The organism is Pseudonocardia sp. UM4_GMWB1, from assembly GCF_017312155.1.
In the GTDB taxonomy this organism is placed as follows: Bacteria; Actinomycetota; Actinomycetes; order Mycobacteriales; family Pseudonocardiaceae; genus Pseudonocardia; species Pseudonocardia alni.
Genome location: NZ_QJPN01000001.1, coordinates 3006332 through 3064002 on the forward strand (window position 1 = coordinate 3006332; position 57671 = coordinate 3064002).

The 57671-nt window shown below is 74.2% G+C and carries 50 protein-coding genes and 1 pseudogene (1 of these 51 cut by a window edge); 34 read left to right on the plus strand and 17 right to left on the minus strand.

Going from position 1 to position 57671, the window contains the following annotated elements:
* The 3 genes in view from DMP15_RS14400 to DMP15_RS14410 are tightly spaced (at most 53 nt apart) and all read left to right on the plus strand, a layout consistent with a single transcriptional unit that may run on beyond the window.
* Positions 1 to 470, plus strand: the 3' portion of a protein-coding gene (locus DMP15_RS14400) for an AzlC family ABC transporter permease (RefSeq protein WP_073574639.1). It extends 208 nt beyond the left edge of the window; the window shows 470 of its 678 coding nt (coding positions 209–678); the start codon falls outside the window, past its left edge; it ends in the stop codon at positions 468 to 470.
* Positions 467 to 775 (plus strand): AzlD domain-containing protein, encoded by a 309-nt coding sequence (locus DMP15_RS14405; RefSeq protein WP_062395725.1) that lies wholly within the window; start codon positions 467 to 469, stop codon positions 773 to 775. The genes DMP15_RS14400 and DMP15_RS14405 overlap by 4 nt, the downstream gene beginning before the upstream one ends.
* 53 nt (positions 776 to 828) lie before the next feature.
* Complete coding sequence (locus DMP15_RS14410) at positions 829 to 2292, plus strand: DUF2867 domain-containing protein (RefSeq protein WP_337826022.1); 1464 nt, start codon at positions 829 to 831, stop codon at positions 2290 to 2292.
* 80 nt (positions 2293 to 2372) lie between these two features.
* On the opposite strand, the gene DMP15_RS14415 is transcribed toward DMP15_RS14410, so the two are convergent.
* Genes DMP15_RS14415 through DMP15_RS14430 form a run of 4 tightly spaced genes read right to left on the minus strand, consistent with a single transcriptional unit; the run spans position 2373 to position 6729 of the window.
* On the minus strand, positions 2373 to 3611 hold the full coding sequence (locus DMP15_RS14415; protein ID WP_073574641.1) for an ABC transporter ATP-binding protein: 1239 nt from the start codon (positions 3609 to 3611) through the stop codon (positions 2373 to 2375).
* Positions 3612 to 3644: 33 nt separating this feature from the next.
* On the minus strand, positions 3645 to 4478 hold the full coding sequence (locus DMP15_RS14420; protein ID WP_073575270.1) for a carbohydrate ABC transporter permease: 834 nt from the start codon (positions 4476 to 4478) through the stop codon (positions 3645 to 3647).
* Positions 4478 to 5437, minus strand: coding sequence for a carbohydrate ABC transporter permease (locus DMP15_RS14425; RefSeq protein ID WP_073574642.1), 960 nt, complete (start codon positions 5435 to 5437; stop codon positions 4478 to 4480). Before DMP15_RS14425 ends, DMP15_RS14420 begins: the two co-directional genes overlap by 1 nt.
* On the minus strand, positions 5434 to 6729 hold the full coding sequence (locus DMP15_RS14430) for an extracellular solute-binding protein (protein ID WP_073574643.1): 1296 nt from the start codon (positions 6727 to 6729) through the stop codon (positions 5434 to 5436). Before DMP15_RS14430 ends, DMP15_RS14425 begins: the two co-directional genes overlap by 4 nt.
* Positions 6730 to 6956: 227 nt before the next feature.
* On the opposite strand from DMP15_RS14430, the gene DMP15_RS14435 reads away from it, so the two are divergent.
* The 3 genes from DMP15_RS14435 to DMP15_RS14445 all read left to right on the plus strand — a co-directional run bounded on the left by DMP15_RS14435 (position 6957) and on the right by DMP15_RS14445 (position 10725).
* The gene (locus tag DMP15_RS14435; protein ID WP_217266863.1) at positions 6957 to 7982 is read left to right on the plus strand and encodes a LacI family DNA-binding transcriptional regulator; all 1026 of its coding nucleotides are present in this window, start codon (positions 6957 to 6959) and stop codon (positions 7980 to 7982) included.
* Positions 7983 to 9257 (plus strand): DUF4032 domain-containing protein, encoded by a 1275-nt coding sequence (locus DMP15_RS14440; RefSeq protein ID WP_073574644.1) that lies wholly within the window; start codon positions 7983 to 7985, stop codon positions 9255 to 9257.
* A gap of 61 nt (positions 9258 to 9318) precedes the next feature.
* The gene (locus DMP15_RS14445) at positions 9319 to 10725 is read left to right on the plus strand and encodes an NAD-dependent malic enzyme (protein WP_337826023.1); all 1407 of its coding nucleotides are present in this window, start codon (positions 9319 to 9321) and stop codon (positions 10723 to 10725) included.
* Between the two features lie 5 nt (positions 10726 to 10730).
* On the opposite strand, the gene DMP15_RS14450 is transcribed toward DMP15_RS14445, so the two are convergent.
* Complete coding sequence (locus DMP15_RS14450; protein WP_337826024.1) at positions 10731 to 11444, minus strand: hypothetical protein; 714 nt, start codon at positions 11442 to 11444, stop codon at positions 10731 to 10733.
* A 325-nt stretch (positions 11445 to 11769) separates the two neighbouring features.
* On the opposite strand from DMP15_RS14450, the gene pdxT reads away from it, so the two are divergent.
* Both pdxT and DMP15_RS14460 read left to right on the plus strand, forming a co-directional pair.
* On the plus strand, positions 11770 to 12396 hold the full coding sequence (gene pdxT, locus DMP15_RS14455; RefSeq protein WP_073574646.1) for a pyridoxal 5'-phosphate synthase glutaminase subunit PdxT: 627 nt from the start codon (positions 11770 to 11772) through the stop codon (positions 12394 to 12396).
* 86 nt (positions 12397 to 12482) lie between these two features.
* Complete coding sequence (locus DMP15_RS14460) at positions 12483 to 12974, plus strand: hypothetical protein (protein ID WP_073574647.1); 492 nt, start codon at positions 12483 to 12485, stop codon at positions 12972 to 12974.
* Here DMP15_RS14460 and DMP15_RS14465 read toward each other — a convergent pair.
* On the minus strand, positions 12917 to 15112 hold the full coding sequence (locus DMP15_RS14465; protein WP_073574648.1) for a heavy metal translocating P-type ATPase: 2196 nt from the start codon (positions 15110 to 15112) through the stop codon (positions 12917 to 12919). The two genes, DMP15_RS14460 and DMP15_RS14465, sit on opposite strands and share 58 nt — an antisense overlap.
* Before the next feature lie 40 nt (positions 15113 to 15152).
* Positions 15153 to 15431 (minus strand): DUF1490 family protein, encoded by a 279-nt coding sequence (locus tag DMP15_RS14470; RefSeq protein ID WP_224402295.1) that lies wholly within the window; start codon positions 15429 to 15431, stop codon positions 15153 to 15155.
* Between the two features lie 286 nt (positions 15432 to 15717).
* On the opposite strand from DMP15_RS14470, the gene DMP15_RS14475 reads away from it, so the two are divergent.
* Positions 15718 to 16467, plus strand: a complete 750-nt coding sequence (locus DMP15_RS14475) for a YebC/PmpR family DNA-binding transcriptional regulator (RefSeq protein WP_073574650.1) — start codon at positions 15718 to 15720, stop codon at positions 16465 to 16467.
* 89 nt (positions 16468 to 16556) lie between these two features.
* Positions 16557 to 19352, plus strand: a complete 2796-nt coding sequence (gene polA / locus DMP15_RS14480) for a DNA polymerase I (RefSeq protein ID WP_073574651.1) — start codon at positions 16557 to 16559, stop codon at positions 19350 to 19352.
* A gap of 19 nt (positions 19353 to 19371) precedes the next feature.
* On the opposite strand, the gene DMP15_RS14485 is transcribed toward polA, so the two are convergent.
* Genes DMP15_RS14485 through DMP15_RS14495 form a run of 3 tightly spaced genes read right to left on the minus strand, consistent with a single transcriptional unit; the run spans position 19372 to position 21763 of the window.
* Positions 19372 to 19959: a hypothetical protein gene (locus DMP15_RS14485; protein WP_073574652.1), complete on the minus strand. Its 588-nt coding sequence runs from the start codon at positions 19957 to 19959 to the stop codon at positions 19372 to 19374.
* Between the two features lie 56 nt (positions 19960 to 20015).
* Entirely contained in the window at positions 20016 to 20615 is a 600-nt protein-coding gene (locus tag DMP15_RS14490) for an MOSC domain-containing protein (protein ID WP_337826025.1), read from the minus strand.
* Complete coding sequence (locus DMP15_RS14495; RefSeq protein ID WP_073574654.1) at positions 20615 to 21763, minus strand: alpha/beta hydrolase; 1149 nt, start codon at positions 21761 to 21763, stop codon at positions 20615 to 20617. Before DMP15_RS14495 ends, DMP15_RS14490 begins: the two co-directional genes overlap by 1 nt.
* 132 nt (positions 21764 to 21895) lie before the next feature.
* Between DMP15_RS14495 and ruvC the strand changes: the two genes are divergently transcribed.
* The 8 genes from ruvC to DMP15_RS14535 all read left to right on the plus strand — a co-directional run bounded on the left by ruvC (position 21896) and on the right by DMP15_RS14535 (position 31084).
* Positions 21896 to 22546 carry a crossover junction endodeoxyribonuclease RuvC gene (gene ruvC, locus DMP15_RS14500; RefSeq protein ID WP_073575272.1) on the plus strand — a complete coding sequence of 217 codons (651 nt, stop codon included), beginning with the start codon at positions 21896 to 21898 and terminating at the stop codon, positions 22544 to 22546.
* A 102-nt stretch (positions 22547 to 22648) separates the two neighbouring features.
* A complete protein-coding gene (ruvA, locus tag DMP15_RS14505; RefSeq protein ID WP_337826026.1) occupies positions 22649 to 23254 on the plus strand; it encodes a Holliday junction branch migration protein RuvA in 606 nt (201 codons plus the stop codon).
* A complete protein-coding gene (gene ruvB / locus DMP15_RS14510; protein ID WP_073574656.1) occupies positions 23251 to 24330 on the plus strand; it encodes a Holliday junction branch migration DNA helicase RuvB in 1080 nt (359 codons plus the stop codon). Before ruvA ends, ruvB begins: the two co-directional genes overlap by 4 nt.
* Positions 24331 to 24681: 351 nt before the next feature.
* Entirely contained in the window at positions 24682 to 25056 is a 375-nt protein-coding gene (gene yajC, locus DMP15_RS14515) for a preprotein translocase subunit YajC (protein ID WP_073574657.1), read from the plus strand.
* Positions 25057 to 25208: 152 nt separating this feature from the next.
* The gene (secD, locus tag DMP15_RS14520; RefSeq protein ID WP_337826027.1) at positions 25209 to 26954 is read left to right on the plus strand and encodes a protein translocase subunit SecD; all 1746 of its coding nucleotides are present in this window, start codon (positions 25209 to 25211) and stop codon (positions 26952 to 26954) included.
* On the plus strand, positions 26951 to 28105 hold the full coding sequence (gene secF / locus DMP15_RS14525) for a protein translocase subunit SecF (RefSeq protein WP_073574659.1): 1155 nt from the start codon (positions 26951 to 26953) through the stop codon (positions 28103 to 28105). Before secD ends, secF begins: the two co-directional genes overlap by 4 nt.
* The gene (locus tag DMP15_RS14530; protein ID WP_073574660.1) at positions 28102 to 28677 is read left to right on the plus strand and encodes an adenine phosphoribosyltransferase; all 576 of its coding nucleotides are present in this window, start codon (positions 28102 to 28104) and stop codon (positions 28675 to 28677) included. Before secF ends, DMP15_RS14530 begins: the two co-directional genes overlap by 4 nt.
* A gap of 121 nt (positions 28678 to 28798) precedes the next feature.
* Positions 28799 to 31084 (plus strand): RelA/SpoT family protein, encoded by a 2286-nt coding sequence (locus DMP15_RS14535; protein ID WP_073575273.1) that lies wholly within the window; start codon positions 28799 to 28801, stop codon positions 31082 to 31084.
* Between the two features lie 42 nt (positions 31085 to 31126).
* Here DMP15_RS14535 and DMP15_RS14540 read toward each other — a convergent pair whose 3' ends face one another.
* Positions 31127 to 31972 carry a peptidylprolyl isomerase gene (locus DMP15_RS14540; protein ID WP_073574661.1) on the minus strand — a complete coding sequence of 282 codons (846 nt, stop codon included), beginning with the start codon at positions 31970 to 31972 and terminating at the stop codon, positions 31127 to 31129.
* 137 nt (positions 31973 to 32109) lie between these two features.
* Here DMP15_RS14540 and hisS point away from each other — a divergent pair, with 137 nt between their 5' ends.
* Together hisS and DMP15_RS14550 are read left to right on the plus strand one after the other, a co-directional pair.
* Complete coding sequence (gene hisS / locus DMP15_RS14545; RefSeq protein WP_174565858.1) at positions 32110 to 33411, plus strand: histidine--tRNA ligase; 1302 nt, start codon at positions 32110 to 32112, stop codon at positions 33409 to 33411.
* A gap of 7 nt (positions 33412 to 33418) precedes the next feature.
* Entirely contained in the window at positions 33419 to 33958 is a 540-nt protein-coding gene (locus DMP15_RS14550; RefSeq protein WP_073574662.1) for a class I SAM-dependent methyltransferase, read from the plus strand.
* Here the strand turns inward: DMP15_RS14550 and DMP15_RS14555 are convergent, their stop codons facing one another.
* Positions 33959 to 35380, minus strand: coding sequence for an amidohydrolase family protein (locus DMP15_RS14555; protein ID WP_161151822.1), 1422 nt, complete (start codon positions 35378 to 35380; stop codon positions 33959 to 33961).
* A gap of 128 nt (positions 35381 to 35508) precedes the next feature.
* Between DMP15_RS14555 and DMP15_RS14560 the strand changes: the two genes are divergently transcribed.
* The 4 genes from DMP15_RS14560 (at position 35509) to DMP15_RS14575 (ending at position 39204) form a co-directional block, all read left to right on the plus strand.
* Positions 35509 to 36318: an IclR family transcriptional regulator domain-containing protein gene (locus tag DMP15_RS14560; protein WP_073574663.1), complete on the plus strand. Its 810-nt coding sequence runs from the start codon at positions 35509 to 35511 to the stop codon at positions 36316 to 36318.
* 74 nt (positions 36319 to 36392) lie between these two features.
* Entirely contained in the window at positions 36393 to 37544 is a 1152-nt protein-coding gene (locus DMP15_RS14565) for a CaiB/BaiF CoA transferase family protein (RefSeq protein ID WP_073574664.1), read from the plus strand.
* On the plus strand, positions 37541 to 38338 hold the full coding sequence (locus DMP15_RS14570) for a citryl-CoA lyase (protein ID WP_100877597.1): 798 nt from the start codon (positions 37541 to 37543) through the stop codon (positions 38336 to 38338). The genes DMP15_RS14565 and DMP15_RS14570 overlap by 4 nt, the downstream gene beginning before the upstream one ends.
* Positions 38335 to 39204 carry a dioxygenase family protein gene (locus DMP15_RS14575; RefSeq protein WP_073574666.1) on the plus strand — a complete coding sequence of 290 codons (870 nt, stop codon included), beginning with the start codon at positions 38335 to 38337 and terminating at the stop codon, positions 39202 to 39204. Before DMP15_RS14570 ends, DMP15_RS14575 begins: the two co-directional genes overlap by 4 nt.
* A 16-nt stretch (positions 39205 to 39220) precedes the next feature.
* On the opposite strand, the gene DMP15_RS14580 is transcribed toward DMP15_RS14575, so the two are convergent.
* Positions 39221 to 40744 (minus strand): YibE/F family protein, encoded by a 1524-nt coding sequence (locus DMP15_RS14580; RefSeq protein WP_337826028.1) that lies wholly within the window; start codon positions 40742 to 40744, stop codon positions 39221 to 39223.
* Between the two features lie 109 nt (positions 40745 to 40853).
* Between DMP15_RS14580 and DMP15_RS14585 the strand changes: the two genes are divergently transcribed.
* The 5 genes from DMP15_RS14585 to DMP15_RS14605 all read left to right on the plus strand — a co-directional run bounded on the left by DMP15_RS14585 (position 40854) and on the right by DMP15_RS14605 (position 47175).
* A complete protein-coding gene (locus DMP15_RS14585) occupies positions 40854 to 42854 on the plus strand; it encodes an intein-containing Rv2578c family radical SAM protein (RefSeq protein WP_139282728.1) in 2001 nt (666 codons plus the stop codon).
* 58 nt (positions 42855 to 42912) lie between these two features.
* Positions 42913 to 44757 (plus strand): aspartate--tRNA ligase, encoded by a 1845-nt coding sequence (gene aspS, locus DMP15_RS14590; RefSeq protein ID WP_073574668.1) that lies wholly within the window; start codon positions 42913 to 42915, stop codon positions 44755 to 44757.
* Between the two features lie 88 nt (positions 44758 to 44845).
* On the plus strand, positions 44846 to 44995 hold the full coding sequence (locus DMP15_RS14595; RefSeq protein WP_337826029.1) for a hypothetical protein: 150 nt from the start codon (positions 44846 to 44848) through the stop codon (positions 44993 to 44995).
* A gap of 11 nt (positions 44996 to 45006) precedes the next feature.
* Positions 45007 to 46203 (plus strand): hypothetical protein, encoded by a 1197-nt coding sequence (locus DMP15_RS14600; protein ID WP_073574669.1) that lies wholly within the window; start codon positions 45007 to 45009, stop codon positions 46201 to 46203.
* A 96-nt stretch (positions 46204 to 46299) separates the two neighbouring features.
* On the plus strand, positions 46300 to 47175 hold the full coding sequence (locus DMP15_RS14605; RefSeq protein WP_174565865.1) for an SGNH/GDSL hydrolase family protein: 876 nt from the start codon (positions 46300 to 46302) through the stop codon (positions 47173 to 47175).
* 14 nt (positions 47176 to 47189) lie between these two features.
* Here the strand turns inward: DMP15_RS14605 and DMP15_RS14610 are convergent, their stop codons facing one another.
* The 3 genes from DMP15_RS14610 to DMP15_RS14620 all read right to left on the minus strand — a co-directional run bounded on the left by DMP15_RS14610 (position 47190) and on the right by DMP15_RS14620 (position 49152).
* The gene (locus DMP15_RS14610) at positions 47190 to 48344 is read right to left on the minus strand and encodes an aminotransferase class I/II-fold pyridoxal phosphate-dependent enzyme (protein ID WP_073574670.1); all 1155 of its coding nucleotides are present in this window, start codon (positions 48342 to 48344) and stop codon (positions 47190 to 47192) included.
* On the minus strand, positions 48341 to 48856 hold the full coding sequence (locus DMP15_RS14615) for an Lrp/AsnC family transcriptional regulator (protein WP_073574671.1): 516 nt from the start codon (positions 48854 to 48856) through the stop codon (positions 48341 to 48343). The genes DMP15_RS14610 and DMP15_RS14615 overlap by 4 nt, the downstream gene beginning before the upstream one ends.
* A gap of 77 nt (positions 48857 to 48933) precedes the next feature.
* Positions 48934 to 49152 carry a hypothetical protein gene (locus DMP15_RS14620; RefSeq protein WP_139282729.1) on the minus strand — a complete coding sequence of 73 codons (219 nt, stop codon included), beginning with the start codon at positions 49150 to 49152 and terminating at the stop codon, positions 48934 to 48936.
* Between the two features lie 179 nt (positions 49153 to 49331).
* Between DMP15_RS14620 and DMP15_RS14625 the strand changes: the two genes are divergently transcribed.
* Both DMP15_RS14625 and DMP15_RS14630 read left to right on the plus strand, forming a co-directional pair.
* Positions 49332 to 50627, plus strand: coding sequence for a hypothetical protein (locus DMP15_RS14625; RefSeq protein ID WP_161151786.1), 1296 nt, complete (start codon positions 49332 to 49334; stop codon positions 50625 to 50627).
* A 44-nt stretch (positions 50628 to 50671) separates the two neighbouring features.
* A complete protein-coding gene (locus DMP15_RS14630) occupies positions 50672 to 52042 on the plus strand; it encodes a replication-associated recombination protein A (protein ID WP_073574673.1) in 1371 nt (456 codons plus the stop codon).
* A gap of 10 nt (positions 52043 to 52052) precedes the next feature.
* On the opposite strand, the gene DMP15_RS14635 is transcribed toward DMP15_RS14630, so the two are convergent.
* Positions 52053 to 53105, minus strand: coding sequence for a S1 family peptidase (locus DMP15_RS14635; protein WP_073574674.1), 1053 nt, complete (start codon positions 53103 to 53105; stop codon positions 52053 to 52055).
* Between the two features lie 466 nt (positions 53106 to 53571).
* Here DMP15_RS14635 and shbA point away from each other — a divergent pair.
* From shbA to ruvX, 3 genes and pseudogenes are all read left to right on the plus strand, one after another.
* Positions 53572 to 54093 (plus strand): annotated as a pseudogene (gene shbA, locus DMP15_RS14640) (RNA polymerase sigma factor ShbA); the annotation flags it as partial.
* Between the two features lie 394 nt (positions 54094 to 54487).
* Positions 54488 to 57160 carry an alanine--tRNA ligase gene (alaS, locus tag DMP15_RS14645; protein ID WP_337826030.1) on the plus strand — a complete coding sequence of 891 codons (2673 nt, stop codon included), beginning with the start codon at positions 54488 to 54490 and terminating at the stop codon, positions 57158 to 57160.
* Positions 57157 to 57606 (plus strand): Holliday junction resolvase RuvX, encoded by a 450-nt coding sequence (ruvX, locus tag DMP15_RS14650; RefSeq protein WP_073574677.1) that lies wholly within the window; start codon positions 57157 to 57159, stop codon positions 57604 to 57606. The genes alaS and ruvX overlap by 4 nt, the downstream gene beginning before the upstream one ends.
* Positions 57607 to 57671 lie beyond the last annotated feature (65 nt).

Below are 57671 nucleotides of genomic sequence, written 5' to 3' on the forward strand. Positions count from 1 at the left end.
GGGCCGCCGTCGCCGCGGGGCTGGTGCTCAACCTGCGGCACCTGCCGTTCGGCCTGGCCCTGGCCCGTCACCTGGGCGGTGGTTGGGCACGGCTGCCCGCGGCGCACGTCGTCACCGACGAGTCGACGGCGTTCGTCCTGGCCCGTACCGACGTCCCCGGGCGGGGATGGCGCGCGTTCCGCATCCTCGGCGTCGCGAAGTACCTCTGCTGGCAGCTCGGCACCGCGGCCGGTCTGGTGCTCGGGGCGAGCGTCCCGGACCCGGCCGCGTTCGGGCTCGACGCCGCCTTCCCGGCCGCGCTGCTGGCCATGCTCGTCCCGATGCTGCGCCGGGTCGACGCCCGTCGGGTCGGCGCGGCCGCCGCCACCCTGTCGCTGGCCTGCGCGCCGTTCCTGCCCGCGGGCCTGCCCGTGCTGGCCGGCCTGCTCGGCGTCGGGGCGGCCGGCCGGACCAGGGGGGAGCAGCCGTGACCGTCGCCGCGCTGCTCGTCCTCGCCGGCGGGACCTACCTCATGCGGCTGCTGCCGCTGGTCCTGCACGACCGGGTCGCCCTGTCCCCGCGCACCGTGCGCCTGGTCGAGCTGGGCGCGGTCGGGCTGCTCGTCGCGCTCGTCGCGACCGGCACCTGGTTCGAGGGGGCCGGGTTCGCCGGCTGGGCCCGCCCGGCCGGGGTCGCCGTGGCCGCCGGTGCGCTGCTGCTCCGGGTGCCGTTCGTGCTGGTCGTCGTCCTCGCCGCGGCGACGACGGCCGGGCTGCGGCTGGCCGGGATCGCCTGAGCCGGTCGTCACCCCGGCGCGCGCCCCGCGCCGGGGACCGCGAGGATCGACCCATGCACGTGCTCGTCCTCGGCGCCACCGGCTACGTCGGCTCCCGGCTCGTCCCGCGCCTGCTCGACGCCGGCCACGACGTCCGGGTGCTCGCCCGCACCCCGGGCAAGCTGGCCGCGCACCCGTGGGGGGAGGCGGTCGACGCGGTCCGTGGCGACGCCCGGGAACCGGCCGACGTGCGCCGGGCCTGCGAGGGTGTCGACGCCGTCGTCCACCTGGTGCACGCCATGGACGGCCCCGGCTACGCCGACCGCGACCGCACCGCCGCGCACGCGCTGGCCGACGGCGCCGCCGCGGCCGGTGTACGCCGCATCGTCTACCTGGGCGGGCTGCAGCCCGAGGCCGGCACCCGGCGGGTGTCGCAGCACCTGTCCTCGCGCCGCGAGGTCGGGGACATCCTGCTCACCGGGCCCGTCCCGACCGCCGTGCTGCGGGCCGGGATCGTCGTCGGCACCGGCTCGGCCAGCTTCGAGATGATCCGGCACCTCACCGAGACCGCGATGGGCGGTCCGCTGGTCCTGCCGCTGCCCGACCGCGCCTGGAACCGGATCCAGCCGATCGCCGTCGACGACGTGCTGTACGACCTCGTCGGCTGCCTCGACCTGCCCGCCGGGGTGGACCGGGCGTTCGACGTCGGCGGTCCCGACGTGCACACCTACCGGTCCCTGATGAGCGAGTTCGCCGCCGAGGCAGGACTGCTGCGGCCGTTCCCGGTGCCCGTCCCGCTGTCCGCGCCGCGGCTCACCGCCCGCGCCGTCGCCGCGCTCACCCCGGTCGGCCGCGGGCTGGCCGAGCCGCTGGTCGAGTCCATGCGGCACGAGCTGGTGGCCGACCCCGACGACCTCGCGGCCCTCGACGCGCTCATCGGCACCCCGCCCGGCGGCCGGACCCCGTACCGCACGGCGGTCCGCCGCGCTCTCGACGGCGTCGGCGCGGCCGGGCCGGGGCCGTCCGACCCGCCCGGCACCGGTCCGCTGGAGTGGTCGACGACCGACACCCGCGACGTGGCCGCTCCCGCCCGCGCCGTCTGGTCGGTGATCGAGACGCTCGGCGGCCCGCACGGCTGGTACACCGTCCCGGGCGTCGCGACGCTGACCGGCCACCTCGACGTCCTCGCCGGTGGGCCCGGTGTCGTCCCGCGCCGGCACGGCGACGGCCCGGCCCGGCTCCTCCCGGGTGAGCCCCTGGACCGCTGGACCGTCGAGATCGTCGAACCGGGGCGGCGGCTGGTGCTGCGCGCCGCGGACCGGCTCCCCGGCGACGCCCGGCTCGAGCTCACCGTCGCCCCGACCGACCGGCTGACCAGCCGCTACACCCAGACCCTGCGGTTCACCCCACGCGGGATGGCCGGGCGGCTGGGATGGCTGGCGGCCTACCCGTCGCAGCGCTTCGTGTTCGCCGTGATGGCGCGGACCCTCGCCGGGGTCGCCGAGACCCGCTACCGGCGCGACGTCCGCGCCCTCTGACCCCTCCGGGGTGCCCCCAGGGGAACTCTCGTAGCGCTCTAAGCCACGAGAGTTCCCCTGGGGGCGACGGGGGCGGCGCCTCAGCCCCGGCTGCGGGCCTGGGCCACCTGCTCGGCGCGGTCCTCGGCCGCGAGCCGCGTCAGCTCGGCGCCGGCCTCGGGGTCGCGGGTGAGGTTCTCGCCCGACTCCGGGTCGAACACGTGGATCTTCCGCGCGTCCAGCCAGAACTCGGCGTCGCGGCCCTCCCGGATCCGGCTGGTCGAGTCGATCGACACGATCGCCTGCGTACGCAGCTGATCGGCGTCGAGCTCCCGCGACAGCTCCTTGAGCTTGGTCTCCACCTCGGCCGGGGCCTCGTAGGGGATGTAGGCGTACTGCGAGTCGCCCAGCCACTCGGTCACGTCGACCTTCGCGGTGAAGGTCGACCCGACGTGCTTCTTGGCCTCGTCGACCAGTGACGCGTCCTCGAAGTACTCCGGCCGGATGCCGACCAGCACCAGCTCGCGACCGGCGACCTTCTCGGCGCGCGCGGCGTCGAGCTCGATCGGGCCGAACGGCGTCTCCAGCCGGTTCCCGGCCACGGTCGCGGGCAGGAAGTTCATCGGCGGCGACCCGATGAACCCGGCGACGAACAGGTTGACCGGCTGCTCGTAGAGCTCGCGCGGCGAGGCGACCTGCTGGATGACGCCCTTGCGCAGGACACAGACCCGATCGCCGAGGGTCATCGCCTCGGTCTGGTCGTGTGTGACGTAGACGGTGGTGATACCGAGGCGGCGCTGCAGGCGGGCGATCTCGGTGCGCATCTGCCCGCGCAGCTTCGCGTCCAGGTTGGACAGCGGCTCGTCGAACAGGAACGCGTCGGCGTCGCGGACGATGGCACGGCCCATCGCGACCCGCTGGCGCTGACCGCCGGACAGGTTCGCGGGCTTGCGCTGCAGGTGCTCCTGCAGCTCCAGGACCTTCGCCGCGGTGTCGACCTTCTGCGTGATCTCGTCCTCGGGCGCCTTGGCCAGACGCAGCGGGAACGCGATGTTCTCGAAGACCGACAGGTGCGGGTAGAGCGCGTAGTTCTGGAACACCATGGACAGGTTGCGGTCCCGCGGGGCCTTGTCGTTGACGCGGCTGCCGGCGATGACCATGTCGCCGGAGGTGATGTCCTCCAGACCGACGATCATCCGCAGCAGCGTGGACTTCCCGCAGCCGGACGGGCCGACGAGGATCATGAACTCGCCGTCGGCGATGTCCATGCTCACGTCGTTCACGGCCGGGAAGCCGTCCCCGTACTTCTTGACGATGTTCTTCATCTCGATCGACGCCATGGCCGGTCGGTTCCTCTCTCTGTGTACGGGGTGTCAGCCCTTGACGGCGCCGTTGGTCAGACCGGCGACGATGCGCCGCTGGAACAGCAGGACGAGCACGACGACGGGGATGGTCACGATCACCGCGGCGGCGGCGATCGGGCCGTTCGGCGACTCGAACTGCGAGGCCCCGGAGAACAGGCCCAGCGCGGCCGGGACCGGGCGGGACGCGCCGGTCGAGGTCAGCGAGATGCCGTAGGCGAAGTCGTTCCAGGCGATGAAGAACGCCAGGATCGCGGTGGTGAACACCCCGGGCGTCGCCAGCGGGACGATCACCTTGCGGAACGCCTGCCAGGTGGTGGCGCCGTCGACCTGCGCGGCCTGCTCCATCTCCCACGGGATCTCGCGGAAGAACGCCGACATGGTCCAGATCGACAGCGGCAGGGTCAGCGACAGGTAGGGGATGATCAGGCCGGGCCAGGTGTCGTAGAGCCCGATCTGGCGCCACAGGTTGAACAGCGGCGTCACGATCGAGATGACCGGGAAGATCGCCACCGCCAGCGCGGTCGACAGGATCAGCTTCTTGCCCCGGAAGTCGAGCCGGGCGATCGCGTAGGCGGCGAACATCGACAGCACGCACGCCAGGAACGTCGCGATGATGCAGATGCCGAAGGAGTTGCGCAGCGCGGGCAGGAACAGCCCGGCCGCGTCCCCGACGAGGATCTGGGAGTAGTTGTCCCACGACACCGAGGTCGGCAGGAACTGCTTGTTGGCGATGTCGTCGCTCGACTTCAGCGACAGCGACACGATCCAGCCCACCGGGAACAGGGCGTAGACGACGATCGCGATGCCGGCGACGATCCAGAGGACTCTCTCGCGGGTGGACATCACTTCTCCCCTCGGGCCTGGGACAGGTCGACCTTGAACCCCTTGATGAACCCGATGCAGATGATCACGACGGACAGGAACAGCAGCACCGACACCGCGGAGCCGAGCCCGATCTCGACGCGGGCGATGGTCTGGCGGTAGGCCAGGAACGACACCGTCTCGGTGCTGTTCGCCCCGGCCGTCATCACGAACACCGAGTCGAACACGCGGAACGCGTCCAGGGTCCGGAACAGCAGGGCGACCATGATCGCCGCCTTCATGTTCGGGAGGGTGACCTTCCACATCCGCTGCCACCAGGTCGCGCCGTCGACGCGGGCGGCCTCCTGCAGCACGTCGGGCACCTGGGCCAGACCCGCGAGCAGCAGCAGCGAGATGAACGGGGTGGTCTTCCAGATCTCGGCCAGGCAGATCACGAACAGCGACGAGCCGGTCGAGCCGAACCAGTCGGTGTCGGCCGAGATCCCGGGCAGCCAGCCGAACCAGGAGTTCACGAAGCCCGAGTCGAGGGAGAACGCGTACTGCCAGGCGAACGCCGACACGACCGTGATGACCGCGTAGGGGATCAGGATCGCGGCGCGCAGCACCGGCCGGATCGCCCTGAGCGCGTTCATCATGACCAGCGCCAGCAGGAAGCCCAGCACCAGCTCGACCGCGACGGTGACCACGGTGATGAACACCGTGACGCCGAAGGAGGTCCACCAGATCGAGTCGGTGAGGATGACCGCGTAGTTCTTCAGGCCGACGAAGGAGATGTTGTCCGGGTCGGTCAGCCGGTAGTCGAACAGCGAGTAGTAGACGGCCTGGATGATCGGGTAGGCCGTCACCAGCAGCATCACGGCGAACGCCGGGCCCGCGAGGTACCAGCCGAGCTTCTGCTCGGCCCGGCTGCGGTCACTGGCACCGCGCGGGGCCGGGGAGGCCCCGGTCCCGGTCCCGGGCCGCTCGGTCGTCGTGGTCACAGCAGCTCCTCCTTGGCGAGGACCGCCTTGATCAGCGCGGCGGTCGCGGGGCCGACGGTCGGCGGGTCGATGCCCGCGGTCGGGTGGTAGGTGCGCTGGATGGACTCGGAGACCTCGCTGTAGTACGCCGTCTGCGGGCGCGGCTTGGCCTGCTGCAGCGACTGCGCGATGACCGGGGCCATCGGGAACTGCTCCACCACGTCCGGGTCGGTGAACACCGAGATCCGGGCGGCCGGGTTGCCGTTGGTGAGGAAGTACTGCTTCTGGTTCTCGGTCGAGGTGATGCACTCGGTGGCCTGGTAGGCCAGGTCGGTGTGCTTGCTGAACGCGCCGACGCCGAGGTTGATGCCGCCGTAGGGCGGGGCCGAGGGCCTGCCGGCCTCGGTCTGCGGGTAGAGCGCCCAGCCGAAGTCGTCCGGCGTGGACTGCGGGACGGTCCCCTCCTCGACGGCGCTGTTGACCTTGCCCCACACGAACGGCCAGTTCACCTGGAACATCGCGTCACCGGACTGGAAGGCGTTGGAGTTCTCGTCCTCGGAGTTGGTCGAGAAGCCGGGACCGCCGACGGCCGAGACCGCCTTCATGATCTCGGCAGCCTTCGTCGCGGCGGGGGAGTCCAGGCCGAGCTGGACGCCGTCGGGGTCCTGCGGCGAGGCGTTGGTGACGATCTGCCCGCCGCCGCCCTCGACCAGCGCGTTCAGCCAGACGGTCAGCGACTCCGCGCGGATGCCCTGCGCGGCGATGATCGAGTTCTTGGCCTGCGCGGTCGCGACGACCTGGTCCCAGGTGACCGGCTTCGACAGGTCCAGCCCGGTGCCGGCGACCTGCGACTTGCGGTACCAGAGCAGCTGGGTGTTGGCCCAGAACGGCACCGTGACCAGCTCGCCGTTCCAGCTCGCGCCCTCCTTCGCGGAGTTCACGATCCCGGCGGTGGTCCGCTGCGCGACCTCCTCGGGCACCGGGGCCAGGAACTTCGCCTCGGCGAACTCGGGGATGTAGGGCGGGTCGATGGACATGATGTCGATCGAGCTGTCGTTGGCCGCGAGCCGGCGGATCAGCTGCTGACGCTGCTCCGCGGACTGGCGCGGCAGCACCGACACCGCGATCCGGTACTGCCCGTTCGACGCCGCCGAGCAGCGCTGGGCGATCTCCGCCTGCCCTCCGTCGTCGGGGTTGATGTACCAGTTGAGGACCGGCGGGCCCGCGGGTGCGCCTCCGCAGCCCGCCAGCAGGGCGAGGGCGACGGTGGCCGCACCGGCGGCCAGCGTCCTCCTCCACCGTGTGCGACGCATGGTCAACTCCGAACTCCCGTGTCCGATACCGCTGCTGTGTCCTGTCGCTCGCCGGCGACGTTGGAAGCGTTTCCAACCGAGACTGTGGGCCTTTCACCCAGGAGTGTCAAGACTCACATCGGTCAGGCTGGTAGCCGACGATCCTTACTGATCGACAGGCGATGGTCCAGCGCAGTCGGATAACATCCGCTCTTGCAATCGCTTCCAGCTTTGGGCATACATGTGTCGTGCCCGAACCGGTCAACCTGGCCGACGTGGCCCGGCTGGCCAAGGTCTCACCGGCCACCGCGTCACGCGCGCTCAGCGATCACCCCCACGTCGCCGAGGCCACCCGCGCCCGCGTGTGGGAGGCCGCGCGCGCCCTGGAGTACGTCGTCAGCCCGGATGCCTCCGGCCTCGCGCGGGGCACCACGGGGCGGATCGCCGTCGTCGTCCCGCACCTGTCGCGGTGGTGGTTCGGGGCGGCGCTGGAGGGCTTGTCCGACGTGGTGCGCGAGGCCGGGCGCGACGTGCTGCTCTACCACCTGGGCGACGCCGCGGCCCGGCGCGCGTTCTTCGCCGAGCTGCCCGCCCGCCGGCGGGCCGACGCCGTCGTGCTGCTGGGGTTCGGTGTCGACGACGCCGAGCGCGCCCGGCTGGAGAGGATCGGCGTCGGCATCGTGTCGGCGGGGACCCGGATCGGCAACCACCCCTCGGTGTCGATCGACGAGTACGTCGCCGGTCGCCAGGCCGTCGACCACCTGCTCCACCTCGGACACCGGAGGATCGGGATGATCGTCACCACCGACCCGGAGCTCGACCCGGGCCAGCCCGAGGGTCGTGCCGCCGCCTGCCGGACGGCGCTCGCCGACGCCGGCGTGGCACACGACCCCGCCCTGACGGTGAGCGTGCCCTGGAGCCCGGAGGGCGGGGCGCGGGCGATGGGGGAGCTGCTCGGGCTGTCCGACCCGCCGACGGCGGTCTACGCCCACACCGACGAGGTCGCCCTCGGCGCCGTCGGCACGCTGCGCCGGGCCGGGCTCGCGGTGCCCGGCGACGTGTCGGTCATCGGTATCGACGACCACCCGCTGGCCGCGCTGACCGATCTGTCCACCGTGGCCCAGCCGGCGGCCGAGCAGGGTGCCGTCGCGGCCCGGATGGCGCTGGCGACGCTGGCCGGCGAGCCGGTCGAGCCGGTCGCGACCCTGCCGACCCGGCTGGTCATCCGCGGCTCCACCGCCCCACCGGCCCGCGGCGTGCGGGGGGTGTCCTGAATGGACGCTCCGCCGGAGCTGGTGCTGCGGGCCCCCGGCCCCGAGCTGATCGCGCTGCCCTGGAACGAGCCGCTGGAACGGTGGGACGAGATGCGGGTCCCGCTGCGCGACATGGAGGTCGGCCCCAGCCGGCACCTCGTCCGTTTCGTCGAGGCCGACGGTGCACTGTGGGCGCTCAAGGACATGCCGGAGCGGATCGCCCGTCGCGAGTACGACGTGCTGCGGCGCCTCGAGCACCAGTGCCTGCCCGCGGTCCGCCCGGCCGGGCTGGTGAACCAGCCGGCGCACGAGACCGCGATCCTGGTGACCCGCTACCTCGCCGGGTCCTGGCAGTACCGCAGGCTGTTCCTGCGGCTGCCCCCGAACCGGCCGCGGCACCGCGCCCGGCTGTTCGACGCGATGATCTCGCTGCTGGTCGAGCTGCACCGGCACGGCGTGTTCTGGGGGGACTGCTCGCTCAACAACACCCTGTTCACCCGCGACGGGCAGACCCTGCAGGCCTTTCTCGTCGACGCCGAGACCAGCGAAGTGCACCCGGACGGCCTGTCCGACGGTCAGCGCGAGCACGACGTGACGATCCTGGTCGAGAACATCGCCGCCGGGATGATCGACCTCGCGACCTCGCTGGAGCGCCCGCCGGAGATGATCCCGCAGCTCATCGACGAGGCGACCGCCCTGCCCGAGCGCTACCGGGAGCTGTGGGAGGCGCTGCACACCTCGCCGGTCTTCGCCTTCGGCGACCGCTACCGCGTCGAGGGCGCCATCCGCGAGCTCAACGACCTGGGCTTCGCCGTCGACGAGGTGTCCCTGCTCCCGATCGGCGACGGCCGGTCGCGGCTGCACATCGCCGTCGGCGACCGCAACTACCACTCCGAGACGCTGCGCAGGCTGACCGGTGTCGGCGTGGGGGAGGGCCAGGCCCGGATCCTGCTCGGCGACCTCAACGCCCACCGCGACTGGATGCAGCGCCGCACCGGTCAGGAGGTGTCGGAGCGCGCGGCCGCCCGCAGCTGGATCGACCACTGCCTCGAGCCCGGATCGGCCCGCGCGCACGCCGCGCTCGGCGGTGCCGGCGATCCGGTGCAGGCGTACTGCGACCTGCTGGAGGTGCGCTGGCTGTTGTCCGAACGGGCCGGCGCCGACGTCGGCAACGAGACCGCGCTGGCCGCCCTCGGCGGGCACGCCCCGACCGACTCGGCGGCCAAGATGGCCGTCGCCGACGCCCCCACCGGGCCGCTGCCGCGGATCCCCGCGGACGACGCCGACGAGCGGTGACGCGCGTCGTCACATCGTTGACGCCACGGTAACCACACGCCCGGCGGTACTGTTCCGGGCCGTGTCCATTCCCGGTCCCGGTTACGCCATCACCGCACGCGTCGACGCCCCCGCCCACCCCACCTCGGCCGGTGACCTCACCGCCGCCGTCGGCCAGGTCGGTGGCGTCGTCACCGCCTTCGACGTCGTCGAGGCGCGCACCGAGAGTCTCGTCGTCGACATCTCGGTCAACGCCCGCAACACCGAGCACGTCGAGGAGATCAAGACCGCCATCGAGCAGCTCGAGGGCTTCTCGGTCCGCAAGGTCTCGGACCGGACCTTCCTGCTCCACCTCGGCGGCAAGATCGAGGTGCGGTCCAAGGTGAGCCTCCGCACCCGTGACGACCTGTCGCGCGCCTACACCCCGGGCGTCGCGCGGGTGTCGATGGCGATCGCGGAGAACCCGTCCGACGCCCGGCGCCTGACGATCAAGCGCAACACCGTCGCCGTCGTCACCGACGGGTCCGCGGTGCTCGGCCTGGGCAACATCGGCGCCGCCGCGGCGATGCCGGTGATGGAGGGCAAGGCGGCGCTGTTCAAGCAGTTCGCAGGAGTCGACGCCTGGCCGGTCTGCCTCGACACCCAGGACACCGAGGAGATCATCCGCACCGTCCAGCTGATCGCCCCCGGCTACGGCGGCATCAACCTGGAGGACATCGCCGCGCCGCGCTGCTTCGAGATCGAGCGCCGGCTGCGCGAGCTGCTCGACATCCCGGTCTTCCACGACGACCAGCACGGCACCGCCGTCGTCGTCCTCGGCGCCCTGCGCAACGCGCTGCGCGTGGTCGGCAAGAAGTTCTCCGACATCCGCGTCGTCGTCTGCGGCGTCGGCGCGGCCGGGTCGGCGATCATCCGGCTGCTCGGCTCGGAGCAGACCGCCGACGTCGTCGCGGTCGACGTGGACGGCATCGTCCACACCGGACGCGAGGGGATGGACGACAACCTCGTCTCGATCGCCGCGCAGACCAACAAGGACGGCAAGCAGGGCACCCTGGCCGACGCGCTCGTCGGGGCCGACGTCTTCATCGGGGTCAGCGCGCCGAACCTGTTCGGCGCGGACGAGCTGCGGACCATGAACGACGACTCGATCGTGTTCGCACTGGCCAACCCGGACCCCGAGGTCGACCCGACGCTGGCGATGCGCCACGCCGCCGTCGTCGCGACCGGCCGGTCGGACTACCCGAACCAGATCAACAACGTGCTCGCGTTCCCCGGTGTGTTCCGCGGGCTGCTCGACGCCCAGGCGCACGACATCACCGACGAGATGATGCTCGCCGCGGCCGAGGCGATCGCCGACGTCGTCGCCGAGCCGAACCCGTCGTTCATCGTGCCGAGCGTGTTCGACACGAGCGTGGCCCCGGCCGTCGCCGAGGCGCTGCGCGGTGCCGCCGCGAAGCAGGCGAAGCGCGGCGAGGTCGAGGCGGGCTGACCGGCTCACCGGGGGACGACCACCCCGGGCGGCGCGGGCACGGGGACGTGCTCGGCGGGGGAGGCCGCCGCGGCGACGAGCACGGCCAGCACCGCCGTCGTCCCGAGCGCGAACCGGCGGGGTCGCGGCACGCGCACCGGGCGCGCCGGGGCGTCCGGCACGGGCACGGCCGCCACGAACGCGGCCGCGGCGTCGTCGAGGCCCCGGCCCTCGGCGGCGGCGGCACGGACCGCGCCCGCCGTCGCGACCGGGAGCGGCAGCTCGACGGTGGTCGCGACCGGGATCGGCAGCCGGTGCACCCCGATCCGGTAGGTCCGCGCCAGCCCGCTGCGCTCCGGGTCGCCCAGCGCGGGCCCGCAGAACAGCACCAGCGGTGCCCCGGCGCCGGCCCGCCAGCCGTGCTCGCCCTCGACGACGAGACCCCACAGCGCGACGCAGCCCAGCACGGTGCCGGGACCGAACCCGACGCCGCCGACCCGGGCCGGGTCGCGGACCGCGTGCACACCGCAGGTGCAGGCCGGGTCCGGTGCCTCGTGTCCGCGCAGCTCGCAGTGCGCGGCGAGGGCGCCACCGGGCGGCCACTCGGTGGCCACGTGCAGCGGGGAACGCAGCCGCGGCGCGGTGGCCGGGCCCGCGACACGCCAGCACCGCCAGCCGACGACGACGCCCGCGACGTCCGGTGCGGCGCCGTCCGACGGTGTGCTCAGCGCGGGGCACACACCGGTTCACCGGCCCGGTCGGGGACCCGCCGTGGCATGCCGTCCGGGGCCGGCGCGGCCGGTGTCGCCGCCCCATCGGTCGGCGGGTGCGCCGGCGCCCGGTCCGGGTCGCCCGGCGCAGCCAGGGGTTCGGCCCGGAAGACCCGCACCGTCGCTCCGATGTCCATGACGCCCCACCCCCGTGTGCCCGGGCGGGGCCGTGCCCGGCACCGCGCGAAGGCCCAGGATCCGTCCTGCACCCCGGGGCGCGGCACCGCCGTACGGTGCCGCGGCTCACCCCCGGACGGGCGGTTACCGCAGGTCGCACGGGTCTAGGCTGACGTGCATGGCGGTGAGGATCGGTGTGCTGGCCCTGCAGGGCAACGTCCGCGAGCACGTGGCGGCGCTGACCGCGGCGGGCGCCGAGGCCGTGCCGGTCCGCCGTGCGTCCGAGCTGGCCGCGGTGGACGGCATCGTCCTGCCCGGCGGCGAGTCGACGACCATGTCCAAGCTGCTCGACACCTTCGAGCTGCTGGAGCCGCTGCGGGCCCGGCTCCGCGACGGGCTGCCCGCCTACGGATCGTGCGCCGGCATGATCCTGCTGGCCGAGGAGATCCTCGACGGCCGCCCCGACCAGCACCAGCTCGGCGGGCTCGACGTCGTCGTGCGGCGCAACGCCTTCGGCCGCCAGGTCGACTCCTTCGAGACCGATCTGGACTTCACCGGGCTCATCGGTGGTCCGGTGCACGCGGTCTTCATCCGCGCCCCGTGGGTGGAGAAGACCGGCGGCGACGTCGAGGTGCTCGCCTCCGTCCCGGACGTCACGAGCGCCGGTGCCGACGCGGGTGAGGCGGCCGGGCGCGCGGTCGCGATCCGGCAGGGCCCGGTGCTCGCCACGTCGTTCCACCCCGAGCTGACCGGGGACCGGCGGGTGCACGCGCTGTTCGTCGACATGGTGCGCGCCGCAGGCTGACCCCCCACGGGGGTGGGGGATACCCCAGGTCCACCGGGGGGAGCGCCGTGTGGGCCGGCCGGCCCGGCCCGGGGACCCTGGAAAGCATGACCACCACCGTCGTGCCCAGCGGGTCGCGCCCCGTCCTGCCCTCCGCGGTGGACCTCAGCGTCGCGCTGTGGCTCGGCGCCATCCTGGCCGGGCTCGCCGAGTCCCTGGTCCGGCTGGCCGCACCGGTGCCGCCCACGACCGGGGAGCTGGCCGTCCGCGCCGGGATCTACCTGGTCCTGGGCGTGGTCGTGCTGCAGCTGCGCTCCGGGCACGGCGTGTACCGGTGGACCGTCCTCGGCGTGCTCGGTGTACTCGGGACGGCCTCACTGGTCGTCGAACCGGTGCGCGCCCTCACCGACGGGGGCTCGGTCGGGCTGTTCCTGGTGTCCGCGACCGCGCCCGAGCTCGTCGCGGCGGCGCTGCGCGGTCTGCACGTGGCCGAGGTGGTCGGCGCCGTCGTGCTGCTGTTCCACCCCGCCGCGCGGGCCTTCTACCGGACGACCTCACCCTCGACGACGGTCGTCGCCACGCCTGCGGGGATCCGGTAGCGGATCAGCCGGGAGCTGTTCGCGACGACCGCGACGCTGGAGGCGTTGTGCAGGATCGCCGCGACCACCGGTGACATCGCCCCGCCGGCGGAGACCAGCAGCCCGGCCGCGTTCACCGCGATCGACATGCCGTAGTTCTGCCGGATCAGGGTGATCGAGCGCCGCCCAAGGTCACGCAGGTCGAGCAGCGCGTGGAGGTCGTCGGCGGCGAGGGCGACGTCCGCGGTCTCGACCGCCACGTCGGTCCCGGCCACGCCCATCGCGATCCCGATGTCGGCCAACGCCAGCGCGGGGGCGTCGTTCGTGCCGTCGCCGATCATCGCGACGGTGTGGCCCTCGGCCTGCAGCGCCCGGACCACGTCCTGCTTCTGCTCGGGCATGACCTCGGCGCGGTACTCGGTGATGCCGAGCTCCTCGGCGACGGCCTTCGCGGTCTGCGGGTGGTCGCCGGTGAGCATGACGATCCGGGTGACGCCGTCGGCACGCAGCCGTTCCAGCACGTCGCGGGCCTCGGTCCGCACGGTGTCGCGCAGCGAGACCAGGCCGACCAGCGCGCCGTCGACGGCGAGCAGCAGGGGCGTCTCCGAGGCCTTCTGCAGTCGCCGCACCCAGTCCGCAGCCTTGCGCGGGACCGTGACGCCCTGGGCGCGGAGCAGGTCGCGTGAGCCGATGAGCAGTACCCGTCCGTCGGCCTGGACCCGCATGCCCTGGCCGAGCAGGACCTCGCACTCCTCGTGCGGCGGGATCTCGATCCGCCGCTCCTCGGTGGAGCGGATGACCGCCTGTGCCAGCGGGTGCCGGGAGTGGATCTCCGAGGACGCGGCGTAGGCCAGGACCTGCTCGGGCGCCCAGTCGTCGTGGAAGGAGATGACGTTGGTGACGACCGGGCGGCCCTGGGTGAGGGTGCCGGTCTTGTCGAACACCACCGCGTCGACCCGGCCGGCCGCCTCGAGGTGCGCGCCGCCCTTGATGAGGATGCCGCGCCGCGCGCCGTTGCCGATCGCCGCGGAGATCGCCGTCGGGGTGGACAGGCCGACCGCGCACGGGCAGGCGATGAGCAGCATCGTCATCGCGCGCCGCACGTCGCGGGTGACGACCAGGGTCAGCGCCGAGAGCAGGAACGAGGCCGGCACGAACCGGCGGGAGAAGTTCTCGCCGACGGTCTGGATCGGGGCCCGGTCGCCCTGGGCCTGCTCGACCCGGTCGATGATCCGCCCGATCGCGGTGTCCTGCCCGACGGCGGTGGCGCGCACGACGATCCGGCCGCGCAGCAGCACCGACCCGGCGTGCAGGACGGCCCCGGGGGCGACCGAGACGGGCAGCTGCTCGCCGGTGATCGCGGCCTGGTCGACCACGCCCTCCCCGTCGACGACCTCGCCGTCGACCGGGAGCACGATCCGCTCGTGCACCACGACCTCGTCGCCCACCGACAGGTCGGCGATGTCGATCTCGATCTCGGTGCCGCCGGCCAGCCGGGTCCAGGTACGGGTGGTGGCGCCGGTGAGGAGCTCGGAGATCGCGCGCCGGGAGCGGCGCAGCGTCAGGTCCTGCAGGTACTCGCCGATGTTGAGCAGCCACAGCACGGTCAGCGCGACGACGTTCTCGCGCAGCACGAGACTGGCGACGGTCGCCGCGGACACGAGAGCGTCGGTGCCCGCGCCCTTCCCGCCGGCCAGCGAGCGGAGCGCGCCGCGCAGGAACGGGTAGCCGGTGAAGATCGTGACGCCGGTGGCGACGGTGCGGCTGGCCGGCCCGAGCAGCGGCGGGCGGCGCAGCGCGTAGCGGCGGAAGCCGAGTGCGGCGAGCGCGACCCCGCCGACGACCAGCCGGGCCAGTTCCCCGTTGTGCTGGTCGGCCGAGCGAGGGGTGCGGGCCGCGGTGGCCTCGGGCTCGGCGCCCAGACCCTTGCCGATGGCCTCGACGAGTTCGACCCGGTCGCAGCCCGGGCGGTACCAGACGACGACGTTGCCGGTGCGCGGGTAGGCGTGCACCTGCCGCACCCCGCCGACGTGGTCCAGCTCGTCCTCGACGGCCACGGCGAGCGCGGTCCGCCCGCGCAGGGCCGGGACGGCGAAGCGGATGCGGCCCGCGGCGTCGCTGAGGACGGTGGCGTCCGGGCCGGCGGTGTCGGTGCTCACGGTCTCGCTCGTCTCGCTCGTCGTGCCCGGAGGGCCGGGATCAGTGCTCGTGGCCGTGCCCGTGGCCGTTGCCCGGGGCGGGGGCCTCCTCGCCGATGCGGCCGCGGGCCTCGGCGACGATGTCGGCGGTCGCCAGCCGGGCCTTCTCGGCGCCGGTCTCGGCGGCACGGGCGCCCTTGAGGCCCCAGGTGGTCATCGAGACGGCGGCCTCGCGGACGGCGCCGGAGCGCGCGACCTTCTTGACGCCGTCGTAGGCGACCGCGCCGGCCAGCCCGCTCACGACGAGCCCCACGGCCTTGCCTGCCACTGCTCCGAACACGTGCGCTCCTCTCGCGACCGGCGCCCGGTGCAGGTGCCGATAACGGTTGTCAGCGTAGTCCGCGCCGGGTTCCCGGCGGGACGTGGTGGCGAAGCATAGTCGATCTTGCATGTGTCGGTGACGGGGGGCGTGCGCGGGCCCGGCCCGGCGGGGAGCCGCGTCGTCGGTAACATTGACGGGTTCCCGCAGGTCGGCCCGACCGCAGCTCGCGCTGCGGGGCGTCGGACCTGCCCCTCACCGCGCGTCGCGTGCGCGGTGCGAGCACGAGAGGTGGGCAGACGAGCCGATGAGCGGTCACTCCAAGTGGGCGACGACCAAGCACAAGAAGGCCGTGATCGACGCCCGCCGCGGCAAGATGTTCGCCAAGCTGATCAAGAACATCGAGGTCGCGGCCCGGACCGGCGGCGGTGACCCCGACGGCAACCCGACGCTCTACGACGCCATCCAGAAGGCGAAGAAGAGCTCGGTCCCGAACGACAACATCGACCGTGCGGTCAAGCGTGGTTCGGGTGCCGACGCCGGAGGCGCCGAGTACCAGACGATCACCTACGAGGGCTACGGCCCGAACGGGGTCGCGGTGCTGGTCGAGTGCCTGTCCGACAACCGGAACCGGGCGGCGACCGAGGTCCGGACGGCGATGACCCGCAACGGCGGCACCATGGCCGACCCGGGGTCGGTGGCGTACCTGTTCCAGCGCAAGGGCGTCGTGGTGCTGCCGAAGGCCGAGCTGTCCGAGGACGACGTGCTGATGGCCGTCCTCGACGCGGGTGCCGAGGAGGTGAACGACCTCGGCGAGAGCTGGGAGGTCGTCTCCGAGCCGACCGACGTCGTCGCGGTGCGGACCGCGCTCCAGCAGAACGACATCGACTACGACTCCGCGGAGGCGGTCTTCGTGCCGTCGATGCAGGTCGAGCTGGACGCCGACGGTGCGAAGAAGGTCTTCAAGCTGATCGAGGCGCTCGAGGACTCCGACGAGGTCCAGAACGTCTACGCCAACTTCGACGTCTCCGACGAGGTCATGGCCGAGGTCGGCTGAGGTCGCCCCGGCAGGTCCGTACGCGGCCGCGTCCCCACCAGGGGCGCGGCCGCGTTCGCTGTCGGGGGTCGGTTCTAGACTCGCCGCCGATGAGCACAGCGACGCAGGGCACCCAGAAGTCGGCCTCGGCGAAGAAGAAGGCACCGGCGAAGCCGCGCCTGTTGCTGCTCGACGGCCACTCCCTGGCCTACCGGGCGTTCTTCGCGCTGCCCGCGGAGAACTTCCGCACGGGTACCGGGCAGACCACGAACGCGGTCTACGGCTTCACCTCGATGCTGATCAACCTGCTGCGTGACGAGGAGCCGACCCACCTCGCGGTCGCCTTCGACGTGTCGCGTAAGACCTTCCGTTCCGAGCGCTACGCCGAGTACAAGGCGAACCGCTCGTCGACGCCGGACGACTTCCGCGGCCAGATCGACCTCATCAAGGAGGTCCTGGCCGCGCTGAACATCCCGGTGTTCGCCGTCGACGGGTTCGAGGCCGACGACCTCATCGCCACCCTCGCCACCCAGGCCGAGGGGCACGGCTACCAGGTGCTCATCACCACCGGCGACCGTGACGCGTTCCAGCTGGTCACCGACGACATCACCGTCCTGTACCCCAAGCGCGGCGTGTCCGACCTCGGCCGGATCGACCCGGCCGAGGTCGACAAGCGCTACGGGCTCACCCCGACCCAGTACCCGGACTTCGCGGCGCTGCGTGGCGACCCCTCGGACAACCTGCCCTCCATCCCCGGGGTGGGGGAGAAGACCGCGGCCAAGTGGGTCCGGGAGTTCGGCTCGCTCGCCGAGCTCACCGACCGGGTCGACGAGGTCAAGGGCAAGGCCGGGGACAACCTGCGGGCCAACCTGGCGAACGTGCTGCTCAACCGCCAGCTCACCGAGCTGGTGCGCGACGTCGACCTCGGCGCCGCCCCCGAGGAGCTCGAGCTGCGCCCCTGGGACCGCGACGCGGTGCACCGCCTGTTCGACGAGCTGGAGTTCCGGGTGCTGCGCGAGCGCCTGTTCTCCACCCTCTCCTCCGCCGAGCCCGAGGCCGAGTCCGGCTTCGAGGTCTCCGGCGAGGTCGTCGCACCCGGCGCGGCGCGGGCCTGGCTCGACGCCCACGCCCGCGACGGGCGTCGCGTCGCGGTGAGCTTCGCCGGGGTCACCGGCCCGATCGCCGGGCGCGACCTCGACGGGATCGCGCTCGCCACGGGGGAGCCGACCGTCGAGCAGCGGGCCTCCGGCGCCACCGCCGGTGTCCCGGCCGCCGGCTACCTCGCGCTGACCGGCCTCACCCCGGACGACGAGGCGGCCCTGGGCGACTGGCTCGCCGACGCGTCCGTGCCGAAGGCCGCGCACGACGTGAAGGCGGTGCTGCACGCGCTGCGCGCGCGGGGCTGGACCCTGGGCGGGCTGACCAGCGACACCGCGCTCGCCGCGTACCTCGCCAAGCCCGGGCAGCGGACGTTCGACCTGGCCGACCTCGCGCTGCGCTACCTGCGCCGCGAGCTGCGCACCGAGGAGCCCGCCGACGGGCAGCTGTCGCTGCTCGGCGGTGAGGAGGAGGCCGACACCCGGGCCGCGGAGCAGGAGATGCTCGCGGCCTCGGCGATCGCCGAGCTCGCCGACGCCCTCGACGCCGACCTCGCCGAGCGGGGCGGCAGCGAGCTGCTGGCCGACCTGGAGCTGCCGCTGGCGTTCGTGCTGGCCGACTGCGAGGCGGCCGGGATCGCCGTCGACGGCGAGACCCTGTCCGACCTGGAGTCGGACTTCGGCGCCCAGGTCCGCGAGGCCGCGCGGCAGGCCTACGAGGTGATCGGGAAGGAGATCAACCTCGGCTCGCCAAAGCAGCTGCAGGTCGTGCTGTTCGACGAGCTGGAGATGCCCAAGACCAAGCGCACCAAGACCGGCTACACCACCGACGCGGACGCGCTGGCGAGCCTCTACGAGCAGACCGAGCACCCGTTCCTGCAGTTCCTGCTGCAGCACCGCGACGCGACCCGGCTCAAGGTGACCGTCGACGGGCTCATGAAGTCCGTCGCCGAGGACGGCCGGATCCACACCACGTACTCGCAGACGATCGCCGCGACCGGCCGGCTGTCCTCGACCGACCCGAACCTGCAGAACGTGCCGATCCGCACCGCCGCCGGGCGCCGGATCCGGGACGCGTTCGTCGTCGGATCCGGCCCCGACGGCGCGCCGTACGCGGAGCTGCTCACCGCGGACTACAGCCAGATCGAGATGCGGATCATGGCCCACCTGTCCGAGGACGCCGCGCTGATCGAGGCCTTCCGCTCACAGCACGACTTCCACGCCGAGACCGCGGCCCGGGTCTTCGGCGTCGCGGCGGCCGAGGTGTCGCCCGAGCAGCGCGCCAAGATCAAGGCGATGAACTACGGCCTGGCCTACGGGCTGTCGGCCTACGGTCTGTCCGGGCAGCTGCGGATCTCCACCGAGGAGGCCAAGGGCTTGATGGACGACTACTTCGCCGGGTTCGGCGGGGTGCGCGACTACCTCGCAGGTGTCGTCGACCAGGCCCGCAAGGACGGCTACACCGCCACCATCCTGGGGCGGCGGCGCTACCTGCCCGACCTGACCAGCGACAACCGTCAGCGTCGGGAGATGGCCGAGCGGATGGCGCTCAACGCCCCGATCCAGGGCAGCGCGGCGGACATCATCAAGGTCGCGATGCTCGGGGTGTACCGGGCGCTGCAGGCCGAGGGGTTGCGCAGCCGGATGCTGCTGCAGGTGCACGACGAGCTCGTCCTCGAGGTCGCCGACGGCGAGCGCGAGACCCTGGAAGCGCTGGTGCGCCGCGAGATGGCGGCCGCGGCCGACCTGTCGGTGCCGCTGGAGGTGTCGGTCGGGTCCGGCCGCAGCTGGGACGCCGCGGCGCACTGACCCGCGCCCCGGCCCGGGCTCAGCCGAGGACCGCTCCCGGTGCGGCGGCGCCGGCGCCGTATCCGGCTCCGGAGGGGTGACGCAGGTGTCCCGGCGCGAGGATCCGGGCGGCGCGGCCCAGCTCGGCGACGAGCTGCTCCACCGCGACGTCCTGCCTGCGGGCCTGGGTGTGCAGGATCGCGCAGAGCCGCCCGGTCGGGCCGGGCGTACGGGTCGTGGCGCCGGCCGTGGTGTCGCGAGGGCCGGTGAGGCGTCGGGTGTCGCGTTCGTGACGCAGCACCGCGGCCAGGTCGCGTCCGGCGGCGGCGAGGACGTCGGCGTCGTCGGTGTGGATCACGACGACCGCGTCGGCGTCGCCCGCCGCGGCGACCGCGCGTTCCACGGAACGCGACCACGCCCACAGCGCGCGGCGCCCGGCCAGCGACGGGGGCAGCTCCAGCCCGCCGGACTCGGCGTCGGCCAGGGCGACCAGGAGCCCGCCGATCCGGCCTGCCCGGCGTGCCCAGGTCGCCCGGTCCCCGGGCAGACCCCGGTGGACGAGGACGCCCGCCTGCGCCGGCACGGCCGGTGGCGCGTCGGGGCGGCGGGGGTGCGGGACCAGCGGCATCGGCGTCACCTCCTGCGGGGCCGACGCCGGTAGGCTCGCACTGCTCCCACCTGCTGTTACGTCGTCGCGGCGGACGGTGGGGACATCCCGCCGGACGGTCCGTGCCCGGCGTCCGGCGGTACGGCTGCCGCCGGTTCCAGGATCGTCAGCTCGGCCGACCCGAGGCGGAGCACGCCGTCGTCGAGGGGCTCGCAGCGGACACCGCCCCGGCCGCGCAGCGCCGCCCACGCGCCGTCGCCGATCTCGGTGTCCATCCAGCGGCACGGTGCGGCGGCGCGGTGCGCGCGGAAGCGGACCGGCCCGTCGCCGGAGTCCAGGGCGAACAGCGCGCCGGTACCGCCGCGGCCCGGTGCGGCGAGCGCGTCGACCGGGGCGCCGCGCAGGACGACGTTGCGCCGCATCGCCGCCGGGGTCGCGTCGACGGCGTCACCGAGCACCGCGCGCAGGTGGTCCAGCGACTCCGCGGCCAGCAGGGTCACCGCGGCGCGGGCGTGGGCCGGGCGGCCGGCGTAGCGGTCGCCGACGATCCCGTGGCCGGCACGGACCCGGACCGCGTGGCGCAGCGGCGGCTCCGGGTCGGGCCGGGGCCCGTCCGCGGGCCTGCCCTCGTAGGCGTGCAGGGACGCGGCCAGCAGGGCGGTGACCTCGACCCGCATCAGTTCAGCCCGGTCAGGAACCGGATCACGGCCTCCCGGGTCAGCTGCGCGCCCGGGCTGCCGAAGGGCCGGTCGAAGACGTGGTCGGCGTAGGGGACGGTGACCAGCCTGCCGTCGACCCCCGCGGAGCGGAGCTCCCGGTCGTAGGCGGCGACCCGGTCGGGCAGGACGTAGTGGTCCGCGGACCCGAGCAGCAGCAGGGTCGGCGGGAGCCCCGGGCGGACCTGCTCGGCGGGGGAGAGCAGCCGCAGCAGGCCCGGTGCCTGTTCGGCGGTCCCGCCGAACAGGGTGCTCTGCAGGTCCGGGTCGACCAGCGTCAGGTCGACGGGCGGGTAGTAGGCGACCACGCCGACCGGCGGCGGGCCGGGCGTCGGCGGCGGGGCGCCGGCCGGGCGGGTGCCGCCGTACGCGGCCGGTGCCTCGGAGCACGCCAGCGTCCCGTCGAGCAGCCCGGACGTGGTCGACAGCGCCAGGGTCGCGCCCGCGGACTGCCCGGCCAGCACCAGCCGCGCGGGATCCAGACCCGCCTCGCCCGCGTGCGCGCGCACCCAGTCGACGGCGCACGCGACGTCGCGCTGCTGGTCGCGGCCGACGGGCTCGGGCGGCGGTAACCGGTAGTCCACCGCCGCGACCGCCCAGCCGCGCTCGGCGAGCCACCGGTTCAGCGCGGTGCGGTCGCCGCGGTCCCCGCTCGTCCACGACCCGCCGTGCACCCACACCATCGTCGGGTGCGGACCCGCGCCGGTCGGCAGGTAGAGGTCCAGCGTGCGGCCGGGGGCGAACTCCACCGACCGGTCCGGCCGCCCGTCGGGCTGGCCCAGCTCGGTCAGCGTCGCCGTCCAGTCCAGCGGGACGCCCTGCGCCGACGCCGCACGGCCCTGTGCGGCCAGCACCGTGACCGACCCGACGACCGCGGCCAGTGCGAGCACCGCCGTCGCGACTCCGGTGAACCGGGCACCCGCGGCCCGCGCCGCCAGCCCGAACAGGATCCCCAGCACCCCGGCCAGGGCGACGTGCAGCGGATACGCGCCCGACAGGAACGACCCCGCGAGCCCGATCCCCGGGGTCCCGGGGCGGAAGGTCCCCACCAGCACGACCAGCAGCAGCGCGGCCCACACCCACGCGAGGATCCGGAGGAACGACGTCACCTGCGCACCCTGTCATCCCGGTCCGAGCGGCCCGGCCCGGACCCGCCGGTCCGGCGTGCCCGCACCGGGTGGGACCGCCTCCACCGGTACGGTTCTCGAACGGCCGTGCGGATCCGAGGCGAGGGGGACGCGGTGCGGGTGCTCGGGGTCGACCCCGGACTGACGCGGTGCGGGATCGGCGTCGTCGAGGCCGGTGCGGGCCGGACCGTCGGGTTCGTCGACGTCGGCGTCGCCCGCAGCGAGCCGGGCCTGCCGCTGGAACGACGGTTGCTCACCGTCGCCGACGAGGTGGAGCGCTGGGTGGCCCGGCACCGCCCCGACGTGATCGCCGTCGAGCGGGTGTTCAGCCAGAACAACGTCCGCACCGTGATGGGCACCGCGCAGGTCAGCGGGGTCGTCGCGCTGGTCGCCGCACGGGCCGGGCTGCCGGTCGCCTTCCACACCCCCAGCGAGGTCAAGGCTGCCGTCACCGGGGAGGGCCGCGCGGGCAAGGCGCAGGTCACCGCGATGGTCACCCGGCTGCTCGGCCTGGACACACCCCCGAAGCCGGCCGACGCCGCCGACGCGCTCGCGCTGGCCATCTGCCACTGCTGGCGCTCCCCGATGATCGACCGGATGGCGCAGGCGCAGGCCCGCGCAGAGGAGCTGGCCGCGGTGCACCGGGCCCGGCTCGCCGAGGCGCAGCGGGAGCGGGGAGGCGCCCGGCCCAGTGCCGCCCAGCAGTGGGCCGCGGCCCGCGCGGCCGCCGACGCCCGGTCCGCCGGCGGGTGGGGCGCACGCTGACCCGTCTCGCCCGGTGGTGGCGTGGTGTCGCGTGCGGTTCCGTCGGTGCGGCCCGGTAGCGTCGGTGCCTCGAACGGTCGTTCGTGGGAGGGGGACCTGTCAGTGATCCACTCGGTGCGCGGTCCGGTGCTGGGGATCGGGCTGGACCACGCCGTCGTCGAGGTCGGCGGGGTCGGGCTCGCGGTGTACGCCACGCCCGCCACGCTGGGCGGGCTGCGTCGCGGCGAGGAGGCCCGGCTGCCGACCACGCTGGTGGTGCGGGAGGACTCCCTGACTCTCTACGGGTTCGCCGACGCCGAGGAACGCGAGCTGTTCCTGCTGCTGCAGACGGTGTCCGGGATCGGGACGCGGCTCGCGCTCGCCACGATCGCGGTGCTGGAGCCGGACACGCTGCGCCGCGCACTCGCCGACGGCGACCTCGCCGTGCTCACCCGCATCCCCGGCGTCGGGCGCAAGAGCGCCGAGCGCCTGGTCGTGGAACTGCGCGACAAGGTGACCGCGCCCGTCGCGGTGCCCGCGGGTGCGGTCGCGGCCGCGCCGGCCCCGGTGCTCGGGGTGCGCGAGCAGGTCGTCGAGGCGCTGCTCGGGCTCGGCTTCACCCAGCGCCCGGCCGAGCAGGCCGTGGACGCGGTGCTGGCCTACGCCCCCGACACCGACGCCCGGGACCTGCTGCGGACCGCGCTGTCGAGTCTCGGCAGGTCGCGGTGACCGACCCCGGCCCCGACCCCTACGCCGGGGTCGACGGACATCTCGACGAGCGGGCCGTCGATACCGGGGTCCAGCCCGGGGACACCGACGTCGAGGCGTCGCTGCGGCCCCGGTCGCTCGAGGAGTTCGTGGGGCAGCCACGGGTCCGCGAGCAGCTGCAGCTGGTGCTGGAGGGCGCGCGGCGCCGCGGCGACCCGCCGGACCACATCCTGCTGTCCGGCCCGCCCGGCCTCGGCAAGACCAGCCTCGCCATGATCATCGCCCAGGAGATGGGCGCCGCGATCCGGCTGACGTCGGGCCCCGCGCTGGAGCGGGCGGGGGACCTCGCCGCGATGCTGTCCAACCTCGTGCCCGGCGACGTGCTGTTCATCGACGAGATCCACCGCACCGCCCGCCCCGCCGAGGAGATGCTTTATCTCGCGATGGAGGACTTCCGGGTCGACGTGGTGGTCGGCAAGGGTCCGGGCGCCACCTCGATCCCGCTCGACGTCGCACCGTTCACCCTGGTCGGGGCCACGACGCGGGCCGGGTCGCTGACCGGTCCGCTGCGCGACCGGTTCGGGTTCACCGGGCAGATGGAGTTCTACGACGTCCCCGAGCTGGACCGCGTGCTCCGCCGTGCCGCCGGGATCCTCGGCATCGACCTGCGCGCGGACGGCGCGGCCGAGATCGCCGGGCGCTGCCGCGGCACCCCGCGGGTGGCGAACCGGCTGCTGCGCCGGGTCCGCGACTACGCCGAGGTCCGCGCGGACGGCGTGGTCACCCGGGAGGTCGCCCGCGACGCGCTGGCCGTCTACGACGTCGACGAGCTCGGCCTCGACCGGCTCGACCGCGCCGTGCTCGGCGCGCTGGTCCGCTCCTTCCACGGCGGCCCGGTCGGCGTCTCGACCCTCGCCGTCGCCGTGGGGGAGGAGCCGGGGACCGTCGAGGAGGTCTGCGAGCCCTACCTGGTGCGGGCCGGGATGATCGCCCGCACCCCGCGCGGGCGGGTCGCGACCCCGCTGGCCTGGACCCACCTCGGGCTGGCCCCGCCCGCGGACGCACCGGCCGGGCACCGGGTCGACCCGCTGTTCTGACCCGGCGTGCCGTCGGGGCACCGGAGTGCGCGGGCCGTCACACATGGGAGGATCCGGACGGACCGAACGGATCGGGCACCGCCCGGCCGGGACCACGGGCACCCTGGTGTCCGCACACCGCGCGGAGTCCTCCGGACACCGCGTGCCCGGCGGGCGTCCTGATGCGGGCGCCCCGGAACGATCCGGGCGTCCGGCTCGTTCCGGGGCGTGTCGGGCAGCCGGCGGGCCCGGGTGACGCCGTTCGGCCCGTCGCACTGCGACGAGCGGTCCGCCTCCGGGAGGGGGCCGGCCGTCGGTGTCGGTCCCGGCTGGCACACTCACGATTACGAGACGAGACGGAGACCCCGCACGATGACTTCAATCCTCGCCCAGCAGGCCGGTGGCGGCTCGAGCATCTTCTCCCTGCTGCCGTTCCTCATCATCCTGCTGCTGTTCGTGCCGTTGTTCCTGAACGGTCGCAAGCAGCGCAGGCAGATGGCGGAGACGCAGGCGATGCAGCAGGCGCTGGAGGACGGCGACGTCGTCGTCACCACGTCCGGGCTGCGGGGCACCATCGTCGACGCCTCGTACGAGGACACGATCGACCTCGAGATCGCCGAGGGCGTGGTCACCACCTGGCTGCGTGCGGCGATCCGGGAGAAGGTCGCGACCGACGAGGCGACGGAGGAGACCGTCGCCGAGCCGGCCGACAAGGACGCGTCGGAGAACAAGCCGACGATCCACTGAGCACGTCGGGAACGGGCCGGGCGGCCCGTTCCGGCGGCCTCGGCGTCCGTACCGGGCCCGGCCGCGGCTCTGCCGCACCGGCCCGGTGGGACGGCGACCGACCGTGAGGCCGGCCGCGGCCGCCGCACGAGTCGGATCAGGAGAACGATCACGTGGCAACGTCGTCGGGGCAGCAGCACGTGCGCCCCTGGCGCTACCTGACGGCCTTCGCAGGCATCGTCGTGGTGCTGTACGCACTGGTGTTCCTCACCGGGGGCGGCAACCTCACGCCGAAGCTGGGCATCGACCTGCAGGGTGGCACCCGCGTCACGCTCACCGCCCGCACCACCGACGGGCAGCCACCGCCGCGTGACCAGCTGATCCAGGCGCAGGACATCATCGAGCAGCGCGTCAACGGGCTCGGTGTCAGCGGCGCCGAGGTCCAGCTGGACGGCAGCAACATCGTCATCACCGTCCCCGGCGACGCCGGCGAGCAGGCCCGCTCCCTGGGCCAGACCGCGCAGCTGCGCTTCCGCGAGGTGCTGCAGGGCCCCGTCCCCGCGAACCAGGCCGCCGGGCAACAGCCCGCGCCGGGCCAGGACGCGCAGTCCAGCCAGGCCCCCGCGAGCCAGGCCCCCGCGAGCCCCGCCCCGGCGCAGCCGCAGGGCATGGGCGAGCAGAGCCGTTCCGTCGCGCCGGTCGCGCAGGTCTCGCCGCTGCAGGACCCGCCACCGACACCCGTGCCGTCCCCGACGCCGAGCCCGGGCGGGCTCGCGCCGGACGACCCGCGCGTCGCCGCCGAGGTCACGAAGCTCCGCGAGACCCGGCAGAGCACCGACCAGGCCACCCAGCTGCAGGCGCTGCTGTCGCTGAACTGCGGCGCACCGGACCCCCTGCAGGGCTACGACGACCCGACCAGGCCGCTGGTCGCCTGCAGCGAGGACGGGCAGAACAAGTACCTGCTCGGCCCGTCGTTCCTCGAGGGCACCGAGATCGCCTCCGCCCAGGCCCAGCAGAACCAGCAGGGCGTCGGCTGGGTGGTCGGGCTGACCTTCAAGCCGCAGGGCGCCGACACCTGGGGCCGGTACACGACCGAGAACGTCGGCAAGAACGTCGCGTTCGTCCTCGACGGCGACGTCGTCTCGGCCCCGTCGATCAACCAGCCGATCTTCGGGCAGACCCAGATCTCGGGGCAGTTCAACCAGGACCGGGCCCAGCAGCTCGCCCAGGTGCTGCGCTACGGCTCGTTGCCGCTGTCGTTCGACTCCGGCAACGCCCAGACCGTCTCGGCCAGCCTCGGGCTGGCCTCGCTGGAGGCCGGGCTCATCGCCGGCGCCGTCGGCCTGGTGCTGGTGTTCGCCTACTGCCTGTTCTACTACCGCCTGCTCGGCATCCTGACGATCCTGTCGCTGGCCCTGTCCGGCCTGGTCGTCTACGCGGTGCTGATCCTGCTCGGGCGCTGGATCGGGTTCACCCTGGACCTTGCGGGCGTCGCCGGGTTCATCATCGCCATCGGCATCACGGCCGACTCGTTCGTGATCTTCTTCGAACGGCTCAAGGACGAGATGCGCGAGGGCCGCACCTTCCGCTCGGCCGTCCCGCGGTCCTGGGAGCGGGCGCGGCGCACGATCCTCACCGCCGACGCGGTCAGCTTCCTCGCCGCCGCGGTGCTCTACATCCTCGCCGTCGGCGAGGTCCGCGGCTTCGCGTTCACCCTGGGCATGTCCACGGTCCTCGACCTCGTCGTCGTGTTCCTCGTGACGTTCCCGCTGGTCGTGCTCATCTCCCGGTCGACGTCGCTGGGCAGGCCCGGGCTGTCCGGGCTCGGCGCGGTCGACCGGATCGGGTCGCGGCACCGCCGTGCGAAGCCGGCCGTCGGCAGGCGCGCGGCCACCACCGGGAAGGGAGCGGGCGCATGACGAACCCCGAGTCGCTGTCGGGCTGGACCCGGCTCACCACCGGCACCGCGAACGTCGACATCATCGGCCGCCGCAGGACCTGGTACATCGGCTTCGGCGTGCTCATCGCCGTGTGCCTGCTCTCGCTGGTGTTCCGGGGCTTCAACCTCGGCATCGACTTCACCGGCGGCTCCCAGATCCAGCTGCCCGCCACCGGGGCGAACGGCGCGATCAGCACCCAGCAGGTCGACCGGGTCTACGAAGGCGTGATCGGCTTCGCGCCCGAGGTCACCCAGTCCGTCGGGTCCGGCGACGCCGCGTCGATCGTGCTGCAGTCCGAGCCGCTGACCCCCGAGCAGCTCGTGCCGCTGCGCGAGGCGCTGTTCACCCAGCTGCAGCCGCTCGGCGCGGACGGCGCCCCCAGTGCCGCCTCGATCAGCGACTCGCAGGTCTCGGGCACCTGGGGCGGCGAGGTCACCACGCAGGCGCTGATCGCGCTGGCGGTGTTCATCGTCCTGGTCACGCTGTTCCTGGCGTTCTACTTCGAGCGGGCGATGGCCGCCGCGGCGCTGATCGCGCTCGTCAATGACATCGTCGTGACCGCCGGGGTGTACTCGATCATCGGGCTGGAGGTCACCCCGGCCACCGTGATCGGCCTGCTCACCATCCTCGGGTTCTCGCTCTACGACACCGTCGTCGTGTTCGACAAGGTCCGGGAGAACTCCCGCGGGCTGCTGAAGCTGACCCGGCGCACCTACGCCGAGGCCGCGAACCTCGCGCTGAACCAGACGCTGATGCGGTCGATGAACACCTCGCTCATCGCGATCCTGCCGGTGCTCGGCCTGCTCGTGATCGGTGTCGGTCTGCTCGGAGTCGGCACCCTGGCCGACCTGGCACTGGTGCAGCTGGTCGGCATGATCATCGGTGTCGTCTCGTCGCTGCTGCTGGCGACCCCGGTCCTGGTCGACATCAAGCTGCGCGACAAGCGGGTCCGCGACCAGGCCGCCCGGGTCGAGGCGCGTCGAGCCCGCGCGGCCGGCCGGGGCGGGACGGACTCGGACGTCGAGGACGATCCGGCCACCGATACCCTCGCCGCCGTGAGCTCCTCCGCACCCGCCGCCCCGCGTCCCGGCGCCCGCCCGACCGGCAAGACCGGACGGCGTCGCGGATGAGCGGGGCACAGGTCGACGGCATCCGGGTCGGGCCCGGAATCACCGGGGACTCCGCGGACGACCTGCTCCGGGTCGCCGAGCTGGTCCGCTCGGTACCCGACTACCCGCAGCCCGGGGTGCTGTTCCGTGACATCACCCCGGTGCTGGCGCACGGGGAGTCCTTCGCGACCGTCACCACCGAGCTGGCCGCCAACGCGGGCGAGGCGGACCTGGTGATCGGGGTGGAGGCGCGCGGGTTCCTGCTCGGCGCCGCCGTCGCGCTCGTCGCCGGGGTCGGTACCGTGCCGGTCCGCAAGGCGGGCAAGCTGCCCGCGGTCGCCGCGTCGCGCAGCTACGACCTGGAGTACGGCAGCGCCACCCTGGAGCTGCCGGCCGGGGTCGTCGAGCCGGGCACGCGGGTCTACGTGGTCGACGACGTGCTCGCCACCGGCGGCACCGCCGCGGCCGCCTGCGCCCTGCTGGCCGACGCCGGAGCCGAGGTCGTCGGGTTCGGCACGCTGCTGGAGCTGGCCGCACTGGACGGCCGGGCGAAGCTGGGTGACCTGCGGATCGACGCCCTGCTGAACGCCTGACCACGACGGGCCCCGATTCGCGGACTATCCTCGGACCCAGGACCCTTCCCGCCACCGAGCACGAGCAGGAGGTGCGGTGACCGAGGTCGACCGGACCAGCGCCCATCCGGCCACGCGCCCGCTGACGCCCGACGACGAACCGCCGCGCCCGTCCGCGACCCGCCGTGTCCGTGCCCGCATCGCCCGGCGGATGACGCCGCAGCGCGTCGCCATCGTGACCCCGGTGCTGGAGCCGCTCGCCGCGGTCCACCGCTCGCTGCACCCCAAGGCCGACCTGGTGCTGCTCCAGCGCGCCTACGACGTCGCCGAGGACAAGCACGACGGGCAGACCCGCAAGTCCGGGGACCCCTACATCACCCACCCGCTCGCCGTCTCCACGATCCTGGCCGAGCTGGGCATGGACACCACGACGCTGGTCGCGGCCCTGCTGCACGACACCGTCGAGGACACCGACTACTCCCTGGAGCGGCTGCGCGCCGACTTCGGCGACGAGGTCGCGCACCTCGTCGACGGCGTCACCAAGCTCGACAAGGTCGAGTTCGGCACCGCCGCGGAGGCCGAGACGATCCGCAAGATGGTCGTCGCGATGGCCCGGGACCCGCGGGTGCTGGTCATCAAGCTGTCCGACCGGCTGCACAACATGCGCACGATGCGCTTCCTGCGCCCGGAGAAGCAGGTCAAGAAGGCCAACGAGACCCTCGAGGTGTTCGCCCCGCTCGCGCACCGCCTCGGCATGGCCACGGTGAAGCTGGAGCTGGAGGACCTGTCCTTCGCGATCCTGCAGCCCAAGAAGTACCAGGAGATCGTCCGACTGGTCGCCGACCGTGCGCCGTCGCGCGACACCTACCTGCGCCAGGTCATCGACGAGGTGTCCGCGCAGCTGGACTCCGCGCGGATCCCGGCCAAGGTCGAGGGCCGACCGAAGCACTACTACTCGATCTACCGCAAGATGATCGTCAAGGGCCGCGACTTCGACGACATCCACGACCTCGTCGGGGTCCGGGTGCTCGTCGACGAGGTGCGCGACTGCTACGCCGCGATCGGCATGGTGCACGCCCTGTGGCAGCCGATGCCCGGCCGGTTCAAGGACTACATCGCCCAGCCCCGGTTCGGTGTCTACCAGTCGCTGCACACCACGGTGATCGGGCCGGACGGCAAGCCCCTCGAGGTGCAGATCCGCACCCATGCCATGCACCGCACCGCCGAGTACGGCATCGCCGCGCACTGGCGGTACAAGGAGGTCAAGGGCGGCGGCAACAAGGAGGTCGAGGTCGAGGAGATGGCGTGGATGCGCCAGCTGCTCGACTGGCAGCGGGAGGCCGCCGACCCCGGCGAGTTCCTCGACTCGCTGCGCTTCGACCTCGCCGCGCGGGAGATCTTCGTCTTCACCCCGAAGGGTGACGTCGTCACCCTGCCCACCGGCTCCACCCCGATCGACCTGGCGTACGCCGTGCACACCGAGGTCGGGCACCGCTGCATCGGCTCCCGGGTCAACGGCAAGCTCGTCGCCCTGGAGCGGCAGCTGTCCTCCGGCGACGTCGTCGAGATCTTCACCTCGAAGGCCGAGGACGCCGGGCCGTCGCGGGACTGGCTGCAGATCGCGAAGTCCCCGCGGGCCAAGGCCAAGATCAAGCAGTGGTTCGCCAAGGAGCGCCGCGAGGAGGCCGTCGAGGAGGGCAAGGAGGCCATCACCCGGGAGGCCCGCCGCACCGGGATGCCGCTGCAGCGGCTCATCTCCGGCGACGCGATGTCCGCGCTCGCCCGGGAGATGCACTACTCCGACGTCTCCGCGCTCTACGCCGCCGTCGGCGAGCACCAGGCCAGCGCCCAGCACGTCGTGCAGCGCCTCGTCGCGTGGTTCGGCGGCGAGGAGGAGGCCGAGGAGGAGCTCGCCGAGCGGGCGACGCCGTCGACGGTCCGCCACCGGCGTCCGTCGGGCAACGCCGGCGTCGTCGTCAGCGGCGAGGACGGGCAGGCCCTCGGTGACCTGTACATCAAGCTCGCCCGCTGCTGCACCCCGGTGCCGGGCGACGAGATCCTCGGGTTCGTCACCCGCGGCGGCGGGATCAGCGTGCACCGCACCGACTGCACCAACGCCGGGGACCTCACCGCGCGCGAGGAGCGGCTGGTCGACGTGACCTGGTCGGTGTCGCCGGAGTCGGTCTTCCTGGTCGCCATCCAGGTCGAGGCGCTCGACCGGCACCGGCTGCTGTCCGACGTCACGAAGGTCCTGGCCGACGAGAAGGTCAACATCCTCTCGGCGACGACGACCACCTCCCGCGACCGCGTCGCGATCTCCCGGTTCTCCTTCGAGATGGGCGACCCGAAGCACCTCGGGCACCTGCTCCAGGCGGTGCGCAACATCGAGGGCGTCTACGACGTCTACCGGGTCACCAGCGCGGCCTGACCCCGGCCCGCCCCACCACCCAGGGGCGGACCGGGGGGCCGGTCAGCCGAGTGCGGTGCGCTGGATCTCGACCGGAATGCTCGGCGCGCCGTCACCGGAGCCGGCGGACTCGCCGCCCCTGGCGACCTTGTCCAGCGTCGCGAGGCCCTCGGAGCCGATGGAGCCGAACACGGTGTAGCTCGGCGGCAGCTGGGCGTCGCCGTAGATCATGAAGAACTGGCTGCCGTTGGTGTCCGGGCCGGCGTTGGCCATCGCGAGCAGCCCGCGGCCGTAGGTGAGACCGGGGAACACCTCGTCGGCGAACGAGTAGCCGGGGCCGCCGCGCCCGCTGCCGCTCGGGTCACCGCACTGGAGCACCTGCAGGCCGGGGCTGGTCGTCAGCCGGTGGCAGGAGGTCCCGTCGAAGTAGCCCTGCCGCGCCAGGCTCTCGAAGCTCTTGACCGTGCACGGCGCCAGGCCGCGGTCGAGCGTCAGGTCGATCGGGCCCGCGCTGGTCTGCAGATCCGCCGTGACCGTCCCCTGGGCCGGGGTGGAGCCGGCCGCCGGCGGGTTCACCGGCTTCGAGGCGGGCTCGGGGGACGTCGGGTAGGTGCAGTCCACCGACGCCGGCAGGGCCGTCGGGCGCGTGGGCAGCGGCACCGTCGGCCGACCGGCGGTGTCCGGGCCGTCCCCGGCGGGCGCCGCGGCGCTCTGCCCGGCGTCGTCGGAACCGCCCCAGGCCGAGGTCAGCGCGTACACCCCGACCGCGGCCAGCACCACGACCAGCACCGTCACGACGGCCGCGATCGTCGTGTTCCGCTTGCGCTGCTGCTGCCGCTGCGCCCGGTGGGCCTGCTGCGCCTCCAGCTTGCGCTTGGCCGCCTCCCGGCGCTGCTCGTTCGTCGCCACGTCCCGCCCAACTCCCTGACTTGATCACTCGTACGCGCGGTGAGGGTATCGGGGCGACCTGGGGAGAAAGCTGAGAGACACCGGTTCTAGGCTGGGAGGACCCCCGACATGATCCCCGGAGAGGACGTGCAGCAACCGTGACCGCCACCGAGCCGCAGGTGGGCCGGGCCCGCAGGCCCGAGCCGTTCGCCGCGCCGAAGGGCATCCCCGAGTACCTCCCGCCGTCCTCGGCCGGGTTCGTGCACGTGCGGGACACCCTCGCCGCCGCCGCCGAGCGCGCCGGGTACGGCCACATCGAGCTGCCCGTGTTCGAGGACACCGGCCTCTACGCCCGCGGGGTGGGGGAGTCCACCGACGTCGTCTCCAAGGAGATGTACACCTTCGCCGACCGCGGCGACCGCTCGGTGACGCTGCGCCCCGAGGGCACCGCCGGTGTGGTCCGCTCGGTGATCGAGCACAACCTCGACAAGCAGGGCCTGCCGGTCAAGCTCCGCTACGCGGGCCCCTTCTTCCGCTACGAGCGGCCCCAGGCCGGGCGCTACCGGCAACTCCAGCAGGTCGGCGTCGAGGCGATCGGGGTGGACGACGCAGGCCTGGACGCCGAGGTCATCGCGATCGCCGACGAGGGCTTCAAGGCCCTCGGCCTGACCGGCTACCGGCTGGAGATCACCTCGCTCGGCGACGCCGAGTGCCGGCCGGCCTACCGGGAGCGGCTGCAGGAGTTCCTGGCCGGGCTCGACCTCGACGAGGCGACCCGGGCCCGGGCGGAGATCAACCCGCTGCGCGTGCTCGACGACAAGCGCCCCGAGGTCCGCGCCGCGATGGCCGACGCGCCGCTGCTGATGGACCACCTGTCCGACGCCGCCGCCGACCACCACGCCCGGGTGCTCGCCCACCTCGACGACCTCGGCGTCGCCTACACACCGAACCCGCGCATGGTCCGCGGCCTGGACTACTACACCAAGACCACCTTCGAGTTCGTCCACGACGGCCTCGGCGCGCAGTCCGGCATCGGTGGTGGCGGCCGCTACGACGGCCTGATGGCGACCCTCGGCGGCCCCGAGCTGTCCGGCGTCGGGTTCGGCATCGGCGTCGACCGCACGCTGCTCGCCTGCCGCGCCGAAGGTGTGCAGCCCTGGTCGGACGCCCGCGTCGAGGTGTTCGGGGTGTCCCTCGGCGCCGCCGCGCAGCGCCGCCTGGTCGTGGTCGCCGCGCAGCTGCGGGCCCGGGGCCTGCGGGTCGACCTGGCCTACGGCGGCCGGGGGCTCAAGGGCGCGATGAAGTCCGCCGACCGGTCCGGCGCACGGTTCGCGCTGGTCCTGGGGGACCGGGACCTGGAGAACGGCACCGTCGGGCTCAAGGACCTCGTCTCGGGCGAGCAGCAGGACGTCCCGCTGGACGCGGTCACCGACGCCGTCGTGACCGCCCTGGCGGGCTGAGGCCGCGGTGGCGGCCTCGGACCGCGAACGCTGGGACGCCCGGCACACCGCCGCGGGGGCCGGGTCGCCGCTCCCGCCGGACGCGCTGCGCGGGCGCACGGACCTGCTCCCGTCCTCGGGCCGGGCGCTGGACGTGGCCTGCGGGCGCGGCGCGGTCGCGGTGTGGCTGGCGATGCAGGGACTCGACGTCGTCGCCGTCGACGTGTCCCCGGCCGGGCTCGCCGCGGGCGCCGGGCTGGCCGCCGCCCACGACGTACGGGTGCGCTGGGTGGAGGCCGACCTCGACGCCGGCTTCCCCCGCGACGACGACCGCTACGACGTCGTCGTCTGCCAGCGGTTCCGCGACCCGGCGCTCTACCCGGCGCTGCGTGCCGCGCTCGCGCCGGGCGGGCTGCTGGTGGTCACGGTGCTGTCCGAGGTCGGCGACGCGGGCGGCCCGTTCCGGGCGGTGCCCGGTGAGCTGACCGCCGCGTTCGCCGGCCTCGAGGTCCTCGCCCACGGCGAGGGCAACGGGGAGGCGCACCTGGTCGCCCGCCTCCCCGCCTGATCAGCCGCCGTGCGTGGCCGCGCTGCGGTAGTCGGTGTAGGTGTAGGGATTGTCGAGGACCTTGGTCTCGGGGATCTCGGGGTTCATCCCGGCCTGCCAGGCCGCCTCGCCCATCGTGGCGCGCAGGTGCTCGACGGTGGCGGTGACCGAGGTCCGCGCGGCGGCGAGGTCGACGTCGACCAGGCGCCCGTCGCGCTTCACCACGCGCCCGTCCACGAGCACGGTGTGCACGTCGCCGCGCTGGGCCTGGAACGCGACGTGACCGTGCGGGTTCAGCAGCGGGAACGACACCGGTGAGTGGTCGTTGCGCAAGAGCACCAGGTCGGCCTTCTTGCCGACCTCGACCGAGCCGAGATCGGACTCGCGTCCGATCGCGCGGGCCCCGCCGCGGGTCGCCCACTCCACGACCTGTTCGGCCCGCAGCGACGAGTGGGTGACGGTGTCCCCGCGCGCGTGTGCCTCCAGGTGCTCGCGAGATCGGTCGGCGCCCAGCGTGGTGCGCATCGCCGAGAACAGGTCCGCGCTCCACCACATCGAGGTGTCCATCGACAGCGACACCGGGATCCCGTGCTCGCGCAGCGCCCAGGTGGGCGGGTAGCCCTGACCGGCGCTCTGCTCGCTCTCGGTGGACACCGACACCGAGCCGCCGGTCGCGGCGATCCGGTGGTAGGAGTCGGCGGACAGGGTCGCGGCGTGCACGTAGACGGTGTCCGGCCCGGCGAAGCCGTGCTCGTGCATGAGCCGGACGCCGTCGTCGTTGGTCGCGCCCCACACCCCGGCGTGCGTCGTGACGCCGACGCCGAGCTCGCGGGCCACCTCGAACGCGGGGCGCTCGGGGAACGCGGGGTCACCGGTGACGTCGAAGGCGAGCTGGAAGCCGAGCATGTCGTCGCCGGGGGTGATGCGCCGCGACACGAACTCGCGGAACCCGGGGTCGGCGGTCCAGTTCGCGGGGGCGTCGTGGATGTTGCCGTAGGCGAGCACGAACCGGCCCGCGGTGGAGGTCAGGGCGTCGACGGCGGCGTCGGCGTGCTGCGGGGTCTGCAGGCCGTGCGACCAGTCGACGGTGGTGGTGACGCCCGCGTCGAGGGCCTCCAGCGCGGCGAGCAGGTTCCCCGCGTGGATGTCCTCCGGGCGGAAGATCCTGCCCCACTCCAGGTAGTTCCAGACGAAGTACTGGGTGAGCGTCCAGTCGGCGCCGTACCCGCGCAGCGAGGTCTGCCACATGTGCCGGTGGGTGTCGACCATGCCCGGCATCACGATACCGCCGGTCGCGTCGACCTCCTCGGTGCCCTCGGGCACCTCCAGACCGACCCCGACCGCGGCGATCCGGTCACCGGTCACCAGGACGTCGTGGCCGGACAGGACCGTCCGGCCCGCGTCCACCGTCAGGACGGTCCCGTTGCGGAAGACGACGCTCATCGACGCACTCCTCGATTCTGCGGACAGGCGTCCGCTGTGCGGACATCGCACGGACGGCGGTCACTGTCGCGCACCCTTCTTGTGCTGTCAACGGCCGGGTCGCGGGGGTGTCCGGCTACCGTGGGCCCATGGCACGCGACGGGACCGGCCCGGACTTCATCGAGGCGCTCGCCCGCGGTCTCGAGGTGATCACCGCCTTCCGGCCCGGACGGGCGGAGATGACCCTCGCCGACCTGGCCGGCGCGACCGGGCTCGCCCGCCCGACCGTGCGCCGGGTGCTGCTCACCCTCACCGAGCTCGGCTACGTCCGCTCCGGCGAGCGCGGCTACGCCCTGACCCCGCGGGTGCTGGACCTGGGCGTCGCCTACGTCCGGTCGACCGGGCTGTGGGACGTCGCCCGGCCGCACCTGGAGCGACTCGTCGCGCGGACCCACGAGTCGTGCTCGATCGCCCAGCTCGACGGCAGCGACATCGTCTACGTCGCGCGGGTCGCTGTGCCCAAGATCGTCGCGCTGTCGGTGCAGATCGGGACGCGGTTCCCGGCCGCGTCGACGTCGCTGGGGAAGGTGCAGCTCGCCGCGCTGGCCCCCGAGGAGCTGGAACGGGTGCTGGCCGAGCCGTCGCGCTCCGGGCTGACCCCGCGGCACGCCCCGGCGCCCGCCGAGCGCGACGCCGAGCTGCGCGAGGTCCGGGCCCGCGGCTGGGCGCTGACCGACGAGCAGCTCGCCCCGGGCATCCGCTCGGTCGCCGCCCCGCTGCGCGACGGCGAGGGCCGGGTCGTCGCCGGGGTCAACGTCAACTGCCACGCCGCGGAGACCTCGCTGGAGACCCTGCTCGAACACCATCTGCCGCTGCTGCTGCAGGCCGCGGGCGACATCAGCGCCGACTTCGCCCGGCTCGCCTCCGCGCCGCACGTGACGGTGTCGGCCACGGCTTGACCGCCGCCCGCGCCCGGGGTCACGATCGTCTGGCGGACACTCGTCCGCACAGCGATCACTTCGGAGGGACACCGATGGCGGAACCCGGAACCGGCGGGCCGCTCGACGGCGTACTCGTCGCCGACTTCTCCCGGATCCTGGCCGGGCCGTACGCGACGATGCTGCTGGCGGACATGGGCGCCGACGTCATCAAGGTCGAGGGACCGGCGGGCGACGACACCCGCACCTGGACCCCGCCCGAGCGCGACGGCGAGGCCACCTACTACCTCGGCATCAACCGGGGGAAGCGGTCGATCGCGCTCGACCTGCGCGACCCCGGCGATCTCGCCGCGGCCCGCGAGCTCGCCCGCCGCGCCGACGTCGTCATCGAGAACCTGCGGCCCGGCGGGATGGCCCGCTTCGGGCTGGACCACGCCTCCGTCGCCGCCGACAACCCCGGTGTCGTCTACGCCTCGATCTCCGGGTTCGGCTCCGGTGCGGGCGCGCACGTCCCCGGCTACGACCTCATGGTGCAGGCGATGTCCGGGCTGATGAGCCTCACCGGCGACCCGGACGGGCCGCCGTACCGGGCCGGGATCTCGGTGTTCGACGTGATGGCGGGCAACCACGCCGCGATCGGCGTCCTCGCCGCGCTGCGCCACCGCGACCGCACCGGCGCCGGCCAGCACGTCGAGGTCAACCTGCTGTCCTCCGCGCTGACCGGGCTGGTCAACCACAGCTCCGCCTGGGTCGCGGGCGGGACGGTGCCCTACCGGATGGGCAACGCCCACCCCTCGGTGTTCCCCTACGAGCCGATGCCCACCGCCGACGACGACCTCATCGTCGCCGCCGGCAACGACGCCCAGTTCCGCAAGCTCTGCGGCGTGCTCGAGGTGCCCGGCCTCGCCGACGACCCCCGCTTCGCCCGCAACGCCGACCGCACGGTCAACCGGGAGGAGCTGCGCCCGCTGCTGGAGGAGCGGCTCGCGACCCGGGGGGCCGTCGAGTGGTTCGAGCTGCTCACCGCCGCCGGCGTGCCGTCCGGGCCGATCCAGACCATCGACGGCGGGTTCGCGATGGCCGAGCGCTTCGGGCTCGATCCCGTCGTCACGGTCGGGGAGGGGGACCGCGCGGTGCCCACCACCCGGCACCCGGTCCGGTTCTCCGCCACCCCGGCCGTCTACCGGCTCCCTCCGCCGCGGCTCGACGAGCACGGCGCCGACCTGCGGAAATGGCTCGACTCATGACCTACCCCACCGCCCTGGGCGCCTCGTCGAAGGACGCCATCACCCTGCTCGGCCACGACCTCGCCGACGACGTCATGGGGAAGGTCGGGTTCGGCGAGCTCGCGTTCTGGCTCGCCACCCAGCGTCGCCCCACCCCCGGTGAGACCCGGGTGTTCGAGGCCGTCCTCGCCGCGCTGGCCGACCACGGGTTCACCCCGACCGCGATCGTCACCCGGCTCACCCACCTGTCGGCGCCGGACTCGGTGCAGGGCGCGCTGGCCGCCGGGCTGCTCGGCGGCGGGTCACGCTTCCTCGGCGTCACCGAGGACTGCGGCCGGTTCCTGCACGACCACCTGCCCGTCGAGCGCCCGACCACCGACGACGGCTGGGACGCCGTCGCGCTGGAGATCGTCACCGCCCAGCGGGCGGCGAAGCGGTTCGTGCCGGGCCTCGGCCACCACGTCCACAAGGACGGCGACCCCCGCACCCCGCGGCTGTTCACCCTCGCCGCCGAGGAGGGGCTGACCGGCCCGCACCTGAGGCTGTTCGCCGCGATCGGCCGGGTGCACCCGCAGGTGCTCGGACGGACGCTGCCGCTCAACGGCGCCGGCGTCTGCGGCGCCGCGCTGGCCGACCTCGGCCTGCCGCTGGAGCTGCTGCGCGGCTTCGCCCTGCTCGCCCGCACCGCGGGCCTGATCGGCCAGCTCGCCGAGGAGCTGCGCCACCCCGTCGCCAACGACATCTTTCTGTCCGTGGACCTGCACAACCGGTCCGTCGACCCCGACCCGTACCAGCCCGAGGGAGACCTGCGATGACGCAGCCCACCACCGTCACCGAGGACACGATCACCGACGCCGCCGTCGCGCGCTGGGCGACCGCGCACGACCCGCGCACCGCCGAGCTGATGACCGCCCTGGTGCGCCACCTGCACGACTTCGCCCGCGAGACCCACCTCACCGAGGACGAGTGGATGGCCGCGGTGCGCTGGCTGACCGCAACCGGGCAGATCTCCGACGACAAGCGCGAGGAGTTCATCCTCGCTTCCGACGTGCTCGGGCTGTCCATGCTCGTCGTCCAGCAGAACCACCGGCTCGACCCGGCCGCCACCCCGGCGACGGTGCTGGGCCCGTTCCACATCGACGGCTCCCCGGAGAAGGCCTCCGGCGAGGACATGTCCGACGGGCTGCCCGGCGACCCTCTGTTCGTGCACGGCAGCGTCCGCGCGCTCGACGGCACCCCGGTGACCGGAGCCGTCCTCGACGTCTGGCAGTCCGACGCCGACGGCACCTACGAGGCCCAGCTCGACGTCGACGAGGCCCGGCTGCGCGCGAAGTACACCACCGGCGACGACGGCGGCTACTGCCTGCGCACCATCGCCCCGCTCGGCTACGCCATCCCGATGGACGGGCCCGTCGGCGACCTCGTCTCGCGCACCGACATCAGCCCGATGCGGCCCGCCCACATCCACTTCCTGCTGGCCGTGCCCGGCTACGAGCCGCTGATCACCCACCTGTTCCGGGAGGGCGCCGAGTTCCTCGACTCCGACGTCGTGTTCGGGGTCAAGCGCGAACTCGTCGTCGGCTTCACCCGCCGCGAGCCCGGCCCCACACCGGACGGCGGGCACAGCGAGGTGCCCTGGTACGAGGCCCGCTACGACTTCGTGCTCCAGCCCGCCGGATAGGTCGCCGGACCGGGACTCAGCGCCGGCCGACGACGAGTGCGGCCAGCCCGGTCGTCACCGGGACGGCGGCGACCAGCCCGATGCTGCCCACCAGGGTCCGCACGATCTCGGTCGCCACGTCCTGGCTGGTGAGCACCTGGGTCACGCCGCCCGCCGCCACCGTGAACAGCAGCAGCAGCGGGAGCGCGGCGCCGGCGTAGGCCAGCACCAGGGTGTTCACCGCGGACGCGACGTGGTCGCGCCCGATCCGCATCCCGGCCGCGAACAGCTCGCGCACACCCAGCTCGGGGTTCGCCGCGCCCAGCTCCCACACCGCGGAGGCCTGGGTGACGGTGACGTCGTCGAGCGCCCCGAGCGCGCCGATCACCAGTCCGGCCAGCACCAGGCCGCGCGGGTCGATCGGTACCCCGGGGCCGAGCGTGCCGATCAGCGTGGCGGTGGTGTCGTCGAGCCCGGTGAGCCGCGAGGTGACGGTGAACAGGTAGCCCAGCACCCCGATCAGGGCGAGCGAGGCCAGCGTGCCGAGCACCGCGCACGAGGTCCGCGCGGTGAACCCGTGGGTCAGGTACAGCACCACGAACATGATCAGGCAGGCGCCGGTGACGGCGACCGCGAGCGGCGAGCCGCCGGACAGGATCGCCGGCAGCACGAACCACAGGAGGACCACGAAGCTCAGCGCCAGGCCGACCAGTGCCGCGAACCCGCGCAGCCGCCCGAGCACCACGACGGCCAGCGCGAACGCCGCCGCCAGCCACCCCAGCGGGGCGCCGCGCTGGAAGTCCACGAGCTGGTAGGAGCCCGCGTCGTCGGGGTTCGCGCCCGACCAGGACAGCGTGACCGGGTCGCCCACCGCGAACCGCGGCGTCGACGGCTCGTTCGGCACCAGCTGCACCAGGTCCCGCCCGGCGCGCGGCCCGTCGGACAGCGCGACCGTCACCCCGGTGCAGCGACGGTCCCCGGCGCCGGGGGAGCAGTCCGCGACCTGCACCGCGGTGACCGTGCCGTGCACCTGCTGGGTGGGTGGGATCTCCGGGACCGGGGTCGCCCCCGGCCACAGCAGGGCCACCCCGGCGAGCGTCGCGAGTACGCACGGCACGAGCAGGGCGACCAGCAGCCTGCGCACCCGTCGCCCGGCCGGGGACGCGGCGCCGTGTCCGTGCCCGTGCCCGTGTCCCCGGCCGGGGGCGGGCGGGGCCGGCGGGCCGGGTGTGGCATCGAGGTCGGCCTGGCCGGGGCAGTCGCCCCAGCCGCCCGGGTGCCCGGGGTGGGGGATCGGACCGGTCTCGGCGCCGTCGGCGGGGTCCGCCGCCGCGCCGCCCGCCGGTGCGGACCCGGGGCGGTTCTCCACGGGGGCCGGACGGCGCGGGGCCGGAGCGTGGCGGGCCCGGTGCCGCGCCGGTTCGCCACCCGGGAGCCGGTGCCCGCCCGAGGCGCCCGGGGGTCGGTCCTCGGCGCGCCGCCGCCCACCCGTCCGCGGGGCGGCGGGACGCCCGCCGTCGGGGGCGGACGGGTCGCGCGGGACGGGCGGAGGCGGGGGCACCTCCGCATCCTTGCAAACGATCTTCGACCTGCGGGCTGCCGTTCGCCCGGACGCGACCGCCCGGCGACGACCGGTTGTCCGGCGTTCGAACTTGTGTTCGACTGACTCGGTGCGATGGAACGGACAGCAGGTCGGGGCGGACGGTGTCGGGAACGCGACGGCGCTGCCGGGGATGCGGGGGTTGCTGCGCTCGGTGCGCACGCCGGGGTTCGCGGACACGGTGTTCCACGAGGTCGAGGCGCGCTCGGTGCTGAACCGGGTGCCGTCGTCGTCGCCGGTGCCGTTCGGCTGGACGGTCAACCCCTACCGCGGCTGCTCGCACGCGTGCACCTACTGCCTCGTCCCGGAGACCCCGGTGCTCACCGCGGACGGCCGGTCGCGGCCGATCGGGGAGCTGCGCCCGGGTGACGAGGTGGTCGGCACCGTCGCCGACGGCGGCGGTCGGCGCCGCTTCGTCCGCACCCCGGTGCTCGCGCGCTGGTCGACGCGGCGCCGCGCCCAGGAGGTGACCCTCGACGACGGCACGCGGCTCGTCACCTCCGCCGAGCACCGCTTCCTCACCACCTCCGGCTGGGCGCACGTGCGCCCGGGGCGCTGCCGGGCCTCCGCGGACCGGCCGCACCTGGGCCCGGAGACGGCGCTGGTCGGGCCCGGTGCCGCCGCGGTCCCGGGCGGGGCCCGGCCCGACGGATACGCCGAGGGCTGGCTCTGCGGGTTGGTCCGGGCCGACGCGGTGCGCGGCCGGGTGCGGGCCGAGCCGTTCCCGACCGGCTGGGTCGAGCTGGAGGCGCTCGCCCGCGCCCACCATCTGCTGACCGCACGGCCGGCGCTCGTGGCCGCCGGGATGCTCGCGGCGCCCGCCCCGTCGCCGGCGGCCTGGCCGCAGCGGCCCGCCCGCGGCTGGACGGCCGGTTTCGTCGGCGGGATCGTCGACGCCTGTGGTGAGGTCTCCGCCGGGGTGCTGCGGATCGTGCCCGGCGACGAGGAGCTCGCCCGGGCCTGCGTCGACGCGCTGCGCCGGCTCGGGTTCCGCGTGGCCTCCGAGCCGTCGGCCCGGCCCGGGGTGCGGGCGCTGCGGGTGCTGGGCGGGGTCGCCGAGCAGCTGCGGCTGGTCGCGGTGACCGACCCGGCCGTGGCCCGGGTGCGCGACGTCGGCGGTGCCCGTGTCGAGGAGCCGCCCGGGGGAGCGCCGCGGGTCGTGGCGGTCCGCGACACCGGCACCCTCCGCCCGATGGTCGACATCACCACCGGTACGGGGGACTTCGTCGCCGCCGGGGTGGTCAGCCACAACTGCTTCGCCCGCAACACCCACACCTACCTCGACCTCGACGCGGGCGCGGACTTCGACTCCCAGATCGTGGTCAAGGTGAACGTCGCGCGGGTGCTGGAGCGGGAGCTGGCCCGGCCGTCGTGGCGGCGCGAGCACGTCGCGATGGGCACCAACACCGACCCCTACCAGCGGGCGGAGGGCCGCTACCGGCTGATGCCCGGGGTGATCACCGCGCTGGCCCGCTCCGGCACGCCGTTCTCCGTCCTCACCAAGGGCACCGTGCTGGGCCGGGACCTGCCGCAGCTCGCGGCCGCGAACGCCGACGTCCGCGTCGGCACCGGGGTGTCGATCGCGCTGCTGGACCGGGAGCTGCAGTCGCACCTCGAGCCGGGCACCCCGAGCCCGCGGGCCCGCCTCGACCTCGTCCGGCGGATCACCGACGCCGGCCTGCCCTGCGGGGTCATGGTGGCCCCGGTGCTGCCGTGGCTGACCGACTCCACCGAAGCCCTCGACGCCCTGCTGGCGGAGATCGCCGCCGCCGGGGCGAGCCGGGCCACGGTGCTCGCCCTGCACCTGCGTCCCGGGGCCCGGGAGTGGTTCCTGGCCTGGCTGGGGCGGACCCACCCCGCGCTGCTGCCGCGCTACGAGCGGCTCTACCGCGGCGGGGCCTACGCCACCCGGGACTACCGCGGGACCCTGGCCCGGCGGGTCGCCCCGCTGCTGGCCCGGCACGGCCTGGACCGGCCCGAGCCGAACCCGCGCGACCCGGGGTGGACCCGGCAGCCGGTCGCGTCGCCGCGGGCTGCGGAGCCCGGGGACGGGCAGCTGAGCCTGCTCTGAGAACCCGCCGGAAACCTGGTGGCAGACGGCCCGGGGGATGCCGATAGCCTTGACCGCCGTGATGCGAACCCACCCCGTCGGCACGCTGCGTGCCGAGAACGCCGGCCAGACCGTGACCCTCGCCGGATGGGTGGCCCGCCGCCGCGATCACGGCGGCGTGATCTTCATCGACCTGCGGGACCGCTCCGGATCGGCCCAGGTCGTGTTCCGCGAGGGCGAGATGGCCGAGCGGGCCCACCGGCTGCGCTCCGAGTTCTGCATCCAGGTCGTCGGCGAGGTCGTCCGCCGGCCCGCGGGCAACGAGAACTCCGACCTGCCGACCGGCGACATCGAGGTCACGGTCACCGAGCTGACCGTCCTGTCGGAGTCGGCGCCGCTGCCGTTCCCGATCGACGAGCACACCGGCGTCGGCGAGGAGATCCGGCTCTCCCACCGCTACCTCGACCTGCGTCGTTCCGGGCCCGCCGCGGCGATGAAGCTGCGCAGCGACGTGAACAAGGCCGCCCGCGACGTGCTGGCCGCGGAGGACTTCATCGAGGTCGAGACGCCGACCCTGACCCGGTCCACCCCCGAGGGCGCGCGCGACTTCGTCGTCCCGGCGCGGCTGCGCCCCGGCTCCTGGTACGCGCTGCCGCAGAGCCCGCAGCTGTTCAAACAGCTGCTCATGGTCGGCGGGCTGGAGCGGTACTACCAGATCGCGCGCTGCTACCGCGACGAGGACTTCCGCGCCGACCGCCAGCCGGAGTTCACCCAGCTCGACATCGAGATGAGCTTCGTCGAGCAGGACGACGTCATCGCACTCGCCGAGAAGGTCCTCACCGCGCTGTGGCGCCTCGTCGGGTACGAGATCGAGACCCCGATCCGCCGGATGCCCTACGCCGAGGCGATGGCCCGCTACGGCTCGGACAAGCCCGACCTGCGCTTCGACATCGAGCTCACCGAGCTCACGTCGTACTTCGCGGGAACCGGGTTCCGGGTCTTCCAGAACCCCTATGTCGGCGCGGTCGTCATGCCGGGCGGGGCGTCGCAGCCCCGCAAGGTGCTCGACGGCTGGCAGGAGTGGGCCAAGCAGCGCGGCGCCCGCGGCCTGGCCTACGTGCTGATCGGTGAGGACGGGCAGGTCGACGAGCGCGGCCCCGTGGTCAAGAACCTGTCCGAGGCCGAGCGGTCCGGCCTGGCCGAGGCCGTCGGCGCGCACCCCGGCGACTGCATCTTCTTCGCCGCCGGCAAGCCCACCGAGGCCCGCGCGCTGCTGGGCGCGGCCCGGGGCGAGATCGCCCGGCGGACCGGTGCGATCGACTCCTCGGCCTGGTCGTTCGTCTGGATCGTCGACGCGCCGCTGTTCGAGTCGGCCGCCGACACCGACGACGTCGCCGTCGGCGGCGGTGCGTGGACCGCGCTGCACCACGCGTTCACCTCTCCGACCCCGGAGTGGATCGACACCTTCGAGAAGGACCCGGGCAACGCCCTGGCCTACGCCTACGACATCGTCTGCAACGGCAACGAGATCGGCGGCGGCTCGATCCGTATCCACTCGGCCGACGTGCAGAAGCGGGTCTTCGAGATCATGGGCCTGTCCGCGGAGGAGGCACAGGAGAAGTTCGGCTTCCTGCTCGACGCCTTCTCGTTCGGTCCGCCGCCGCACGGCGGGATCGCGTTCGGCTGGGACCGGATCACCGCGCTGCTCGCCGGCGTCGACTCGATCCGCGAGGTCATCGCGTTCCCGAAGACCGGCGGCGGGTTCGACCCGCTCACCCAGGCCCCCGCGCCGATCACCGCCGCGCAGCGCAAGGAGGCGGGCGTCGACGCGAAGCCGACGGCGCCCGCGCCCGGCGGGTCGGCGCCCGGCCGCCCCGGGGAGACCGGCGGCGGTGCCCCGGAGAAGCCCGGCCCGGCCGCGTAGGCGCTGCACCTGCGGGTGGTCTGCCCACCCGGGCGGACGGTCGAAGGTCCGCAGCGTCCTCGACGCCCAACCCGGGGTGGGCCACCTGGTGGTCCACCCCGGGGTGGCGGTGTACCCGGCCGGTGACCTGGTCGAGGCCGACGTGGTGGGCGCCATCGATGCGGCGGCCGCGGTGCTGGTGCTCACCCGTCGCGGATCGCGTCGTCGGGGCGCGGACCGCGCGCTCTCCGAAGGGTAGGGTCCCCTTCGATGACCGATCCGCAGTCGACTCCCGGCGCGGTCGCGGCGGTGGCCGGGGCCGCGCGGTTGCTGTCGCGGCGGGCGGGCTCGGAGGTCGAGCTGTTCGAGCCCGAGGACCTCGGCGGCAGCGGCCGCTCCGTCGTCGCCCGGGCCCGGATGGCGAAGAACCCGTTCTCCGACCGGCGCAGCGTCGTCGTGAAGCACTACGCTCCACCCGAGGACGGCACGGACCTGGCGTCGGACCCGTTCCGCTACGAGGTCGCGTCCTGCCAGCTGTTCACCGCGCTGCCCAGCGACGTCCGGCCCAGCCCGGTGATCATCGCGCACGACCCGGAGCAGCGGCTGCTCGTGCTGGAGGACCTCGGCCGCAGCCTGACCCTGGCCGACAAGCTGTTCGCCCCGGACGCCCAGGCCGCCCGGACCTGCCTGCTCGGCTGGGCCCGCGGCCTGGGCCGGATGCAGGCCGCGACCGCCGGGCGGGAAGGTGACTTCGGGGCGCTGCTGCGCCGGCTGGGGGAGAAGGCCCGCCGGGACCCGGTCGCCGACCAGGCCCGCGCCGCGCTGGCCGGGCTGCCGGAGCTGCTGGTCGAGATCCTCGGCGTCGAGGTGCCGGAGATGGCGCTGTTCGAGGCCCAGGGCGGGGTGCGCCTGCTCGGCGGCACCGGGTTCCGCGCGTTCAGCCCGTCCGACACCTGCCCGGACAACAACCTGGTCACCAGCCGAGGGGTGCGGTTCGTCGACTTCGAGTGGGGCTGCTTCCGCGACGTCGTCCTCGACGCCGCCTACGTGCGGGTGCCGTTCCCCGGCTGCTCGTCGAGCTTCGCCCTGCCCGACGCCGTCGCCGACGCCATGCTCGACGCCTGGCGGGCCGAGGTCGCGCCGGTGTGGCCCGAGCTGGACGACCCCGAGCTGCTGGAGTCGCGCCTCGCCGACGCCCAGGTGCTGTGGGTGTGGTGGTCGACCTGGCAGCTGCTGCCGCGGGTGCCCGAGCGCGACGGCCCGATCGGTCCCGACGCCGGCCGGTCCCCGCGGATGTCCACGGCGCTGCGGCACTACTGGCGGGGCCTCGGTGTCACCGCGGAGGCGACCGCCCGGCCCGGCACGGCCGCGCTGGCCGAGGCCGTGGTGACCGCGCTCGACACCCGTTTCCCGGACGCGTCGTCGACGCTGCCGCTGTTCCCCGCCTTCCGCGGGGGCGAGTGGTAGGGACCCGCCCCGAGAGTTCCCACGGCGGTACGGGACCCGTCACCGGTTGCACACGGGAACGGTGGCTGCGGCGGTGATCGTGTCGGCGTGTCCCCGATGACCGCGCGCCCGTCCGTCGTCGATCCGGTCCTCCGCCCCGTCCGCCCCGTCGCCGTACCGCACGCGACCGGGCGGCCCGTCCGGCACCTCGTCCTGCTGGGCGACTCCACCGCCGTCGGACTGGGTGACCCCCTGCCCGGCGGAGGCTGGCGTGGGTTCGGCCCGTTGCTGCGCGACGCCCTCGACGATCCCGACCACCCCGGCTCGGTCCGGCTGGACAACCACGCCCGGACCGGGGCGCGGATGGCCGACGCCCGGCACGGGCAGGTGCCAGCGGCCGCGGCGTCGGGGCCCGACGTCGTCGTGCTGTGCGCCGGGATGAACGACACCCTGCGCTCGGACTTCGACCCGGCCGCGATCCGGCGGGACTGCGCCGAGTCGCTGGAGCTGCTGCTGCGGGCCGGTGCGACCGTGCTGCTGCTCCGCTTCCACGACCACACCCGCGTCTGGCCGCTGCCGGGGCTGTTGCAGCGGGCGCTCGCCACCCGGATCGCGGCCCTGAACGGGGCCGTCGACGGGGCGGTGGCCGAGGCCGTCGCCGCGACGGGGCGGTCCGCCGTCGGGATCCTCGACCTCGACACCGCAGGCAGCTACGACCCGGCGGCGTGGAGCGTGGACCGGTTGCACCCGTCCGAGCTGGGGCACCGGTTGCTGGCGCGTGGTTTCGCCGCGCTGCTCGGCGCCGCAGGGTTCGCGGTGCCGGGGGAGATCGGGCTCGACGCCGCCGGTGGGCGGGAGGTGACGGCCTGGCAACGGGGGGCGTGGCTGGTGGTGCAGGGGGTGCCGTGGCTCGTGCGGCGGTCCCGGGACCTCGGGCCGGTGATGGTGCGGGGGCTCCTGGAGGGGGCGCGGGCGCGGAAGGTGCCCGCCTGACCTCGGCGGCCCGGTCACAGGCGTCGCAGGAAGTTCCCGATCCGCTCCACGGCCTGCTCCAGCTGCGGCAGCGCCGTCGCGTACGAGCAGCGGATGTGCCCCTCGCCGGAGGGCCCGAACACGCTGCCCGGGACGACCGCGACCGACTCCTCCCGCAGCAGCCGCTCGGCGAAGGTCTCCGAGTCCAGCCCGGAGGCGCGGATCGAGGGGAACGCGTAGAACGCGCCCGCCGGCTCCGGGCAGTCCAGCCCGGCCTCGCGCAGGCCCTTCACGAAGACCCGGCGGCGACGGTCGTAGTCGGCCACCATCTCCGCGACGTCGCCCTCCGCGCTGGTCAGCGCCTCCACGGCGGCGAGCTGCGAGATGTGCGGCGCGCACAGCATCGTGTACTGGTGCACACGCAGGCACAGCTCCGCGATCGGCTCCGGCGCGGCGAGCCAGCCGACCCGCCACCCCGTCATCGCCTGGGCCTTGGAGAACCCGCCCAGGACCACCGTCCGCTCCCGGGCACCCGGGACCGCGCCCAGACAGGTGTGGGCGCCGGTATAGGTGAGGCGGTCGTAGATCTCGTCGGAGAGCAGGTACAGGTCGTGCCGCTCGGCCAGCGCGACGAGCTCGCGCAGCACCTCGGGCGGCTGCACCGCGCCGGTCGGGTTGGCCGGCGAGCCGATCAGGATCGCCTTCGTCCGCGGCGTCACCGCGGCCTCGACCGCGGCGATGTCGATCGCGAACCCGTCCTCGGCGCGGGTCGGCACCCCGACCGGCACCCCACCGGCGAACGCCACGCACGGCTGGTAGGCGACGTAGCAGGGCTCCGGGACGATGACCTCCTCGCCCGGGTTCAGCAGCACCCGGAACGCCAGGTCCAGGCCCTCGGACACCCCGGTCGTGACCAGGCACTCGGTGGCGGGGTCGTAGTGGGCGTCGTAGCGCGACGCCAGGTCCGCGCACACCAGCTCCCGCAGCTTCGGCAGGCCCGCGTTCCCGGTGTAGGTGGTGTAGCCGCGCTCCAGGGCGTAGATCCCGGCCTCGCGGATCCGCCACGGCGTCACGAAGTCGGGCTCACCGACACCGAGGGAGATGACGTCGTCCATCTCGGCGGCGATGTCGAAGAACCGCCGGATCCCCGACGGCGGGATCGCCGAGATCGTCGCGTTGAGCGCCTTCACGGGGTCACCGGCAGCCGGTGGTCGGGCTCCGGCTCGGCGAAGGAGTCGCCGTCGCGCTTGTGCGTGGCCAGCACGAAGTGCGTGGCGGTCGAACGGACCCGGTCGATCGTGGACAGCTTCTGGGACACGAAGTCGCTGACCGCGCGGATGTCCGGGCCGACGACCGTGCAGCGCAGGTCGTGCCCACCGGAGACGAGGTAGCAGTCGCGGACCTCGTCGAAGCGGGAGATTCGGGCGGCGACGTCGTCGAACCCGACCCCGCGGGCCGGGGCCACCGACACGTCGATGAACGCCGTCACCTGCGCCCCGGCGCGGCCGGCGCCGGAGTGGCCGTTGCCGCCGTCCTCGTACCGGGCCCAGTCCACGACGGCCTTGTGCCTGCGGATCACCCCGGAGCGTTCCCACTCCGCGATCCGGGCGTCGACCTCGTCTCGGGGCAGACCCAGCATGGTGGCGACGGTGTCGTGGCTCAACGACGCGTCACGTTCGAGCAACTCGAGGATCTCGCGCACGGCGTGACCCTACGACGACCGCCCGTCGCCGTGCCGCGGGCCGGGCGGGTCGGTGGTGGCCCGCCCCGGCCGACCGGTCAGGCCGCGTGCGGCAGCGGGGCCGCGACGTCCGGAGCGACACCGCCGCGTGCCGGGTCGAGCAGCCCGCACTCGAGGTCGACGAGCTGGACGCGCGTGCACGGACCGCACACGTACACCGTGCCGGTCGGGCCGTGGTGGCTGCTCCAGGCGAGTCCGCGGACGTCGGCGGGAGTGCGCGGACGGGAGCAGAGCGGGCAACTCGGGATCGTGTCCATGCCCCGTGAGCGTGCACGGGCTCTGTTGCGCGCCGGTGACACCGCGCGTCCGCGGCGTTGCGTTCCGGCGACGATCCGGGGTCGGCGACGATCACGCTGCGTACGCGTCGGTCACGAATCGGGGGCGAGCCGGTGAATTCGGCACCGCCGCACCCCGCCCGCAACTAGGGTCCGCGCGCATGAGCAGCAACGAACCGCCGCGGGGCGAGGACCCGCAGGCCGGTCCCGGGGGGGCCGCGACGCCCGGCGGCGCCCAGGAGTCCGGGCAGGCGGCCGGGAGCGGTGACCAGCCGGGCACGCCGTACCCCGGCGGGCAGCAGGCCGGGCAGGACGACGCCGCCACCGGCGCGCAGGAGCCGGGACAGCACGGCACCGCCGCCCCGTCCCAGCACGGCCCGCAGTACGGCCAGGACCCCGGCCCGCAGTACGGCCCGCAGTACGGCCAGGCCCCGTACGGGCAGGACCCCGGCCAGTCCTACGGCCAGCAGCAGTACCCCGGCCAGTACCCCGGCGCAGGCCAGTACGGCGGCCAGCAGCAGTACGGGGCCCAGTATCCCGGCCAGTACCCCGGGGCCGGCCAGCAGTACCCGGGCCAGTACCCGACCGGCCAGCAGTACGGCGGCCAGTACCCGCAGGGCGGCTACGGCCGGCCCGCCTACCCCTCCGGAGGTGCCCCGCCCAGCGGCACCTCCCCGGACCCGCTGGTGCCGTTCTCCTTCGGCGACTGGTTCTCCAAGATCGTCGGCGTCCTGCAGCGCAGCGGGAAGCCGCTGCTCATCATCAACCTGATCGTGCTGATCCCGACCGCGGTCCTCAGCGGCATCAGCTACCTCCTCGACGGGGGCACGCGGTCGTCGTTCGACCCCGTCGACCTCGACCTCAGCACGGGGTTCGTGGCGGGCCTCGGCCTGACCACCCTGGTCCTGGCCGTGATCGCGATCGTGCTGTCCGCGCTCGGCTACGCGGCGTCGGTGTTCGTCGTCGTGCGCGACGCGGCCCAGCGCCCGTGGAGCCAGGACCAGGTCATCGCGTTCGCGAAGAACCGCGCGCTCCCGGTGATCGGCTGGTCGCTGCTGGCCGGACTGCTGTTCGTCATCGGCTTCTTCCTGCTGATCATCCCGGCCATCTACCTGGGCGTGGTGTTCACCGGCGCGCTGATCGGGGTCGTCGTGATCGAGCGGGCCGGGATCGGCCGCACGTTCACGCTGGTCAACCCCCGGTTCTTCCCCGTGTTCGGCCGGCTCGTGGTGTTCTTCCTGATCGCGATCGTGTACTCGCTGGTGATCTCGCTGGTCGTCGTCGCGCCGCTGACGTTCCTCAGCCCCGTCCTGGGTCAGGTCGTGGGGACCCTGCTGCAGCTGCCGGTGCAGATCGCCGGCGTCGCCGCGATGATCGTCACTTACGCCGAGTGCCGCTTCCACGAGCACAACCCGGTGCACACCCCCGTCCTCGCCGACGAGATCGACCGCGCCTGAGCCGCCCGTCCACCCGGGGCCGGTGTCCTGGCAGGCTGGATGCGATGAGCACCGACGGCCTGTTCGACATCGACCCCGGGGGCGACGAGCGCGACACCGGTGACGGCGACGCCGTCCGCCCCGACGCGCCGCTCGCCGCGCGGATGCGCCCGCGCACCCTCGACGAGGTCGTCGGCCAGGCCGACCTGCTCGCACCCGGTGCGCCGCTGCGCCGCCTGCTCGACGGCGGCGCCGCGGCGTCGGTGCTGCTCTACGGCCCGCCCGGCACCGGCAAGACCACCCTCGCCCGGCTGATGGCCGGCGCCGGGGGAGCGGAGCGGCATTTCGTCGCCCTGTCGGCGCTCTCGGCCGGGGTGAAGGAGCTGCGGGCCGTCATCTCCGAGGCCCGCCGGCGTCGCGACCGCAGCGGCACCACCACGGTGCTGTTCATCGACGAGGTGCACCGCTTCTCCCGTACCCAGCAGGACGCCCTGCTCGGCGCGGTCGAGGACCGGCTCGTCCTGCTCGTCGCCGCGACCACCGAGAACCCGTCGTTCTCCGTCGTGTCCCCGCTGCTGTCCCGCTCCCTCGTGCTGCAGCTGCAGTCCCTCGGGGAGGACGACGTGCGCACCCTGCTCCGGCGCGCCGTCACCTCCGAACGGGGCTTGAACGCGACCGTCGCGCTCGCCGAGGACGGCGAACAGGCACTGGTCCGGCTCTCCGCTGGCGACGGGCGCCGCGCGCTCACCGCGCTGGAGGCGGCCGCCGACGGTGTCCTCGGCGCCGGCGGCGACCCGGTGATCGACCTCGCCGCCGTCGAGCGCGCCGTCACCGAGGTCGCCGTGCGCTACGACCGCGCGGGCGACCAGCACTACGACGTCATCAGCGCGTTCATCAAGTCCATCCGCGGCTCCGACCCCGACGCCGCCCTGCACTACCTGGCCCGGATGCTCGTCGCGGGGGAGGACGCCCGGTTCATCGCGCGCCGGCTGATGATCCACGCCTCGGAGGACGTCGGGCTGGCCGACCCGACCGCGCTGCCCGCCGCGACCGCGGCCGCCCAGGTCGTGCAGCTCGTCGGGATGCCGGAGGCGCGGATCGCGCTCGCCCAGGTCACGGTGCACCTGGCGACCGCACCCAAGTCGAACGCGGTGATCACCGCGATCGACGCCGCAATGGCCGACGTACGCTCCGGCAGGGTCGGCGGGGTGCCCCCGCACCTGCGCGACGGCCACTACGCCGGCGCGCAGAAACTCGGCAACGCCGTCGGCTACCGCTACCCGCACGACGACCCCGACGGCGTCCTGCGCCAGCAGTACCCGCCCGACGACGTCGTCGGCGTCGACTACTACGCGCCGTCCGGGCGCGGGCACGAACGCGTCCTCGCCGAGCGCCTGCCCAAGCTGCGCCGCGTCGTACGCGGCACCCGGGACTGAGCCCGCGCGCTCAGCCGGTGGTCAGGGTCAGCCCGAGCGCCCCGGTCGCGGTGCGGATCGGGGTGAAGTAGCTGGTGCAGTTGCCGTCGCCGCCCGCACCGGTGTGCACGCCCTGGGCCTGCCCGGACGAGGTGATGTAGGGGGCGCCGGAGTCGCCCTCCTGCGCGCACGCCGCCACCGAGGTCAGCCCGGACTGGCTCTGGCCCTCGAAGTTCACCGTCATGTCGGTGCGCTGGACCGTGCCGCAGGACCGCCCGCTGGTGGACCCGTACAGGCAGACCGTGGAGCCCACGGGCGCCGGACGGCTCCCGGCCACCCGGATCCCCGACACGGTCGCCGACACGCCGCCCGGCTCGACCGCGATCGCGCCGACGTCCACCCCGCGGCCCGCGGTCTCGACCTCGGAGCCGATCGTCGAGCCGTCGCCGGCGGACCAGGACGACGAGCCCCGGGTGCAGTGCCCGGCGGTGATCAGCCAGTCGCTGCTGCCGTCGGAGGCGGCGAACCCGGCCGTACAGCGGCGGGTCCCGTCGGTGATGGTGTCGCCCCCGCCGACCGCGGCCTGCCGGTGCGCCGGCGCCGCCACCCGCTCCACCCGCACCGCGGACGGGTCGAGACCGCCGGTCAGGCCCGCGGCCAGCGCGTCGGCGCCCGGCCCGTCGACGACGCTCACGACGACCTGCTCGGTGCGGGGGTCGACGCCGTAGGAGTCCAGACCGGCGGGCATCCCCGTCGCGGTGCGCCCGGCCAGCGCCGAGAGCACCGCGGCCGGGTCGCGGCGCGGCTCGTCGCGCACCACCGGCGTCGCGCCGAGCGCGGTGACCAGCGGCGCGGCCGCGGCGTCCCAGGTGCCCACCATCAGCCGTCCGTCGGCCAGCCACGTCCCGGCCAGCGCGGGCCCGAGGGCCTCGGTCACCGCGGGCACCAGCGCCGCGGCGGCGTCCTCGCCGACCGTGACCGGGGGGAGCGCCGGGCCCGCGGTCGCCGGCAGGGCCACCCCCACACCGATCGCGACGGTGCCGAGAGCGGCGAGCAGGAGGCGGTGCGGGCGACGCAGAGACACGAGCGGTCCTTCGGGCGAGCGGAGCGTGACACCCGGCCCAACGAGGCCGCTCCGCCCGGGTCACGGCCCGCAGGCGGAGGACACTCCTCCGACAGGGGTGGACGTCCGTCCGTGCCCGAGATCTTCCCATGAGGACCAAAGCCCCTACTGTCCGTCTACCTATACCGCAAATTGTGCATGTTGATTGACCCCGAAAGGGTGCACCGGAAAGGTTGATCGCAGGCCGGGGCGCGGCCGAGCGGACCTGCCGGCAGCGCCGACCACCACCGGCGGAGGACAGCGCGACAGTCGCACCGCCCGACCTCTCCCGGGTCGGGCGGGCGGTGCCGGCGCCTGACGCGGCCCCGGGTCGCGACCGAGGAGAGCTGGGCAGATGCACGACGGACCCGTGGCCATCGCGACCGCACCCGAGGACGCCGCCGAGGAGGCCGACCACCGGCAGGCGGCGGACCTCCTCCCGCCGGAGATGCTGGCCGCGGCCGTCGCCGGCGACGAGCGCGCGGTCGCGCTGCTCCTGGCTAAGGTGCACCCCCAGGTGGAGCGCTTCTGCCGGGCCCGGCTGGGCCGGCGCGAGACGATCCTCGGCTCGGCCGACGACGTCGCGCAGGACGTCTGCATGGCCGTGCTCTCCGTGCTCCCGGCCTACCGGCCGTCGGGGATGTCGTTCCGGGCGTTCGTGTTCGGCATCGCCCGGCACAAGGTCGCCGACGCGTTCCGGGCGATGGCCCGCAACCGCTGCGACGCCGTCGAGGAGCTCCCCGAGCGGTTCAGCCGCGAGGACGACCCGGAGCAGGTCGTGCTCGACGCCGAGCGCAACGACCGCCTGTCCGAGCTCATGGGCCTGCTCGGCCCGCGCCAGGTCGAGATCCTCACGCTGCGCATCGCGGTCGGGCTGAGCGCGGAGGAGACCGCCGACGCGCTCGGCTCCACCCCCGGCGCGGTCCGCGTCGCCCAGCACCGCGCGCTGCAGCGGCTGCGCCGCGAGCTCGAGGACCGCGCGTCCCGCCGGGCCGGCGTCCGGGTCGTCGCCGTCCCCGTCCCGCGGACCCCCGTCCGCACCCCCCGCGTCCTCGTCCCCGCGCCGCGGACCCCCCTCGACGCCCCGCTGCCGGTCGCGGTCTGACCGGAGCGAGACGGCGGACCTGCCGGCCCTCCGGTCGACCCCCCGGACCGGGAGCACGGCGGGACCCGCAGACGGTCGGTGCCGGTGCGCTCGGGCGCGCACCGGCACCGGCCGTCCCCTCCTCCGGGTGCCGGTAACCTGGCACGACCGGCCTCCCGCGGCGTCCCCACGCCGCGCGGCCTACGGTGTGGCGCGGGCGCAGGGCGCCCGCCCCGTCGCCGACCCGTCGCCAGCCGTACCCGTCACGAGAGACCCACCGGTGCAGACCCACGAGATCGTCCGTCGTTTCACCGCCCACTTCGAGAGCAACGGGCATACGCCCGTCCCCAGCGCCTCGCTGATCCTCGAGGACCCGCAGCTGCTGTTCGTCAACGCGGGCATGGTGCAGTTCAAGCCGTACTTCCTCGGCGACGTCCCCGCGCCCTACCCGCGCGCGACGTCGATCCAGAAGTGCGTCCGCACCCCGGACATCGACGAGGTCGGCAAGACCACCCGGCACACCACGTTCTTCCAGATGGCCGGGAACTTCTCCTTCGGCGACTACTTCAAGCGCGGCGCCATCGAGTTCGCCTGGTCGCTGATCACCCGCAGCCAGGACGAGGGCGGCTACGGCTTCGACCCCGAGATCATCTGGGTCACCGTCTACCACGACGACGACGAGGCCATCGCGCTCTGGAAGGAGATCGCCGGCCTGCCCGAGGAGCGCATCCAGCGCCGCGGCGGCGACGACAACTACTGGGACATGGGCGTCCCCGGCCCCGGCGGCCCCTGCTCGGAGATCTACGTCGACCGCGGCCCGGAGTTCGGCGCCGAGGGCGGCCCCGAGGCCGACGAGGACCGCTACCTCGAGATCTGGAACCTCGTCTTCATGCAGGACGAGCGCGGCGCGCTGTCCCCGAAGAAGGGGCACCCCCCGATCGGCACCCTGCCGCACAAGAACATCGACACCGGGATGGGTGTCGAGCGGGTCGCGTTCCTGCTCCAGGGCGTCAACAACGTCTACGAGACCGACCTCGTCCGCCCGGTCATCGCCAAGGCCGAGGAGCTGTCCGGGAAGCGCTACGGCGCGGGTGGCCCGGACGGCGAGATCGACGACGTGCGCTTCCGCGTCATCGCCGACCACGCCCGCTCGTCGCTGATGATCGTCGGCGACGGCGTCACCCCCGGCAACGAGGGCCGCGGCTACGTGCTGCGCCGGCTGCTGCGCCGCATCGTGCGTTCGGCCCGGCTGCTCGGCGTCACCGGGCCGTGCCTGGGCGAGTTCGCCGCCGTCGTCCGCGACACCATGGCGCCGACCTACCCCGAGCTCGCCACCGACTTCGAGCGGATCTCCGCGGTCATCCGGGCCGAGGAGGACACCTTCCGCGCCACGCTGACCGCCGGCGAGCGGATCTTCGAGGGCGCGGTGTCCCGCGCCCGTTCCGCCGGCAGCGACACCCTGCCCGGCGACCAGGCGTTCGCGCTGCACGACACCTACGGCTTCCCGATCGACCTGACGCTGGAGATGGCCGCCGAGGCCGGGCTGTCCGTCGACCGGGAGCGCTTCACCGCGCTCATGGACGAGCAGCGCTCGCGGGCCAAGGCCGACGCCGCCGGGCGCAAGGTCGGCTTCGTCGACGCCTCGGTCTACCGCGCCGTCCTCGACACCCACGGCGCCACCGACTTCCTCGGCTACCAGACGCTGCATTCGGAGTCCCGCGTCGTCGGGCTGCTGCGCGACGGCGCCACCGTGCCCGCCGCCCACGAGGGCGAGCAGGTCGAGGTGCTGCTCGACCGCACCCCGTTCTACGCCGAGGCCGGCGGCCAGCAGGCCGACACCGGCCTGCTGCGCGGCGCGTCCTTCGAGGTCCGGGTCGACGACGTCCAGTCGCCGGTGGCCGGGCTGCGGGTGCACCGCGGCGTCGTCACCGCCGGCACCGTGACCCTCGACGCCGAGGTCGTCGCCGAGGTCGACCGCACCCGTCGGTCCGCGATCTCGCGCGCACACACCGCCACCCACCTCGTGCACGCCGGGGTCCGCGGCGCGCTCGGCAGCGCCGCCGCCCAGGCCGGGTCGCTCAACGCCCCGGGCCGGCTGCGGTTCGACTTCACCTCCCCGACCGGGGCCGTGCCGCCCGCGGCGCTGGTCGAGATCGAGGAGGAGGTCAACTCGGTGCTCCAGGAGGACCGGGAGATCCAGACCTACGAGACCTCCATCGACGAGGCCCGCACGCTCGGCGCGATGATGCTGTTCGGCGAGAAGTACGGCGACCGCGTCCGCGTCGTCGACATGGGCGACTACTCGCGCGAGCTGTGCGGTGGCACCCACGTCGGGCGCACCGGCGAGCTCGGCCTGGTCCGGGTGCTGTCCGAGGCCTCCATCGGCTCCGGGGTGCGCCGCGTCGAGGCGCTGGTCGGGCTGGACGCCTTCAAGCACGCCACCACCGAGCACCTGCTGGTCAACCAGCTCGCCGACCAGCTCAAGGCCCGCCCGGAGGAGCTGCCGGAGCGGATCAACGGGATCGTCGAGCGGCTGCGGACCGCCGAGCGCGACCTGGAGAAGCACCGCGCCGACGCCGTCCTGGCCTCGGCCGGGGCGCTCGCCCAGCAGACCGAGGACCTCGACGGGACCGCCCTGGTCGCCGTCACCGCTCCCGACGGTGTCGGTGGCAACGACCTGCGGACCCTCGCCGCCGACGTCCGGGGCAAGCTGGGCGACCGGCCCGGCGTGGTCGTGCTGTTCGGCGTCGACGGGGAGAAGGTGTCCTTCGTCGTCGCCACCACGAAGGCGGCCCGGGACAACGGGATCGCCGCCGGGAAGCTGATCGGGGAGTTCGCCGCGGCCGTCGGCGGGCGCGGCGGCGGCAAGCCCGACCTCGCCCAGGGCGGTGGCACCGACCCGGCCGGGATCGACGCCGCGGTGCAGAAGCTGCGCGCCGCGCTGCGTCCGTGACCCTCACCCGCGGGCGGCGCCTGGGCATCGACGTCGGCGCCGTCCGCGTCGGGGTCGCCCTGTGCGACCCGGACGGGATCCTCGCGACCCCGGTCGAGACCGTGCCCCGCGACGCCGAGGGCGGCGCCGACGTGCGCCGGATCGCCGCGCTGGTGGCCGAGCACGACGTCGTCGGCGTCGTGCTCGGGCTGCCCCGGAACCTGCGCGGCGAGGACGGCCCGGCCGCCGTCGCCGCACGGGAGTTCGCCGCCGCGCTGGAGGCGGGGCTCGCCGCGGCCGGGTGCGCGGTCCCGATCGAGCTGACCGACGAGCGGATGACGACCGTCGTCGCGACCCGGCAGCTGGCCGGGCGCGGCGTGCGCGGCCGCAAGCAGCGTGCGGTCATCGACCAGCAGGCCGCGGTGGCCATCCTGCAGGGCTGGCTGGATACCACCCGCGGAACCTGATCACCGTGACCGGGGGTGACCACGGGCCGGGTCCGCGGCGGATACCCTCGAGCCCGTGACCGGCG

Excerpts from the sequence above, each read along its gene's own strand:
- DMP15_RS14410 (WP_337826022.1), top strand. The coding sequence starts at position 829 with ATGCACGTGCTCGTCCTCGGCGCCACCGGCTACGTCGGCTCCCGGCTC.
- DMP15_RS14415 (WP_073574641.1), bottom strand. The coding sequence starts at position 3,611 with ATGGCGTCGATCGAGATGAAGAACATCGTCAAGAAGTACGGGGACGGC.
- DMP15_RS14420 (WP_073575270.1), bottom strand. The coding sequence starts at position 4,478 with ATGTCCACCCGCGAGAGAGTCCTCTGGATCGTCGCCGGCATCGCGATC.
- DMP15_RS14430 (WP_073574643.1), bottom strand. The coding sequence starts at position 6,729 with ATGCGTCGCACACGGTGGAGGAGGACGCTGGCCGCCGGTGCGGCCACC.
- DMP15_RS14440 (WP_073574644.1), top strand. The coding sequence starts at position 7,983 with ATGGACGCTCCGCCGGAGCTGGTGCTGCGGGCCCCCGGCCCCGAGCTG.
- pdxT (WP_073574646.1), top strand. The coding sequence starts at position 11,770 with ATGGCGGTGAGGATCGGTGTGCTGGCCCTGCAGGGCAACGTCCGCGAG.
- DMP15_RS14460 (WP_073574647.1), top strand. The coding sequence starts at position 12,483 with ATGACCACCACCGTCGTGCCCAGCGGGTCGCGCCCCGTCCTGCCCTCC.
- DMP15_RS14475 (WP_073574650.1), top strand. The coding sequence starts at position 15,718 with ATGAGCGGTCACTCCAAGTGGGCGACGACCAAGCACAAGAAGGCCGTG.
- polA (WP_073574651.1), top strand. The coding sequence starts at position 16,557 with ATGAGCACAGCGACGCAGGGCACCCAGAAGTCGGCCTCGGCGAAGAAG.
- DMP15_RS14485 (WP_073574652.1), bottom strand. The coding sequence starts at position 19,959 with ATGCCGCTGGTCCCGCACCCCCGCCGCCCCGACGCGCCACCGGCCGTG.
- DMP15_RS14490 (WP_337826025.1), bottom strand. The coding sequence starts at position 20,615 with ATGCGGGTCGAGGTCACCGCCCTGCTGGCCGCGTCCCTGCACGCCTAC.
- yajC (WP_073574657.1), top strand. The coding sequence starts at position 24,682 with ATGACTTCAATCCTCGCCCAGCAGGCCGGTGGCGGCTCGAGCATCTTC.
- secF (WP_073574659.1), top strand. The coding sequence starts at position 26,951 with ATGACGAACCCCGAGTCGCTGTCGGGCTGGACCCGGCTCACCACCGGC.
- DMP15_RS14530 (WP_073574660.1), top strand. The coding sequence starts at position 28,102 with ATGAGCGGGGCACAGGTCGACGGCATCCGGGTCGGGCCCGGAATCACC.
- DMP15_RS14555 (WP_161151822.1), bottom strand. The coding sequence starts at position 35,380 with ATGAGCGTCGTCTTCCGCAACGGGACCGTCCTGACGGTGGACGCGGGC.
- DMP15_RS14560 (WP_073574663.1), top strand. The coding sequence starts at position 35,509 with ATGGCACGCGACGGGACCGGCCCGGACTTCATCGAGGCGCTCGCCCGC.
- DMP15_RS14565 (WP_073574664.1), top strand. The coding sequence starts at position 36,393 with ATGGCGGAACCCGGAACCGGCGGGCCGCTCGACGGCGTACTCGTCGCC.
- DMP15_RS14570 (WP_100877597.1), top strand. The coding sequence starts at position 37,541 with ATGACCTACCCCACCGCCCTGGGCGCCTCGTCGAAGGACGCCATCACC.
- DMP15_RS14575 (WP_073574666.1), top strand. The coding sequence starts at position 38,335 with ATGACGCAGCCCACCACCGTCACCGAGGACACGATCACCGACGCCGCC.
- DMP15_RS14600 (WP_073574669.1), top strand. The coding sequence starts at position 45,007 with ATGACCGATCCGCAGTCGACTCCCGGCGCGGTCGCGGCGGTGGCCGGG.
- DMP15_RS14605 (WP_174565865.1), top strand. The coding sequence starts at position 46,300 with ATGACCGCGCGCCCGTCCGTCGTCGATCCGGTCCTCCGCCCCGTCCGC.
- DMP15_RS14620 (WP_139282729.1), bottom strand. The coding sequence starts at position 49,152 with ATGGACACGATCCCGAGTTGCCCGCTCTGCTCCCGTCCGCGCACTCCC.
- DMP15_RS14625 (WP_161151786.1), top strand. The coding sequence starts at position 49,332 with ATGAGCAGCAACGAACCGCCGCGGGGCGAGGACCCGCAGGCCGGTCCC.
- DMP15_RS14630 (WP_073574673.1), top strand. The coding sequence starts at position 50,672 with ATGAGCACCGACGGCCTGTTCGACATCGACCCCGGGGGCGACGAGCGC.